This window comes from Planococcus chinensis (assembly GCF_042681545.1).
GTDB classification, from domain to species: Bacteria; Bacillota; Bacilli; order Bacillales_A; family Planococcaceae; genus Planococcus; species Planococcus chinensis.
In genome coordinates this window covers 1-57671 of record NZ_JBHUFW010000014.1, presented here as the reverse complement: position 1 = coordinate 57671, position 57671 = coordinate 1, and the positions used below count along the sequence as shown (strand labels likewise).

Here is a 57671-nt window from a genome sequence, read left to right as displayed (position 1 = left end):
GGATGCCTTGTGGGAAGCTATTTTCAAAGCCGTGCGTGCAGACTTGGCCGACCCGGTGGAAGAATGGAAAAAACACGATCAATTGCTGCATACAAAAGTGGATTATTTAAACAGCAAAAAATACGCGAAACTGCATTACACTTCGCCGAATACGGACCTGGAAGTTGCATTGCCAAAAGGCCATCTCTGGTGCGGCGCAGGTTCTATCAATGAAAAAGGCGATGCATTCATGGCGAACATGCCGACGGAAGAAGTGTTCACTGTACCTGATAAGGAAGGCGTCAATGGCTATGTGTCCAGCACAAAACCGTTGAGCTACGGCGGCAACATCATCGACGATTTCAAAGTGACATTCGAAAACGGCCGCATCGTCGAGGTCACAGCAGCACAAGGCGAAGAAGTCTTGAAAGAATTGGTGGCTACTGATGAAGGGTCGCATTACTTGGGTGAAGTGGCTTTGGTGCCGCATCACTCGCCGATTTCCAATTCGAACATCCTGTTCTACAATACTTTGTTCGATGAAAACGCGTCGAACCATTTTGCCATCGGCAGCGCTTACGCCTTTTGCCTTGAAGGCGGAAAAACGATGAGTTCGGATGATTTGCTTGCGCACGGCTTGAACCAAAGCATCACCCATGTCGACTTCATGGTCGGCTCAGAGAAAATGGACATTGACGGCGTGCTTGAAGACGGCACGCGCGAGCCGCTGTTCCGCAATGGAAACTGGGCGTTCTAAGCCTCACGAATTCGACACTTAATTTTTTGCCGGTTATCATGTATACTAAAGAATGATAACGGCAGATGAAGGAGGAGTTATTCCTATGTTAGAAGGCGTCGTGGTAGTTCTTGGTTTTATGGTTGTTATCTTCTTGTTCTTCTTTACGCTTCTGCATTTCCTTGGCAGAGAGCTTCATTCACATGATGCAGAGCATGTAGATCCGCTACCGAAAAAGAGATATTGAGAAAGAGTCCGTTTTCCGCTCAGGGAACGGGCTTTTTTTCTTTTGTTGTACGACTTTTTTATTACATTTTCAAATCATTTATTTTACATAACAATAACATTCCGGGTCTTTTGGTATGTAATTATCCCTGCATTTCCAACATAAGACCTTTCTAATGTATCATTTTGTTGTTTCGTTCTTTTTACATCATTTTTTACATGGTAAAATGCAAAATGGTACTTGTTTATTATTAGGAGGAGTTTAGGCATGTTTTCTTCAACAGACATCGGGATTGACTTAGGAACAGCAAATATTTTAGTATACACAAAATCAAAAGGCATTATTTTAAATGAACCTTCAGTGGTAGCACTTGATACAAAATCAGGACGGGTCATTGCCATCGGCGAAGACGCCAAAGCGATGATTGGGAAAACTCCCGGTTCGATCCGCGTTGTGCGCCCGTTAAAAGACGGCGTCATCGCAGACTTCGACGTCACGACTGAATTATTGAAGATTGTCATGCAAAAAGCAGCAAAACAAATGGGCACTTCGTTCCGCAAGCCGAATGTGATGATCTGCACACCTTCGGGCGCAACTTCTGTAGAACGCCGCGCTATCCATGACGCCGTGAAACAAAGCGGTGCAAAGTCCGTCCATCTGATTGAAGAGCCTGTCGCAGCAGCAATCGGCGCTGACCTTCCGGTGAGCGAACCGATTGCCAGCGTCATCGTTGATATCGGCGGCGGTACAACTGAAGTCGGAATCATTTCTTTCGGAGGCGTCGTTTCAGCCAATACGGTGAAAGTTGCCGGCGACCGGATGGACGAAGACATCATCCAGTATGTCCGCAAGCATTACAACGTATTGATCGGTGAACGTACTGCCGAAAACATCAAGAAAGAAATCGGCTATGCCCTGGTTCCGCACAAATCCGAAACAATGGAAATCCGCGGACGCGATATCATGACCGGCCTTCCGAAAATCGTGACATTGACATCTACGGAAATCCAGGAAACACTGAAAGAGTCATTGCTTGCGATTCTGGAATGCATCCGCGCAACGCTAGAAAACTGCCCGGCTGAATTGTCCGGCGACATCGTCGACCAAGGCGTTGTGATCACAGGCGGCGGCGCATTGCTGAAAGGCATGCAAGAATGGCTGTCAAAAGAGATTTCCGTGCCTGTACATATTGCACCGAATCCTTTAGAATCTGTCGCAATCGGCACTGGCCGTTCACTGGTGATGCTCAGCAAATTAGAAAAAATCCCTCGTTAACCCATTCAGCCCGGCAAACCAGTCGGGCTGTTTTTTTTTTTGGCTTCAGCTGCAAGTCGAATTTTTTCCCGAAATGGATTACACTAATAGAAAAGGCTTTCAAGGAGGAAATAATGATGTCAATGTTGAACCAGATCTTGGAATACAATACGGAATTTGTTGAAAACAAAGAGTATGAACAGTTTATCACCACAAAATTCCCTGACAAAAAAATCGTCATCCTTACGTGCATGGACACCCGCCTATTCGAAATGCTGCCGAAAGCGATGAATTTAAAGAACGGCGACGTGAAAATCGTCAAAAGTGCCGGTGCGGTCATCAACCACCCATTCGGCGGCATCATGCGCAGCTTGTTTGTAGCTGTTTATGAATTGAATGCAGATGAAGTATACATAATCGGCCATTACGATTGCGGCATGTCTGCCATCGATCCCCAGTCGATCCTGAGCAAGATGAAGGCGCGCGGTATCGATGAAAAGACCATCGAAATGATGCGTTATTCGGGTGTTGACCTCGAAGAATGGTTCCGAGGGTTTGACGATGTGACAGAAAGTGTACGCCACAGCGTCAATATGGTCAGAAACCATCCGCTAATGGACAATACAGTTCCGGTCCATGGCCTTGTCATCGACCCCACAACCGGAAAACTTGATTTGATCGTCAATGGAAACGAAAACCGCTGAGAAAATTCTCAGCGGTTTTGTTTTTGGAAATAGAGATAATCCAGCGGGATGCCTTCTTTGCCGAATTGCCGCAGAAAAGAAGTTGCTTGGCCTCTATGGTAGGATGCATGGTTGATGAATGTAAAATGCATCTCTTCTCTCGTACTCCGGAAATGGTCCCCTTTTAAATTGGTGAATTCCAATTCCGCCTGCCATTGTTCCTCAGTGAGCGATGCAAAATACAATTCCATCTCTGCGTGCAGTAGCATAAATGCCTGAATCGCCTTTTCTGTCGTCGATACGTCATATTGCTGAAAAACCGGGCTTTTATTTCCCATCATCCGCTCAAGCCATAATTTTTCGACGCCGATGACATGTGCCGTCATTTTTTCAATGGAAGGGAACGAATTCGCACCTTCCCGTGTATAGATCTCTTCCCCGTACGACTGGATATGCTTCAGAATTTCCACTGCCGCCCATTGATGGTAAGCAAACATCTTATTTCGATCCATGGAGCATCCTCCTTTTTTCGGCTTCTATTCTGAAAACCACCGGACAATTGCGGTCCGCCATTTCCTATAAGCGGCCTTGCCCTTTCAAAATTCGCGCTCAAGTAGCGCGTATTGGTAATGGTCTTCCCACTCGCCGTTGATGTACAAAAATTCACGCAGCAGCCCTTCCTGCTGCATGCCCGACTTCTCAAGCACCCGGATCGATCCGGCGTTCCGGGGCGATACATAAGCCTCGATCCTATGCAGCCGGAGCTGCTCGAATCCGAATGTGAGCACGAGTTTCACTGCTTCCGTCGCGATGCCCTTGCCTGTCGATGCTTTGTCGATCGAATAACCAACAAGCGCACTGAGGAACGGAAGCCGCTTGATGCTGTACAAGGAAATATGGCCAATCATCCGGTCAGTGCCAGGCTCGAAAACCCCGAAGCTGTATTCGCGGTTTTCGCGTGCCTGATAGACCGATTCCCGGATTTTTTCCCGCTGCACCATCGGCGTAAAATAACTGTCCGGGTGGCGGGGTTCATAAATCGACCAGTATTCCCGGTTGCGAAGCAGCAAATGCACCATTTCTTCTGCATCATCCACTGTCAGATTCCGAATATAACAGGCGCGCCCCTCGAATCGTAGATTCATATCAGTTACCGGCAGCAGTCAGCGCATTGAATTCTTCGGCATCCTTCACGCAAAGTGCAATCCCTTTTTCCCAGAAAGCAGGCTGGGTGATGTCTTCCCCGAGATGCTTAAGTGCCAGGTCTTCTGCCGTCATAATCGCTGTGTCGCGGAGGAGTGCCATGTATTTCTCTTCAAAACCGGCGCCTTCTTCGAGCGCTTTTGCGTATACGCTCAAGGAGAACAAATAGCCGAATGTGTAAGGGAAATTGTAGAATGGCACGTACGTGATATAAAAATGCAGCTTCGAAGCCCAGAAATGCGGGTGCAGCGACTTCAATCCGCCGGCAAACCCTTCTTCCTGCGCCTGTGACATCAATTCGTTCAACCGGCCGGCTGAGACGACGCCCTTTTTGCGCTCTTCATAGAAACGTGTTTCAAACAGGAAGCGGGAATGGATGTTCATGAAGAATGCTACACTCCGCTGGACCTTGTCTTCAAGAAGCGCGATCTTCTCATCATTGCTTTGGGCATTTTTAACTGCCGCATCGGCTACAATCATTTCAGCAAAAGTCGAAGCGGTCTCCGCTACATTCATCGCATACGAACGGTTCAACGGGTGTACCGGCCGCAGCGCGTAAGAATGGAATGCATGGCCGAGTTCATGCGCAAGCGTCGCAACGTTCGACATCGATCCGCTGTAGGTCATGAAAATGCGGGATTCCTCCGACATCGGCAAGCTCGTGCAGAATCCGCCGGGGCGCTTGTTCGGACGGTCTTCGGCTTCGATCCAGCCTTTTTCGAAAGCGTCCTGCGCAAACTTCCGGAGTTCTGGCCCGAACTTCCCGAAATGTTCAAGGATAAAGTCAGCGCCTTCCTGGTATGAGAATTTTTGAGTGCTGGCTGTCACAGGGGCATCCACATCAAACCAATCCAGGCCGTTTTTTCCCAAGATTTCCGCTTTGCGGTTCAAATAGTCGACGAACGGCCCTTTGTTGTTGCTGATTGCCCCCCACATCGCATCCAAGGTTTCCTGCTTCATGCGGTTCATATGGAGCGGCTCCTGCAGGACATTGTCCCAGCCGCGCTTTTTATAGATTTCCAGGCGGAAGCCTGCTATCGAGTTCAAGGTTTTGGCAAAGAATTCTTCTTTCCCTGTCCATGCCTCTTCGAGTTTCGTATAGGATTCCTCGCGTACGGCCGGATCGGAGTGGGCACTCAGGTTGTTCGCCTGCCCGACGGATAGCACTTTCTCTTCGCCGTCGACTGTCATGGTGATTTTGATATCCCCCACCAGCATATCGTAAAGTTGGCTCCAGCCATGATAGCCATCCATGCTCAGTGCGTTGATCAGGTTTTCCTCTTTTTCAGAAAGCAGCATTTCCGCTTCTTCGCGCCATTCATTCAATACAAAACCAAACTCCTTGAGTTCATCGGTTTCGAGCAGGCTCTTCCATACAGCATCCTCAGTTCCTGTCAGATCTTTTTGGATTTTCTGCAGCGCAGACTGGAAACGGGATGACAGAGCCGCCGATTCACTTTGCAGAATCCCTGCTTTTTTGTCTTCTGTATTTTGCGCCATCAAACAGCCGATAAAAGCACCAGACTGGCTTAGATGCTGCATCAGCCCTTTGATTTCCTCCAAAAGGCCGGCAATGCGCGGCGCGTCTTCAGCTGATGCCGGCACCTGGAAACTTTGGGCCGCTTTTTCGAATTCTTCCAAGCGCGGCGCTGCCTGGTCCATATGTACGCGCAATTCCGCCGAATCGCTTCCGCCTGGGAAAAGGCTATCCAAGTCCCAGACTTCCGGAAATTTAACTGTCATTCTGTTTCCTCCTGTGGTAAACGAAATTTTCTAAAAACACTTATAAGTATACCATTTTTATTGAACGGGAGGAATAATGGGCCGCGCCGCCTTCCTCTTGTTTGAACTGGAAAAAGTGACGAAACTTTCACAAACTCGCGCCTTTATTGCTTTTTTTGGAAGAAGCTATTTGTTGAACCAATCGATGACAGGTATACTAAATTGAAAGGAGGGATCTGCTATGATTCGGGTATTGTTGATGACGCTCGCTTTCGGAGCCGTTGTCGCTATAAATGCGTTGGCCACTATCCTGCCGCTGAATGGCCAAACGACTGGGGAAATTTCAAACCGGTTGCCCGTGATGATCACACCGGCCGGCTATGTGTTTTCGATCTGGTCTCTCATATATATCCTGTTGGCCCTTTGGATCGCCGGCTTCTGGATTCGTTTGAAAAAAGGAGAAACTCCCTCATCTGAAATTGCATTATATTTCTTATTAAGTGCCGGATTCAACATCGCTTGGATTTTATTGTGGCATTATGAATTCTTCCTCTGGACGCTCGTCGCCATGGTCGGCTATCTGCTTTCCTTGATTGCCCTATATCTGCAGTACAATAATAGCGATCAGAAAGTGACCGAGCGGCTGCCGGTTTCAGTCAATATGGGCTGGATCAGTGTGGCGACCATCACAAATGTTGCTTACATACTGACTTATTTCAATTGGGGCGGCTGGGGCTTGAGCGACCAGCTTTGGACGGTTATCATGCTGACTTTCGGAACCGCGCTCGCACTCCATGTCCGATTCCACCATTCCGACATTCCATTTGCCTTAGTCTTCGTCTGGGCATTCATCGGCATCGCCGTTAAACACGGCACAAGCGAATTGCTCGTCACAACCGCTTCCCTGTTTTTAAGCGGCGTTATTGTGACCGGTGTTCTGCTTATCAAAAAAAGACCTTGAAGGGTCTTTTAAACTGTAGATAAAGTTCAATTGTGATGAATAAAGATGTATAAGCCCGACAGGGTGGGCCACTTCGCTTTCCGTGGGCTCGGCTTCAGTCTCCTCTTCACTGAAAAACCATGCTCCTGTATCGCTGCGCTAGCTTCGTCGCAAAGACTTGGCAGGCCAAGTCTTTCCTGCGGGGCCTTCAGCTCGAGCTGGTCCCACAGGAGTCTCGTGGCCCACCCTATCGGGAGCACCACCTGTATTCAAAAAAAGGAGTAGGACGCTTATTCTGCTTTGTGTAACTAATTACAAGCCGCTTGCTTTATGATCCGGAACGGAAGGCGTCGTCTCCTGCGGGATAGCGAAGTGCGGAAATCCACTCGGACGCCAGTCAATGCTTGACCGAAGCTTGCGAGGGCAAGTATTTGCGACGAGCTTGCGCAGGAGCACAGGTTCTTAGTTAGTTCGGCTCGAGCCCGCGGAAAGCGTCCGCCTGAAGTGGAGGATTCGAGATAGCTCCGCTCATATGAATATTCATTGTTTAAGAGGAATAAATTTTCTTCTGTCTACAAATTAAAAGACCTTAAAAGGTCTTTTTTTGTTTGCGGCAACCTTTCATCCAAAAGAACAGGCTGCAGACGGCCTCGTTATGAGGGAGTCTGCAGCCTGAGAAGCTTTCTAATTATCCAGTTTCGTCAATAGGACCGGTTCGCCTTTTGTAACTATGACTGTATGTTCAATCTGCGCCACCAGCGACTGATCCGGCGTGATAAATGTCCAGCCGTCACCTGATTCGATGATGTGCTCTGCTTTCTGTGAGATAAACGGCTCCACGGCCAGCACCATGCCTTCTTTCAGGATGGTCTTCTCCCATGCATCGTAATAATTCAAAATGTGCTGAGGGGCTTCATGGAGTGATTTCCCGATGCCGTGCCCGGTCAGGTTCTTGATGACAAAAAGGCCCTGCTGCTTCGCTTCGCGCTCCACCGCTTTCCCGATCTGGTTCAGCTTCGCGCCGGCTTTCACTTTCGTCATAGCGAAATCGAAAGCCGATGCTGCCACTTCACAAAGCTTCTCTTTTTCCGCATGGCCCTCGCCGACCACAAAGGAAATCCCTGTGTCCGCAAAATAGCCTTCATAAGAACCCGATACATCAATATTGACCATGTCGCCTTCTTCGATGACGCGTTTGCCGGGAATGCCATGCGCCACCTCTTCGTTTACGCTGATGCACGTATAGCCCGGAAAATCATATTCCGATTTCGGTCCGGATACGCCGCCAAGTTCTGCAAACAGCTTGCCGCCCAATTCATCGATTTCCTTTGTCGTAACACCCGGCTTGGTCGCCGCTTTCATTTCTTCACGGATCTTCGCTACCATCTGTCCGGCTTTTTTTAGCATTTCTATATCTTTTTCAGTCGTCGCAATCATTAAATACCCTTCTTTCAAATTGTCTAAGAAAAATTATACCATATAAAAAGAGGACTATCCTAATGATAGTCCCCTTCCACTTATGCTTTTGCGTCGACGAGTTTCGGGGCTGCGGCAAAGAGTGCCGAGCAGACGAAAGCCGCCAAGAGAAATACCGGAATCATATAGGTTGCGTTGTAGGCAGCGGAATAGATCAGTACATTCCCTTCTGCAAACATTCCGAAGAACAGAATGCCGGTGATCACGTGGGTGATGTACCGCAGAACTGAACCGATCAAAACGCCCAGTACGATAGCTGTGATCATCTTCCCTGTGCGCCTTTCTTCAGCAGCCTGCAGATACCGGCTCCGCATGATTCCCGCAAGGCCTACGACTCCGTAAGCCAGCAAATAATCCAGAATGACTTGCAGCACGACATAGCCGAACGACAGCGGCGTCACCGATATGGTGCCTGTGACGATTTGCAGGAGTCCTACCAACAGCCCGGTCAAGACACCGGCAGCGACGCCTCTTCTGAATGCCATCAGGACAATCGGGATCATGACCAGACTGACAGATCCCCCTTGCGGCATTTTGAAGGCCACAAAATCGAGGATAAACCCGAGGGCGCCAAAAATCGCAATCTCCACCATTAAAATAACCCGTTTATTTCTCATAACTTCCTCCTTATGTGTTGTGCACATCACCAGAAGGGCCGCGCGAATAAAAAACCATATAAAAGCGGCGCCAGGACAGAGCTTGGCGCCGCATAAGGGCCGGTTTCCATCCACATCCCTGCGCAAGTGTTAACTTACAGGTTCAAAGGGTAAGAACAATGTGTTCACTCTCAGCATATAGCTCCCCTTGTGGTGCATACATATTTTGCTTTCACCCCTATTGTACACAAATGCCCGACTTTAAGCAACGCAGTTTCAAGCTGGCCCCAGAGGGTAACAGGTAAGTATGAAGCAAATAGTCGAAAGGTGGTGAAGGCAGCGGAAACATGCGCTGCTGAGTATGATCGAGTTATTGAAAGAGTTAATTAAAATCCAAAGCGACACCAAACAAGGAGCGAACGATGCTCTTCTTTTTTGTGCCGAATGGCTGAAGGAGAAAGGGCAGGAAGTCAAGGTCCATGAAAACAACGGATATATGATGCTGACTGCCGCAAAAGGCCAAGGACAGGACACCATCGTGTGGAACGGGCATGTCGATGTCGTTCCCGGCCATCCGGACCAGTTCGTGCCGATGGAGGAAATGGGGCGCATTTACGGCCGCGGTTCCGCTGATATGAAAGCCGGGGTGGCGGCCATGATGCAGGCTTTCGTCGAACTGGATGGATCCGCGCTCAACCGCATCGTCCAGCTGCACATTGTCACCGATGAAGAAATCGGCGGCCGCAACACCTCAAAATGGCTGGTCGAACAAGGCTACACCGGCAATTTTGTCATATGCGGCGAGCCGACCGGCCTAAAAATCGGCTTGCAGTCAAAAGGAATTCTTCGCATGGATTTGACCTTCAAAGGCAAACCTGCGCACGGCAGCCGCCCATGGGAAGGCATCAACGCCATCGAGTCGGCGATGAAGTTTCATATGGGAATGGCCGATCTGCCTTTCCGCAAGGAATCGACCGAATACTACGAACAGCCGTCGGTCAATTTGCCGATCATCAAAGCGGGAGACCGCTATAACGTCGTTCCCGAAATCTGCGAAATGTCCTATGATATCCGCTTTATGCCGGGCCAGGACAAAGACGAAATTGTTCGGCAGATGGCGGAACTCGCCGAGAACTTGAAGCTGGATATGGAATACAAAGCGAGCGGCTCCACACCCGCTTTGACGACGACCAAAGAAAATCCGTACATTCAATCGCTGCAAAATGCCATCCGTGAAACAGTGGAAACCGAACCTGTCCTGTTCGGTCAGCATGGTGCTGCCGATACCCGCTATTACGCAGCCGTCAACGGCGGCGAAGGCGCGATCGAATTCGGCCCTTCAGGCGATGACTGGCATGGAAACGCCGAATACGCGGACATCTCCAGCATCCATCAATACAAAGACATCCTAAAGCAGCTTGCCGCTGCCCCGCTTTAAGGTTTAACAAGCAGAAAAACCGGGAACAATAAAACATACTCTATCCACGTCAGGAGTGATAAACATGGGAATCGGAAGAATTGTAAAAACAGCCATCAAGTTTGCGCCAATCGCGTATCCAATCATCAAAAAAGTAATGAACAAACAAAAAGCAGGGACTACTTCTACGCGCAGAACGCCTAAGCCAAAGCGTTGATATAAAACACAAAACCCCGCTCCGGATTTTCCGGAGCGGGGTTTTGCATGTTTTCAACTATACATACGGCAATGCCTCACGCAAAGCATAATATTCCTCTTCGAGCCCTTCAGAAGGCCGGCTTGCAGCCGGGTTGCCGGATATGGCACTTTCACGGTCCGATTCCTGCTGGGCCGTGATTTCCTCAAAAGATAAAGGTGCGGCCTTCGGCAATTCCCCGTTTTCCACTTTCCAGCCCTTTTGGTAGCTATCCAAAAAAGCATTGGCCATCGCCTGATAGCCTTTGAAATTCGGATGGACATCCGCCGCATTCGGCACTTTATCCACCGAGTCGTTGCCGAATGCGCCTTGGACCGGCACAAAAACGGCCCCTGCTTTTTCAGCGCTTTGCTTTAAAATGACATTCAGCAGATCAAGCTGTTTTGCAGTTCCCGCTTTTTGGCTTTCACGGGCATGGGGATATGCAAAATAATAGCCCATGACATAAACATCCGCATCCGGTGCCCGCTTTTTCAATTCCGCTAAAATCTCATCCAGGTTCTCCCGCGCATTATTCAATGCAAAGTCGGCCTGGATTTGCGGAAAAGCCAAAGACCCTTGTTCAGAATCGGCCTGCACAAGCCGCAGCAGATCATTTGCGCCGGCTGAAAGCGTAATGATGTTGGCAGAAGCCAACAGGTCTTTCGCTTCTTCCGATTTGACCCGCTCTAGTACATCTTCCGTTGTGAATCCCGGAAACGCCAAATCTTTGGAAAAGAATGCGACCGGTTGCTGGCGTGCCAATTCCTGCGCAATCAGATCGGCATAGCCTGCATCAATCTCTGAATTCGGCGTCTGGCCTGCTGCGAGCGAATCACCCAGCGCTACATAAGCGGCCGGCAATTGGATTTCTGCCGCTGCAGGCAAAGCGCTGAAAGCCAGCAGCACTGCCGTCAAACACGCTATCGTGTATTTTTTCAACCTGCTCACCTCTTAAAATGCCCAGTTCCCGTTCCGGAAAACCGGTTCTCGTGTGCCGTCCTTGTGGATGCCGTCAATATTCATTTCGGCGCTGCCGATCATAAAGTCTTCATGGACAATCGATGTATTCAATCCGATTGATTCGAGCTGCTTCCGCTCCAGATCCCGGCCGCCTTCATAGCAGGTCGGGTAGGAATCGCCAATTGCTAAATGATTCGATGCATTTTCATCGAACAGCGTGTTGAAAAACAGGATATTGGAATCCGAGATTGGCGAATGGTGCGGCACCAATGCTACTTCGCCCAAATACGCGGAGCCTTTATCCGCCTGGAGCATTTCATCAAGCAATTCCTGGCCCGTTTCAGCCTTCGCATTGACGATTTTCCCCTCTTCAAATTCCAGGGTAAACCCGTCGATGATGTTCCCTTGGTAGACGAGCGGTTTCGTATTGCGGACAGTTCCGTTGACGCCGTATTTCAATGGGACAGTGTAAACTTCCTCAGTCGGCATATTGGCAATGAACGCATTGTTCTGCGGTGTTTTGGAAGCGCCGCTCATCCAGATATGCTTGTCCGGAAGTTCGATCGTCAAATCAGTGTCGGGTGCCGTATAGTGCAGCTTGCTGAATCTTTTGCTGTTGAGCTGTCCTGCGCGTGCTTCCAGCAAATCGATATGCTGCTTCCACTGCGCGATGGCATCGCCTTCGCCGATGCGGACAGTTTTGAAGATGGCGTTCCATAGGGCATCGATCCCCTCAGCGGCTTCTAGATCCGGGAACACTTTTCCCGCCCATTCCTTGGACGGGATCGCAATGATCGACCAGGCAATCTTGTCGGTGCCGACGGCTTGCCGGTAACGCTCCAACGCGCGGCCGGCAGACTTCTGCGAATCCGAGAGGCGCTTGGCCGGGATGCCGGTCAAAAGATCCGGATCTTCTGCATCGATCCACAAAAATGATCCCCCAGTATCGATGATTTCATCGCGCTGGGCGACCGACCATGCCGGGTATTCATGGAATGCTTCATCCGGCGCCATCTCAAAATGCATCCGGGTCTGTACCGGATCCGTGTAATTGACATGGACGCGCTTGGCCCCTGCTTCGTAGGCCTTCTTCACGACAAGGCGCGTAAACTCAAGCGTATCGACCGTTGTATTGATCATGATGATCTGGCCTTTTTGGACATTCAATCCGACCTGCACAGCCAGCTCCGCGTACTGCTCCAATTTTTCCTGGAAACTCATCTTTTATTCCCCTTTTCGGAAATGGTTTTGCTATTGCCTTCCACTAGCTGGCCGCCATGGAGGATTTTCTGGACCGGTTTTGACGGAAGCTCCTTGGTGAATTTCTTGTAATGGCGTTCATCGACATAAGCCAAGAGCGTCAAAACTTCGCCATCAGCCCCTGCTCTGCCTGTACGGCCGGAGCGGTGCTGGTATTGCTCGATGGTCTGCGGGACATCGACGTGGATGACGTGAGTCACGGCATCGATGTCCAATCCGCGGGCTGCCACTTCTGTCGCAATCAGCATTGCCACTTCGCCTTTACGGAACCCTTCGAGCGCTTTTTTGCGCTCCTCTTTTTTCATCTCGGAATGGAGGGCGACGATTTTTGCATCACGGAATTTCAATTTGTTTTCTTTCATCAGCAGCTGATCCAGATTATTGACAAACGCCAGTGCTTTTACGCCCTCGATGTTCGAGATTTTCCGAAGGGCTTCGGTTTTGTCCCGCTCATCCACTTTGATGAATGAATGGACAACTTTGCCCTGCATCGGCAAATCGGACGCCGCCACTTGGAGCCTCGTCGGATGCTTCATCAAGCGGTCAGCCACCAATTCCACTTCATCAGTGATTGTCGCGGATACCAGGACAAGCTGGCGCTCGTGCTGGGTTTTCTCGATCAGATCCTTCATGACATTGCGGTGTTCGCGCGCCATCAACTGGTCGCCTTCATCGAGGACCAAAATCCGGATTTCATGCATTTTCAGCTTTTTGCTTTTCACGAGCTCGTTCAGACGCCCGGGAGTCCCGACGACGATCGTCGGTTTTTTCTTCAGCTTTTCCAATTGGCGCTGCACATTGGCGCCGCCGATCAATTGGGCGACGGTTACGTCAGTGCCTTCAGTCCACTCTCTTACAACATTGACGATCTGCATCGACAATTCCTGGGACGGTGCGATGATCATCGCCTGGATTGCTGGTTTGGCCGGGTTCACGCGCTGCAGGATCGGCAATAAATAGGCAAGCGTCTTGCCGGAACCGGTCGGGGATTCCGCCACGATATCGTTCCCTGCAAGCATTTCCGGAATCATCTGCTCCTGGATCGGCATTGCATGTTCAAAACCGGCCTTTTCCCATTTTTCCTGCCAAATCGGATTTAATTCTTTAATAAAATTCATGTCTAATTCCACCTTCTTTTCGATGCTAATAGTGTACCATATTTGGCGTTTCGCCGCTTTTTTTAACAAAAATGGCCACGCACTTCTGTACGGGCTCCGGGATCCCGTTTTATCCGGATAAGCCAGAACAATGTTTGCATGAGCCGACCTTCTGCAGCCAGCGCTTGCCTCCTGTTCAAGGCGCGCCGAAGCCCGATTTTCCGACAGAAAAAGCTGACCCGTTTCCGGATCAGCTTTTTCTCTTTCATTCAGTGACTTCTTTCCGTGCATAGACGATTTCCTTTTCCTTCTCCATTTCCGAATCGGGTCTGGCGGGCTTTTTGATGAATAAAGCGAGGCCAAATGCCACAAGCGCGATGAATGTCGAGACGAAGAACGAAAAGTTGATGCCTTCAAGCATCGCCAAATTGACAATGTCTGCAGGGTTTGTGCCGCTCGCCGCCAAGTCTTTCGCGGCAGATTCGGTACGGGCATTCATGATCGAAATCAGGAACGCCGAACCGACTGCCCCCGCCACTTGCTGGAGCGTGTTGTTGATGGCCGTTCCATGCGGATAGGATTTCACCGGCAGTGTATTCAAGCCATTTGTCATGACCGGCATCATGACCAGTGAAATGCCGAACATGCGGAGCGTATAGATCAGCATGATGCTGATGAAACTGGAATCCAGGCTCAATTGGCTGAACATATAAGTCGTTGCCACAACAATGGCCAGACCCGGGATGGCGAGGACTTTAGCGCCGTACTTATCGAATAGCCGTCCATTGATCGGCGACATCGCTCCCATGACAAGTGCACCTGGCAGCATCAGCAGGCCTGAGTCGATCGGCGAAATGCCTTTGATGGTCTGGATGTAGATCGGCATCAGGATCATAGCCGAGAACATGGACATTGAGACCACGACCGAGATGGCGGACGACAAGGCGAACATCGGATATTTGTAGATTCGGATTTGCAACAGCGGTTCATCCAGCTTTAACTGCCGGAAGATGAATAGGATCAGCGAGACGATCCCGATGCCGATGGTCCCCATGACCACCGGATCGGTCCAGCCAGATGTACCGGCAGAACTGAATCCATACAGGATGCCGCCGAAGCCCAAGCTCGAAAGAACCAAGGAAGCTTGGTCCAGCGACAGCTCCCGGTTCTGGAACGTCAGGTTCTTCAATTTGAAGATGCCGAGCGCCAGCGGCACCAGCGCAATCGGCAGCACCATCCAGAACAGGACGCGCCACGAATAATGTTCAATGATGAATCCTGATAATGTCGGGCCGATCGCAGGCGCAACGACCATGACCAAACCGAAGATGCCCATAGCAGAACCACGTTTTTCAATCGGAAAAGCGGCTAGCATGACATTCATCAATAGCGGCATCATCAAAGCGGCACCCGCTGCCTGGACCATGCGGCCGGCAAGCAGAATGCTGAAGGCTGGCGCTACAGCAGCCAACAGCGTCCCTAAAGCGAAAAGCGACATGGCCGCAATGAAAATCGACCGGTTTGAATAGCGTTGGATCAGGTAAGCGCTCGCAGGAATCAGGATTCCGTTGACGAGCATATAGGCGGTCACCAGCCATTGGGCTGTAGAGGGTTCAATGCCGAAGTCCAGCATAATTGACGGCAGCGCGATATTCAGCAGGGTCTGGTTGAAGATGGCCACAAAAGCTCCGGTAAAAAGTATGGCGATAATGCCGTAAGGCGGTTTTTTCTGTTCTTTCATTCTATTTTTTCCTCCATCTATCCTTGTGTTTTTCATAATGCTCTAACTCCATTGCATCATTCTATACCGTCAGTCTATTTTAATCAAGAAAAATATACCGACAGTATAAAAGAATTGATATGAAAGGGTTTTCGCGGTATGATGACACTAGACTATGAGTATAAAGGTGGAGCAAATGAACTCAAAAAAACAGAACATCATCAATGCCGCCTATGCCCTTTTCATCAATAAAGGTTATAACGCTTCCTCGATTCAGGACATCCTTGATGAAGCCGGCGTTTCCAAAGGGACGTTCTACAATTACTTCACGTCCAAGACCGAATGCCTGATGGCCATCATGGACTCCATTGGCAGCGAAATCCGTCAGAAGCGCATGGCAGCCGCGGCTGATAAACCGATAAATGATCCTCAAGTGCTCGCCGACCAGCTGAGCATCCGCATCCAGCTGAACCAGGAAAAGAATTTGTTTTCCTTGTACGAAAGCATTTTTTACTCCCAGGACAAGGAACTGAAGGAGTTTTCCAAAGGAACTTACCTGAAAGAGCTTGATTGGCTCACGTCCCGGATCATCGACATCTTCGGGAAAGAAGCGGAACCTTACGCCCTCGACAATGCCGCTATCCTCCACGGATCCATCCAGCAGCTGGTCCATATCTGGAAGCTGACCTCGAACGAAGACTTGCCGACGGACAGATTGGCGGCATTCGTCGTACGGCGGCTGGAAGTTTCTATCGCGTCCCAAATCGCATCAGGCGAGCGCTTTATCCAAGCAATGGAACTATCCCCTGAAAAGATGGGCGAGAACTTGACGCTCGAAGAATTGGGGACCCAATTGGACACATACAGCCGGTTGCTTGAGGAAGATGAAGAAACCCGGCAGCTTATCTCGTTCCTTGCTGAAGAACTGCATTTGGAAAAGCCGCGGAAAGCGGTGGTCCAAAGCGTCCTGGGAACACTCGCGAACAATGTGCCGCATGAAGCGGAAATCCTGATTTTGCTTGAGCAAGTCTGGAAAAAAGTAGCGAAGCTTGAATAGAAAAAGGCAGAGCCCGATTTGGGCTCTGCCTGAGCTTGTAGACAAAAGAGTAATTGTTCAATTAGATGAATAAAACTAATGGAAGCTGTATTGGATCCTCCACTTCAGGCGGACGCTTTCCGCGGGCTCGCGCCGAACTAACTCGGACTAGCGTCCGAGTGGATTTCGGCACTTCGCTATCCCGCAGGAGTCGCCGCCTTACGTTGCGGATCCTGAAGCCAGCGGCTTGTTCCCAGCAGGCCAAAGCAGGATTAGTATTCTTATCTCCTCTATCAGAGACAGATGATGCTCCCGACCGGGCTGGCTACGGAGACTCCTGTGGGACCAGCTCGAGCTGAAGGCCCCGCAGGAACGCAGTGACGAGGAGACTGAAGCCGAGCCCACGGAAAGCGAAGTGGCCAGCCCGGTCGGGCTTATCCATCTCTATTCATTCGAATTAGACTTTGTCTACAATCTGAGGCAGAGCTTGATTTGGGCTCTGCCTTTTTCCAGCTTTATGCCATTATGGTTTTCTGCGCCCTTGCACCGCCTGCTCGAACGCGTAGGCGTATTCGATTAAGACGGGTTCGCTGAACGCCTTGCCGGTGAACGTGATGCTGAATGGTTCCTGTGTTTCCGTCAGGCCGAACGGCACGGTGACTGACGGGAAGCCTGCGGCAGCAGCTATATTGCAGCCATAGTCCTTCGGCAAAAGCAGGGCATCCGCACCGGCTTCTTTCAGTGTTGCCCGGATTCCCTGTTCTGCAGCGAGGAACCGGTTGCGTTCGAGTGCTTCGACGTATTCCCGCTCGGTCAACTTCCCGGTCATGCTGTTTGTTTGTTCGAGCAGGTTCTGGCCGAACTTCAGCATCCGATCGGAATGTTCGTTGTTGAATGCAATGACGTCATCCAGTGAACGGATCGGATTTTCCGGGTTCGAACGCGCCAAATAATCATTCAAGTCCGCTTTGAACTCATGCAGCAGCACGGCGAATCCGAGGTCTTCCTGACTAGCGCCAAGATCGATATTGTCGACGATTTCTGCTCCGCATTCCCGTAGCTTTTCCAGTGCCCCTTCAAACGCTTCCCGTTCTTCCGCCGAAATCTTTTCGTCGAATAAATTCCGCGGCACTCCGAACCGGATGCCATTCAGGCCGTCTTTGTTGAAATGCTGTTCCCAAGCATAATCTTCAAACGGCTCTGCATAAACTGTGATTTCATCCTCCGGGTCATGGCCGATAATGGCCGCAAAAACCGCCACGGCATCTTCGACAGTCCGGGCTAACGGCCCTGGAATGTCCTGGGTGTGCGACAGCGGAATGATTCCGCTCCGGCTGGCGAGCCCCATGGTCGGCTTGATGCCCACCAAGCTGTTCTGTGAAGCCGGATTGATGATGGATCCGGAGGTTTCTGTGCCGAGCGCGGCAACCGCCAGATTGGAAGCTACCGCTGCAGCGGACCCGGAACTGGATCCGCCGACATCGAATGCACCGTAGGGGTTTTTCACTTGCCCGCCCCTTGAGCTGTAGCCGTTGGTCATTTTGTCCGACATGAAATTTGCCCATTCCGTGATATTCGTTTTGCCGAGTATGACTGCCCCCGCTTCGCGCAGCTTTTTCACAACATGCGCATCCTGCAGTGCATAATGGTCTTTCAAAGCAAGCGACCCGGCACTGGTGTGCATCTTGTCGTTCGTATCCATATTATCTTTCACGAGGATCGGAATCCCGTGGAGCGGCGAACGCACACGCCCTTGGCTCCGTTCGAAATCACGCGCCTGGGCTATCTGCAGGGCGTCCGGATTGATTTCAAGGACCGCATTGGTATTCTGGTCGCGCAAGGAAATATTTTCTTTATACATCAGTACAAGCTCCTCCGCTGTCAGCTTCCCTTCCACCATTTCCTGTTGGAGTTCTTTGATAGACATTTCATCCAGCCGTTCCCGCCGGTAGTCTTCCAATTTTTTATGATGCATCGCGCTTCCTCCATTTCCATGATTCTTCCGCATTCTGCCCATTAAAAAAAGCCGGAGGGGGGCCGGCTTATAGATCTTCTGTATAAGTTTTCATCAATTCATATAGTGACAATTCATACAGCTGCCTGCCGTCGATCTTAAAGACGTTCTGCTCTACCAATTGGTCAATGATGATGGATCGTTTATCTTCGAATTTCGATTCTGGTATTTGTTCCATTTTGCTCTTTCTCTCCTTGTAGAAGTCTTCCATTCTCTTTACCCTGCTGCAGGAATGGATAAAACCTCTTTTGGAAAAAAGCATCATCATTTTTTACCGGACAATTTTATGCTGCCTAGAAAATCGAATCGACAGCCGCTTTTGCAATCGTTCCATTCGCCAGGATAAACTTGTCGATTTTCACATGCGAAAAATTCTCGACATGCTCTTCCCTTTCCACTTCAACGGTCGTATGTACCCCCGGAGCGATTCTTTCGACTGCACAAGCGATCATCAGTGACTTGCCGTCCGTCAGCATCTGATCGCCGATGTTGTCATCCGCAAAAATCAACACTGCTTTTGCGTGGCGGATATTCGCTTTGTTCAGCGTCTCTGATTCGGTCGCATTCCCCCGCACATAATGGATGCGGTCGTGCAGCTCTTTTGCCTTCTCCAATTTATCGATGACGACGATCATCCTTTTCGGATCGCGTGCCAGTATTTCCTTTATCGCAATTTCCGCTTTATGCGACCAATCAATGATGACGATATGGTTTTTCTCTTCAAACATCAAATCCCCGCCTTCCCTGCGTTTTCTCAGCAATCCAAAACTATCGAACGCTTTTCCGATAAATGTTGCAAACAGCCCGATGCCAAGTACATATAAAAAGAGGATGGTGTAGATTTTGCCCGCACTGGTGGCAGGCGATATATCCCCATAGCCGACAGTCAGGATCGTCGTCATGGTGAACCAGAACGAATCGAGGTAATTCGTGAATGTCTCAGGCTCAATGACCGGCAATAGGATTGTGGTAAATACGATAAGCAGGATCGTGGACCATGTCAGGATTAGCCACGACAGACTGGTCAATTTATAGAACACTCTCCGGATGATCAAAGCGAATCCTCCCTTTTTTGCATCAATCTTGTTTTGGTGTAACTTCATCATAAATGAGAAAAGCCCGGGAGTCGATGCCGACTTCCAGGCTTTCCATTTTGGTTTATCCTTTTCAACTTATGGTCAGCAAACCGCTGCTCTGCACGTCAAGTGGCCAACTCACTCCACAAGTTCCATTTCAAAACTTTCCAGCAAAGTTCTTACTTCCTCGGTCGTTTTTGTGTTCATCAATTGATTCCTCAATTCACCCGCACCCCGGAAGCCTTTGACGTATATTTTGAAAAAGCGGTGGAGCCCGGTGACCGGGCGCGGCAATTCTTCCATGTATTGATCGTGGAGATCAAGCTGCAGCCTTAAAAGATCCAAGTATTCCTTGCTGCTATGCTCTCTCGGCTCTTTTTCAAAAGCGAACGGATTTTTGAAAACGCCCCGGCCGATCATCACGCCATCAACTCCGTACTTTTCCACAAGTTCCAGCCCCATTTGGCGGTCAAGGATATCCCCGTTGATGGTCAATAGCGTTTCGGGGGCGATGCGGTCGCGCAATTCCTTGATTTCCGGAATCAGCTCCCAGTGCGCCTCTCCTTGGCTCATTTCTTTCCGGGTCCGCAAATGGATCGATAGATTGGCGATGTCCTGGCGGAGGATGTGTGCCAGCCATTCCTTCCATTCATCAATTTCCGAATAACCCAGCCGGGTCTTCACGCTGACGGGAAGTCCGCCGGCTTTTGCTGCTTCAATTATTTCTGCAGCAGCATCCGGGCGCAGGATCAGGCCGCTTCCTTTCCCTCTAGTTGCAACATTCGGGACAGGGCATCCCATGTTGATGTCGATGCCCTTGAATCCCATCTCAGCCATGCCGATGCTCATCTGGCGGAAATACTCAGGCTTGTCCCCCCAGATGTGCGCCACCATCGGCTGTTCGTCTTCCGTAAACAACAAACGCCCGCGCACACTTTTGATCCCTTCCGGATGGCAATAGCTTTCCGTGTTCGTGAATTCCGTGAAAAATACGTCCGGCCGGCCGGCTTGGCTGATGACATGGCGAAATACGACATCCGTCACATCTTCCATTGGCGCGAGGACAAAAAACGGTTTCGGCAGCTCCTGCCAAAAATTTTCTTTCATATTATCAAACCTCTCATTTCATAGAAAAAGCAGATTATTCAAAAGTACTTTCCATACTTCTAAATTGTCTGCTTTGTAACTTCAGCAATTATTATATTCGTTATTCTAACAACACAACTTAATAAAATAAGAGAAAACAAACTTAGTATACAATCAGCCTACTAATTCCATCCAAATCCTTATTTAGTAAATATTAATTTTTAAAAATCTCAAACAATTAGATCCTAGTTATATTTCGAAACTATAAAAGCTTCAATAATGGCTCAGATAACTTAGTGAATTTTGCATCCATTTCAATTTTATCAATAGGACCTGGAAATTCTAGAATCAAATCAATAAGTTCTTGAGCTGACCTAGAAGTAACTTTTGGCTTAAGTAAATGAACCATTTTTAAATATTGATCCCTTCTTAATTTGCTATTGCTTAGTAGTCCTTTAATACGCTTATCAAATATCGTTAAAATAGCTTTTAAAGCCATATCACTATTAAACTTTACAAACAATTCTTGATAGACTGGTTCTGCATTCCAAGCAATACCACTACCATTACTTAAAAAAACTTCTACTATAGATTCTATATATTTATTTTTAATAGTGTCAGGTATTTCTCCTTCGCCAATTAACCTTTTCACTTCTCTTGCAAATGCTGGCTCGGAATAAAAGTTATTTGTTCCTCTGTGCGCAATTAATAATTCATCTAAAGCAGTATCAATTTCTGTTGCTCTAATTTTTTCAGGTATATAAGATTGTCCTTCAACAATTTCTAAAAACTCGCGAGCAAGTTTTTCTTCTTCGACAAAATTATTTACAGAGTACTTCCCGTATTTCAAGCCAATGTTATGACGCTGTTCCTCATTTGTAAATCCCCACAAATATGGGATTATCAACTTAATATTATCTTTCACTTGTTCGGTAGTGGTTTTTCTTGTATATATTCCAAAGAAACCTGATAAAAGATTATTAATTTGATCATTAGTTAATGTATCAAAAAAATTCCCTATAACCTTTGCGATTTCTGGAGTTAATGTATTTGTTTTTACATTGGCCAATAATTTTCGTATTTCTAAAGTTACACTTGAAAGCGGTAAAGATATAACTTCGTTAATACATGTTTCTAACCATGAAATTAATTGTAAGCCTGTTATTTCTACTTGGTTAGGATGGGCTGCACTGGCCCAATTTCGCATATATTTTATATAATCTAGATGCTGAAACCCTACATCTGAAATTAATCCTATTTCTTTTGCTCCATAAATTAATTCCGCATCACTTAACTTTTCTAAATCCTCTTCGTCAACTAAACTTTTACGCTTTTCTGGACTCGCAACAGCTGTATCGTAAAAATAACCTAAATCATAGTGCGCTACTCTACGTCGTAACTCTTGAATCGTTTCATTCCATAAATAATTTAAAGCTGCATCGAATAAACCTGCACTTGAAGCAGCGATAAACTTTGAAATGTAATTTGATGTACTTTTAAGATCGGGTGGTAAATTCATTAGCGCATTATCCACATTGGAAAATACCACGATTCTTTGCTGTACTACCGTTAACACATTTTCTGTCGGTAAACCATTGAATTCTAAAAAACTCTTCAAAGAAGTTTCATAAGATGCGATGTTTTCTCTAACTATTAAGGAATTATCACGGGGTGCTTGTAATTCAGTCATACTATCACGCTCTTTCGCTCAAATTAATCTTTCAACTACTATGTTAATTATAAATATTCAACAATACTATATATTTAATTCAACTAATAAAGATATTTATATTTTCATTTGTATTTAATTTAACGTAATAATCTAAATGAGTTTGGGGAAACTTAAAGTATGACTCTCAACACTTCTATCTTATTTTGACGTCTAAAAAGGAAAATTTATAAATTAAAAACTAAAATTATTATATCAGTTTTGCCCATTTATTTACCAAATAGAATTAACTAATCGTTATTTTTTTGTATAATGACACTTTTAATACGGCTATTTTTTATCCAATAATGATAAATCTAATGATAAAGAAATAAAAAAACAATAATAACTATTTTAATTTCTAATTAGTCAGCCAGTTCCAACCAAGCGACCGCTTCACAATGCGTGGTCTGCGGGAACATGTCGACCGGCTGGACTTCTTTTGTCCGGTAGCCGCCGTCTTCGAGGATCCGCAGATCGCGTGCAAGTGTCGCCGGGTTGCAGGAAACGTAGACGACGCGCCCCGGACGCTGCTTCAGGATCGTCTGCAATAATTGCTCGTCGCAGCCTTTGCGCGGCGGGTCGACAACGAGGACGTCTGCTGTCTTGCCTTCTTTATACCAGCGCGGAATCACCTGTTCCGCCGGGCCTGCTTCAAAAAGCGTATTCGAGAAGCCGTTCAGCTCCGCGTTTCGCTTGGCGTCTTCGATCGCCTGCGGCACGATTTCCACACCCATGACGAATTTCGCTTTTTGTGCCAGGAACAACGAAATGGTCCCGATGCCGCAATAAGCGTCAATCACCGTTTCGTCGCCTGTCAATTGGGCATATTCCAACGCTTGTCCGTAAAGCACTTCGGTCTGTTCCGGGTTGATCTGGTAGAACGACCGTGCCGATATCTCGAAACGCACATCGCCGATCCGGTCTTCGATCACATCTTTGCCCCAAAGCGTCAGCGTCTCATCGCCGAAAATGACATTGGTCTTTTCCGGGTTGACGTTCTGAATGATTGACGTAACTTCCGGTACAAACGAGCGGATCAATTCAACTGCGCGTTCGCTTTGCGGGAATTTCTTCTTTTTCGTGACCAACGTCACCATGATTTCGCCGGTTGCCCGGCCTTTCCGTACCACGACGTGGCGCAGCTGGCCGCGATGCGTTTCTTCTTCGTAAGGTTCGATGCCCATTTCATGCAGGCTCTGCTTCAAGCCGGACATGATGGCATCGGCTTCCATCGTCTGGATCAGGCAGATGTCCGTATCGGCAATATTGTGGGAGCGGCTTTCATAGAAGCCTGCCACTACGCGGCCGTTATCGGTGCCGAACGGTATCTGTGATTTATTGCGGTAGCGCCATGGATTGTCCATGCCTTTTACAGGATGCACCGGAACATCCGGCAATTTTCCGATGCGGGTAATCGCATTACGGACCATGTTCCCTTTAAAGGCCAGCTGCCCTTCGTAGGACAAATGCTGAATCTGGCAGCCCCCGCACGTATCAAATACCGGACACGGCGCTTTCACCCGGAACGGCGATTCTTTTTCGATTTCGATCAATTTGGCAAAGCCATAGGATTTCAAGGTTTTTAGGACATGGACCTTCACATCTTCACCCGGCAAAGCGCCTTGGATGAAAAGCGGATAGCCGTCGACTTTCGCAACGCCTGCTCCGTCATGCGTCAAATCTTCCACATAGACGGACAAACGGTCATTTTTTTGTACTGGTTTCAATTCGTTCACTCCGTTTCGCATTGCTCTATCATACAACAAAAAAACGCGGCAGGCAAAAGGCCTGCGCGCGTCCCTTATTTCTTTTCTTTTGATACGATTCCATCCTTCAAGGATATCCAGAACCCGAAGCCAATGGCAGCGAACAAGACGAGAAACGGTGCATAAAATATGAGAAAGTCCTGCATCTAAAATGCCTCCTTTAAGCGTGGTAATCCGATTTGCCTTTGACATAATCCTTGTCGAACAAGAACAGGCGGAATAAAAGATACAGCGACGGCAGCAGCAAACCGAGCCCTGCGATAAACGCAATGATCAACGCGATCGCCATCGTATCATTCGTGAAGCTGTCATAGATGGTCAGGTACGGATACAGCAAATACGGGAAATGCGATACGCCGTATGCAAAGAATGCAGTGAAGAATTGCCCCACAAGCAAGATGAAGGCAAGTCCGTAGCTGCGGCGTTTCCAGATCAGGTAGACCGTTCCCAGGAAGAGAAGGAACGAAATTCCGAAAACCCACCACAAATCAAGCAAGCGTTCATAATGCATGAAATTGTGGCCACGCAATTCGAAGATGATGCCGGTTGCCGTGATGATGGCGGGCCCGGCCCAGACAAGCGCATATTTGCGCATCAGGTCTGTCGCCTTCGCATCTCCGGCTTTATTCGCATACCATGTCAGGAATACAGCGGAGATATAAAGGACTGCCGCCAAACTGAGGACGACGATGCTCCACATCAGCGGGCTTGTGAACAGCGCCCAATAATCCAGATACGGCTTAGCGCCGTCCAGCTTGATGAACCCGCCTTCAGACATAGCCAGCACCGGCGATAAAGATGCCGGCAGCAGCAAGCCGGAAAGGCCGTACATATAGATATAGCCGCGGTGGTTAATTTTCGCCCCGTATGTCGCGAAAGCGTAATACGACCCGCGGATCGACAAGAGCACCAATGCGATGCTTGCCGGAATGAGCAATGTCGTTCCGTAATAGAAGGCCGTCTGCGGGAAAAACCCGATGATGCCGACGAAGAAGAAGACGAAAAAGACGTTTGTCACTTCCCACACCGGTGACAGATAGCGCTGGATGATCCCTGTCAAAATATGCTGTTTGTTGGTGAAGGCGCTGTAGGCATTAAAGAATCCGGCCCCGAAGTCGATCGAAGCGACGATGACGTAAAGGAATAGAAACAGCCAAAGCACCGATATTCCGATTATTTCAAGTGTCATCCTCGCCCACCGCCTTTTTGCGCTTCCCGGTCAGCCAATTCTTTTTCCACCGGATTCCGTTTGTACATGCGAGACAAAACGACAATCGTCCCGATGCCAAGTATGAAGTACAGTCCCGCGAACAAGATGATCATCAAATCGACTTGTCCGCTCGTAGTTGCGGCTTCGCTTGTTCTCATGTAGCCGCGGAGAATCCACGGTTGGCGTCCGACTTCCGTGAACCACCAGCCGGCTTCAATTGCGATGAGCGCCAGCGGACCGGTCAAGAGCGTCAGCCAGCGGAACCATTTCGCGCGGACAATCGCCCAGCCGCGCCAAGCGCCGACCACGTAGACGAAGGAGAAGAACGCAAGCCACATGCCAATGCTGACCATCAAGTCGAACAAGTAATGGATCCACAGCGGCGGCCGTTCATCTTCCGGGAATTCATTCAGCCCGGTCACTTCAGCTCCCGGCATACCGTGTGCAAGAATGCTTAATGCATATGGAATCCGGATTGCGTATTTCGGTTCCTCGCCGTCCAATACCCCGAATAGCACCAAATCCGCATTGCCTTCCGTTTCGAAATGCCATTCAGCTGCAGCCAATTTTTCCGGCTGGTATTCTGCCAGGTACTTCCCTGAAAAGTCGCCGATGATGGCTGTCGCAATTGAAAAGACCAACCCGAGTTTCATCGTCAAGAACAGCGCTTTTTTATGGTAGACGTGGTCCGAACCGCGAATCAGCCGCAGCGCTGCAATGGAAGCCAGCACAAAAGCGGATGTCATGAAAGCTGTTGCGACAACGTGCGCCACTTTGGTCGGCACCGCCGGATTGAAGATAGCGAGCAGCGGCGATACGTTCACCAATTCGCCGTTCAGGATTTCAAAGCCTTGCGGCGAGTTCATGAACGCATTGACGATGGTGATGAATACAGATGAAGCGGCAGCGCCAAGCGCTACAGGAATCAGCAATAATAAATGCTTGCGCTGGTCCTCGAAGCGGTCCCACGTATACAGATAGATGCCGAGGAAAATCGCTTCAAAGAAAAAGGCGAATACTTCCATGAACAGCGGCAATGCGATGACGTTGCCGGCAAGCTGCATGAAATTCGGCCATAGCAGCGATAGCTGAAGCCCGATGGCGGTACCTGTTACTACGCCGACCGCCACAGTGATGACGAAGCCGCGTGCCCAACGCCGAGCGAGCAGGATGTAATGCTCATCATTCTTCTTGATGCCCACCCATTGCGCAATCATGATCATGAGCGGAACGCCGACGCCGATCGTCGCATATAAAATATGGAATGAAAGCGTCATTAGAGTCAGAATACGGCTCAATAAAGCTGTATCTTCAAATCCCATTTCAGTATTTCTCCTTTCAAACCCAAAAAATTTCCGTTCTGTTGCTTACATTCCCATTGTACATTATCTCTCCTTCCCGCTCTCTTTCTAAACCTTGCCGATTGCCATTTTTCCGGGCACCTTTGAATAACTTGTGACATCCCTATAAACAAATCTATTGAAATATTTCTAAATATTTAGTATTCTGATTAGAACAATAAAAAAGGATGATGCATCATGAGGACAAGACGAAAAGTATTCGCTTATATTACGAGAGGGCCCGAAGAGCAGAAAGAACTGCTTGTTTTCGAGCACCAGGGAGAGCCGGAAGCCGGATTGCAGGTTCCCGGGGGGACGATTGAAGATGGAGAAATGCTGATCGATGCGCTGTACCGCGAAGTGCAGGAAGAAACCGGATTGCCGCGCGCCGTCCTGGAATTCGTCGGCAAGATCCACAAGTACAATTATTATCCCGAACACCAGGATAAAGTATACGAACGCAACATCTTCCATTTTGAGTACACCGGAGAAAAGGTGGATTATTGGGAGCACAAAATTGTCAGCGATGGCCGGGACAACGGCCGGACGTTCCAGTTCCATTGGGAGCCGGTCGAGAACTGCCCGAAACTCGCTGCCGGACAAGACGCAGCCCTTGAGCTGATGGAGTAAAAAATTGCACTCTTACCAATTCAAAAAGGAGCTTTCTAAAAGCTCCAAACTAAAGACCGAAGGAGAAAAAGCATTGCTTTTTCTCCTTCGGTCTTTTCAATTTGCTATAAATGGCTGCTGGGAATGGAGGCGGCGATTCCAACGGTATAGCGTCCGCCGCAATGGACAGCAACCCTTTCTGGACAGCCCCTTTTTTATGTGGAAAGCCCTCTAGAGGTCCCGCTCATCCGTCTCCACTTTTAAAAACTCCAGCACTTCCCCGCTGCCGCTGATTCTCACGCCCGTCAAATACCTGCCATAGGCAGCTCCAGTGTCAATATTCCAGGCATCTGCCGTTGCATCGTAGATCGGCCGCTCCCGGGGAGTATGGCCGATGACCTGCAGTTTCCCAATATTTTTCAAGCGGCTGCGGTTCCAAAGGATGCCGAATTCGCTGCCTTCTGCCATTGGATCCTGTGCCACTTCTGATATCCCTGCATGGCTCACATACAAATGGCTGCTTTCAAAGAACAATGGCAGCCGGCTGAGCCAGGCGGCATCGTCCCGGCAATCTCGTTTTTCATTTTCATACTGACGGATGGTTTCTGCCCCTCCTTGCCGAAGCCAATTGGGATTCGGTTCATGAAAGAAGTGCTGCTGCATTTCATGTTCATGGTTCCCTTTCAAGAAGTGCACCCGGTTTGGATAATCCGCGCTCAGCTTCCTGGCCCACGAAACCATTTGCGGCGAATTTTTTCCGCGGTCAATCAAGTCGCCCAGCTGGATCAGCGTTTCAGTTTCCTTGTCCCAGTTTTTCTCTGCCATCGTCCGAAACGTATGAAAGCAGCCATGGACGTCCCCGATTATCAAAAACTGCATGTACGGCATCCCCTTCCCATAAAATCAAGGTGCAAAAAAGCCGAATCGCATACCGATCCGGCTTTTCTGTTTCAATCAAATCTTTTCTTATTTCCGATCTTTGTCCTGGATGGATGAAAGCGGGACCAGTACTTCAATATGGCGGCCCAGGTTTTCAAACGTCGCCGGCAGCAAGCCGCCGTATTCGCCGTCCAAATTCAAAAGCACGCGCTCATCGGAAGTGACTGAAATCTTGCTGGCTTTCGCATAAATGACATGCGGATCGGATAAGTGTTCGCCGCGGAGAGCCAACGATGCCACACGAATAAATTCCGCCATGTTCAATTCCTTCAGAATGAGCAAGGTGAACTTGCCGTCGTTGATGCTGGCATCCGGCGCCAATTTCTCGAAGCCGCCAACCGAGTTCGTCAGGCCGATCAAGAACATCATGGCATGGTCATCGAAAACTTCCCCATCATATTCGATGCGGACTTTCGAGGAACGGATCGATGGCAGCATTTCGATGCCCTTTAAATAATACGCCATCTGCCCCAGCATCGTTTTCAACTTGCTGGGCACTTCATACGTCAGCTCGGTAAGCCTGCCGCCCCCGGCAATATTGATGAAATGGCGGTCGTTCATCAAACCGACGTCGACCGGAATCGATTCGCCCTGGATGATGATGTCGACAGCTTTATTGATATCGCGCGGAATATGAACAGCCCGGGCAAAATCATTTGTCGTCCCCATCGGAATCAGACCGATTTTGGGGCGCTCCGGAAAACCGGAAACCCCCGAAACCACTTCGTTCAATGTGCCATCGCCGCCCACCGCAACAATCAAGTCGAATTTCCTTTCTACGGCAGCCGCCGCTGCGACGGTCGCATCGCCTTCACCAGTTGTTGCGTGGCAAGATGTTTCATATCCCGCCTGTTCCATCTTCTCAAGCACTTCCGGCAGATGTTTGCGGAACAATTCCCGGCCGGAAGTCGGGTTATAAATGATTCGTGCACGTTTCATACGAGACTCAGCCTTTCTCCACGTTCTTTATACAAAAATAGGACCTCTTGCTGGCGGAAAAGTTCCTTGCAGGAAAAAAACCGACATATTGCCGGCTTTCCTTATTTCAAGCTTTCCTTGAATGTCTTGCGAAGATCCTCATATACAGCCTGCCAGAAATCCTGGTTCCAAGTGAAACCGTCCGAGATTTCGCCGATGACCGTCTTCATATGAAGGTCATATTGCGGATCGTTCTTTTCAGGCAGCACGGATTTTTTCTCGTCGACAAACTCCTGCACTTTGGGTGCACGCGGACCCCAGTCCCCGAGCACTTCCCCGTCCTGGGAAAGAATGATGTATTTGGGAATGGAACGGCCGCCGTTGGTCAAGTAGCGCTCCATCAATTCAAGATTCTGGTCGCGGTAGACACAGCGGACCTTCAGCCCGGCTGCTTCAGCCAGCTTGCGGAGAATGGAATTGTTCATCATCGCGTCTCCGCACCAGTCTTCCGTAATTACCAGCACATGCGGCTGCTTCTCTTTCAACAGGGAAATGAATTCCGGATCTTCCGGCAGTTCGAATTTCTCATAAACCGAATAGGACTTGTCTTGATTCGACTCCATCTGAGCCATATAGCTTTCCAATGTTATTGCATCTTCAAAATACTGCTGTTCAGTCGTCATTATCAATCACTTCTCCTTTATCTTAGTTTACTTGTCCGGCTGGGAAGCTTCAACCCATACACTGCAGGCAGAGAAAAACGGCCCGCAAAGCGAGCCGTTCCTTTATCTTTTTGCGATTTCTTCAAGCAGGATTTTGTTGAGCAATGGCGGGTTCGCCTGCCCTTTTGTCTGCTTCATGATTTGGCCTACCAGGAAGCCGATTGCACGGTCTTTGCCGTTTTTGAAGTCTTCGATCGATTGCGGATTGTTATCCAAAGAAGCCGTAACAAATTCACGCAATGTGCCTTCGTCCGAAATTTGGACAAGGCCTTTTGCTTTGACGATATCGTTCGCGTCTCCGCCTTTTTCAATCAATTCCTTGAAGACTTTCTTGGCGATTTTCGAAGAAATCGTGCCGTCCGAAATCAGCTTGATCATGCCGGCCAAGCCTTCAGGAGTCAATTGGGTCTCGCTCAATTCTTTTTGTTCGGCGTTCAAGTAAGCGGAAACTTCGCCCATCAGCCAGTTGGATGCAAGTTTTGCATCCGCGCCGGCCGCAACTGTCGCTTCAAAGAAATCCGAAATCGGTTTTGCCAGAGTCAAGACCATCGCATCATAGGATGACAAGCCCAGTTCAGAAACATAGCGCGCTTTGCGGGCATCCGGAAGTTCCGGGATTTCTGCACGTACGCGTTCCAGCCAAGCGTCGTCGATGACGATATCGACAAGATCCGGTTCCGGGAAGTAACGGTAATCGTCCGATCCTTCTTTCACGCGCATCAAAAGGGTTTTTCCTGTCGATTCATCGTAGCGGCGGGTTTCCTGTTCGATGATGCCGCCTGAAAGCAATACTTGCTCCTGGCGGACTTGCTCGTGCTCGATGCCTTTGCGCACAAAGTTGAACGAGTTCAAGTTTTTCAATTCGGTTTTTGTGCCGAATTGTTCCTGGCCATACGGACGCAATGAAATGTTGGCGTCGCAGCGGAGCGAGCCTTCTTCCATGCGCACATCAGAAACGCCTGTGTACTGGATGATCGCTTTGATTTTTTCCAAGTAGGCATAAGCTTCTTCCGGTGTGCGGATATCCGGTTCTGACACGATTTCAATCAGCGGTGTGCCTTGGCGGTTAAGGTCGACCAATGAATGGCCATTGCCCGTATGCGTCAGTTTGCCGGCATCTTCTTCCATGTGGAGGCGCGTAATGCCGATGCGTTTTTTCTCGCCTTTTACTTCGATTTCGATCCAGCCGTGTTCGCCGATCGGCTCATCAAACTGGGAAATCTGATAAGCTTTCGGGTTGTCCGGATAGAAATAGTTTTTGCGGTCGAATTTCGTGTGGCGGTTGATTTGGCAGTTTAACGCTAATGCTGCTTTCATCGCCCAGTCCACGGCAGTTTTGTTGACGACCGGCAAAACGCCTGGGTAGCCAAGATCGATCACGTTTGTATTGGTGTTCGGTTCTGCGCCGAAATGAGCCGGTGCTGGAGAGAACATTTTCGATTCTGTTTTTAGCTCGACGTGTACTTCGAGGCCGATGATTGTTTCAAAATTCATTGTGCAGCTCCCTCCCAAACTTGAGGAGTTTTTTTATGGAAATCGGTTGCCTGCTCGAAAACGTCAGCAACGCGGTAAACCGTTTCTTCATCAAAATATTTCCCGATGATTTGCAAGCCAAGCGGCAAGCCATTGTCAAAACCGCAAGGAACTGATATCGCCGGAACCCCTGCCAAGTTGACAGGAATCGTCAAAATATCGTTTGCATACATCGTCAGTGGATCGTCGATTTTTTCGCCGATTTTAAATGCTGGCGTCGGCGTTGTTGGCCCGATGATGACATCGTATTGTTCAAACGCTTTATCGAAATCCTGTTTGATCAATGTGCGCACTTTTTGTGCTTTTTTGTAGTAGGCATCGTAGTAGCCTGAGCTTAGTGCATACGTTCCAAGCATAATGCGGCGTTTTACTTCATCGCCGAACCCTTCAGAACGTGTATTCATATAGAACTCAAGCAAATTGCCCGCTTTTTGTGTGCGGTATCCGTAGCGGATGCCATCAAAACGCGACAAGTTTGATGAAGCTTCAGAAGACGCGATCAAGTAATACGTCGATAGTGCATATTTCGAATGCGGCAGGGAAATCTCTTCCCATGTCGCGCCCTTTTCTTCAAGCACTTTCAATGCGTCGCGGACTGCCTGTTTGGCAGCTTCGCCGACGCCTTCTGCGAAGTATTCCTTCGGAACGCCGATGCGAAGACCTTTGATGTCGCCAGTCAGTGCAGCAGCGAAATCCGGCACTTCGACGTTTGCTGAAGTTGAATCCTTGTCGTCATGGCCTGCAATCGCGTTCAGCAGCAGCGCATTGTCTTTAACTGTCCGCGTAATCGGTCCGATCTGGTCCAAAGATGACGCATACGCAATCAAACCAAAGCGGGAAACACGTCCGTATGTCGGCTTCATGCCCACCACGCCGCAAAATGCAGCTGGCTGGCGGATCGAGCCGCCGGTATCTGATCCAAGCGTAAACGGCACTTCGCCTGCAGCTACTGCTGCGGCTGATCCGCCTGAAGATCCGCCTGGCACGGTTTCAAGGTTCCATGGGTTTTTCGTGTTTTTGTAGTATGAGTTCTCATTGGAAGACCCCATCGCAAATTCATCCATGTTCAATTTGCCGACAATGACCATGCCTGCAGCTTTGATTTTTTCCACAACGGTTGCATTGTAGATCGGGTTGAACCCTTCGAGGATCCGGCTTGAAGCAGTGGTTTCAATGCCTTCCGTAACGATGTTATCCTTTACGCCGATCGGCAGCCCGAACAACGGACCGCGCTCCTCAAGAGGTGTTTCTTCCAATTGGGCAGCCTGCTTTAAAGCCCCTTCTTTATCAAGTGCCAGAAAGGCATCAACTTTCGAATCAAGCGCTTCGATGCGGCTGAACGCCTGCTCAGCCATTTCAGAAATGGTCATTTCCTTTGTATGTATCAATTCCTGCAGTTCTGCTGCAGTTTTATCCGCTAATCCCATTTTTTGCTCTCCTCCTTATCAGTCCAGAATGGTTGGAACTTTAATTTGTCCCGCTTCATGTTCTTTTACGTTTTTCAGCACCAATTCCCGGTCCAGCCCCGGAATTGATTTATCTTCACGCAGCACATTGACCATTGGAAGTACGTGGGTCATCGGTTCGACATTTTCTGTATCCAATTCATTCAGCAGCTCCATTGCATTCGTGATCGCTTCCAATTGCTCTGCAAAATGTTCCGCTTCTTCATCAGTAATGGCCAATCGCGCCAAGTGCGCTACTTCGATTACTTCTTCTTTTGTCATTTTCGCCATTTTTCTACACCTCCGGATTCAGTAAACATACGCTATATCATATCATTTTTATAAGAAAATGAATAGAGACAGCCGCATGGCTGTCTCTGTTCCTGTGCAAATTAATCATAAATGTGAACAATCGGTTCGGTCTGGCCCACTTTTCGGAGCACGAGTGCTTCCGGACCGTTCGTTGAGGTCACGCTCACTTCCACTTCAATATTTTCCGGGAAGTGCTCCAGCACTAATCCCGTCAAGTATTGGGTGAAGCCGATCAGTTCAGCGGAGCCATAAAACTGGATCGGGATATCGATTTCCAATTTGCGCAATTGGTCATCCTGGTAAAAGCCTGTGCCGATAACACTGGTGAAATTTGAAAAGTACTCTTCCACATCCATTTTGAAGTTGCGGAAAGATGTATCGACATCGCGGTATTTATCTCCCGTGCCGGATGTCGGGAAGATGATGTACTCCTCTTTCACCGGCGTCCAGTTCGCAACAGCCGCTTCGCCGCCCGGCGCTACGCCGTATGCGAAATACGTGCCTGGCGCAATTGCGCCGCGGCTGTTCTGCTTGAACAGGCCGACGGCAATCGGAACATCTTTCATGCCCTCTTTTTCACGGAGGCGCTTGATGATTTCACCTGCCAACCGTTTGCCTTCCTTTTCCACCTGTGCATGCGGAATCGTCTCTTCATAGGAAACTTCGTCGATCGAGTTGTAATAAATCGAATTCAATGCCAGGCCGATGGATACGCCGCCTAGGCGGATTGTTTCCTTGTCGGTCTTCACCAAGTAGTTCTGTTCGACGATATGCGCAAGAATCTCAGCAGGAGGACGGTCGCCGTCCGCTTTCTGCTTGTCGTTGCGCGGATCTGCCGGATTCAGGCCGAGCGGGTTTTCCTTGCTGTTGCGGCTGAGCCAGGCACTCGCATCTTCACTGGTGATTTTCTGGCCTTCCTGGAAATAATAATCGTCAGGAGAAAACTGCCGCTGAGACAAACGCAGGAGCCCGCTTTCCGCCTCCTGGATATCATACCGCGAGTTTAGCCGGTTGACGATTGCGCCGCGCGTCGCGCTTTGTTTATAAGGCAGCAGAGTACGATAGTACCGGTCATCCAATTGCATGCTCGGTATGATTGCCGTTTCCGCTGCTTGTTCTTCTGTATTCAGCACTTCCGCTTCGTCCGACACGGAAGGCACACATCCCGAGAGCAGCAAGACGCTGAGCGGGATCCACCATATGCGTTTCATTTTAAATCTCCTTATTTGCTCAATTCTTCGATGAGGCGCTCTTCGTCCCATACATCCACTTTCAGCTCTAATGCTTTATCGAGCTTCGAGCCTGCCTCTTCGCCGGCGATGACCAAATCGGTCTTCTTGCTGACGCTTCCGGACACTTTGCCCCCCAGCGACTCGATGCGCTCCTGCGCTTCTCCGCGCGTCAGCTGGGACAGTTTTCCGGTGAGGACAATCTTCTTGCCGGCAAACGCATTGGCGCCGGCTTCTACGAATACGCGCGTTCCCGTATAAGTTAAATTGACGTTTGCTTCCGCTAAACGTTCCATCAATTGCCGCACTTCTTCCGTATCAAAATACGCTACGATCGAATCGGCCATTTTTTCGCCGATTTCATGGATCTCGACCAGCTCTTCCTTGCTTGCCGCCATTAGCTTCTCCATTGAACCGAAATGCTCGGACAGAATACGGGCTCCGCGTTCGCCGACGTGGCGGATGCCCAAGCCGAACAGGAGCCGCTCCATGGAATTGCTGCGGGATGCATCAATTGCCGCAATGAGGTTGGAAGCTGATTTTTCACCCATCCGCTCCAAGCCCATCAATTGCTCTTTCGTCAGTCTGTAAAGATCGGCAATGTCGGCAATCAGCCCTTCCCGGTACAATTGCTCGATGACCTTTTCGCCCAGCCCTTCAATGTTCATTGCATTGCGCGAAACGAAATGGATCAGGCCTTCCGTAATCTGCGCCGGACATTGCGGATTGACGCAGCGCAACGCCACTTCACCTTCAATGCGCACGAGTTCGCTGTCGCATGCCGGGCATTGCGTCGGCATCTCGAAAGGCTCCTCGCTTCCGGTGCGCTGGTCAGCCAATGCCGCCACCACTTCAGGAATGATATCGCCCGCTTTGCGGATAATGACTTTATCGCCGATGCGGATATCCTTTTCTTTGATCAGGTCTTCGTTATGCAAAGATGCCCGCTGGACAGTCGTTCCTGCGACAGAGACCGGGTCGAGTATTGCGGTAGGCGTCACAACACCTGTCCGTCCGACGCTGAGCTCGATATCCCGCACAGTCGTCAACACTTCCTCAGCAGGGAATTTATAAGCGGTCGCCCATTTCGGGCTCTTCGCCGTAAAACCAAGATCCTGTTGATGCAGATAACGGTTCACTTTGATGACGATGCCATCGATTTCATACGGCAGTTCCGAGCGCTGCTCTTGCCAGTGGGCAATGAACGCCAGCACTTCCTCGACGCTTTTGCAGACGCGGCGCTCATTATTGGTTTTAAAGCCGATCTTTTCAACGAACTTCAACGATTCCTCGTGTTCGCTCAAACCGTAGGATTCCCCTTCGCTGCCGATGCCGTAAATAAACACATCCAAGTTGCGGCTCGCAGCGATCTTCGGGTCGAGCTGGCGAAGGGAGCCGGCTGCCGCGTTCCGCGGATTGGCGAACAATTCCTCGCCGCGTTCGCCGCGTTCCGCATTCAGATCATGGAACGATTTCTTCGGCATGAACACTTCGCCCCGCACTTCAATCGCGACCGGTTCCTTCAGCTTCAACGGGATCGTCCGCACGGTCCGGAGATTGACGGTGATGTCTTCCCCTACACGGCCGTCGCCGCGCGTCGCCCCTTGGACAAAGCGGCCGTTTTCATAATGGAGTGCAACGGCAAGGCCGTCGATTTTCAGCTCGCAGACATACTCGATGTTGTCGCCTGCCCCGTTCCGGACGCGCTTGTCGAACTCGCGGATATCTTCTTCATTGAACACGTTCGATAAGCTGAGCATCGGGCTTGAATGGGTCACCTTTTCAAAATTCGAAATCGGCGTACCTCCGACGCGCTGGGTAGGAGAATCCGGAAAGATCAAGTCGGGATACAAGTTTTCAAGTTCGATCAATTCGTTCAGCAATTGGTCATATACCGCATCGGGAACTTCCGGCTTGTCCAGCACATAATATGCGTGGCCATAAGCCCTCAGTGTTTCATTCAACTCAATCACTCGTTGTTCTGCTTGTATTCGGTCCATTGGATGTCCTCCTGCTTATTCTTTTTCGATCGGTGCGAATTTCGCCAACAGCCGCTTGATGCCGACCGGGCTCGGGAATGCGATGTCGAGTTCCGTCTGTTCGCCTTCGCCTTTGACGCTGACGACCGTGCCGGTCCCCCATTTTTTGTGTTTCGCGCGGTCGCCCGGGCGCCAGCCCAGCTTGTCGCCGCCGGATGTTTCGTAGGCAGGGCGCGTCACCGCCGGACGCTTCGGCGCTTGCCGGTAGCTCGTCGCCGCTCCTGCGCGGTGGTTCGCGAATGTCGGTTGGATTAAATCCTCCGAGATTTCGGCGATAAAACGCGACGGCATATTGTAATTGCTCTTGCCGAACAGCGTACGCGAAGAGGCATGCGTCAAATACAGCCGCTTTTCAGCGCGCGTGATGCCGACATATGCCAGTCGCCGCTCTTCTTCCAATTCGTCGTTGTCGTTGTTCGAACGCGAATGCGGGAAGACGTTTTCTTCCAGGCCGATGATGAAAACGACGGGGAACTCCAACCCCTTTGCGGCGTGCATCGTCATCAGGATGATCGGGCCGTCAGCATCTTCTTCATCGTCAAGCGAATCAATATCGGAAATCAAGGCAAGGTCTGTCAAAAAAGCCACAAGCGATTTGTCGTCGCTCTGCTTTTCGAACGCTTGGGTAACCGACAGGAATTCGTTCAAGTTTTCCAGGCGGCTTTCGCCTTCGATCGTCTTGTCGATCTGCAGCATATGGCGGTAGCCGGATTTGTCCAGCACTTCCTCCACCAATTCCGTCACCGACAGGTATTCCTGCATTTGCGTAAATCCGGCAATCATCGACCGGAATTCGAGCGCTGTCTGTGCTGTCTTTGGCGTAAGGCCCATAAAATCGGCTTCCTGCAAGGCATCCATGATGGTGCGGTCCTGGTCAATCGCAAAACGCGCCATTTTCTCGAACGAAGTGGCGCCGATGCCTCGCTTCGGTTCATTGATGATGCGCGCAAGCGACAGGTCGTCATCGTTATTGGCGATCAGACGCAAATAAGCCAGCAGATCCTTGATCTCTTTGCGGTCATAGAACTTGGTGCCGCCGACGATTGTATAAGACATATTCGATTTCACGAACATTTCTTCGAGCACTCGCGACTGGGCATTAGTTCGGTACAGAATGGCGAAATCCGATGTCTTGTAGCCGTCTTCTTGCATGAGCTTCTGAATTTCCTGGACCACATATTGCGCTTCCTGGCGTTCATCGAACGCTTTATGCAGCGTGATGGCCGGCCCTTCCGCGTTGTCCGTGCGCAATTCCTTCGGGTAGCGGCTCGTGTTCTTTTTGATCACGTCGTTTGCCGCCTGAAGAATCCGTTTCGTCGAGCGGTAGTTCTGCTCAAGCATGATGACTTTCGCGTTCGGGTAATCTTTCTCGAACGACAGGATGTTTGTGATATCCGCGCCGCGCCAGCGGTAGATTGACTGATCCGAGTCGCCGACCACGCAGATATTCTTGAATTTGCTCGCCAGCTTCTGCACTAATTGGTACTGGGCGTTGTTCGTATCCTGGTATTCATCCACGTGGATGTAATGGAATTTATTCTGGTAAAACTCGAGCACTTCCGGGACCGTGTTGAACAAGTTGAGCGTCGTCATGATCAAATCATCAAAATCGAGAGACTGGTTCTTTTTCAAACGTTTTTCGTACGCTTCATACACTTCCGCCACTGTTTTTTCGTACGGATTATGCGGATTCATGTTGGCTGCGAATTCCGTCGCGCTGATGCATTCGTTCTTCGAAGACGAAATGGCATTCAGCATCGTGCGCGGCTCGTATTTTTTCGGATCCAGGTTCAATTGCTTCAAGACATTCTTGATGACCGTCAGCTGGTCGGTCGTGTCCAGGATCGAAAAGTTCTTGGACATGCCCATGTGGTCGATGTCCCGGCGAAGGATCCGCACGCACATCGAGTGGAACGTCGAAACCCACATGCGCTCCCCTGTCCCGTGTCCGAGCAGTCCGTCAATCCGGTTCCGCATTTCACGCGCCGCTTTGTTGGTGAACGTGATCGCCAGAATGTTCGACGGATACACCTGTTTTTCCAGCACCAAATAAGCGATCCGATGCGTCAGCACCCGCGTCTTGCCCGATCCCGCACCTGCCATGATCAGCAAAGGGCCTTCTGTCGTTTTTACGGCTTCCGCCTGTTCGGGATTCATCCCGTTGAGTAAACTGTTTGATATCATTTCCATTGTGCACCACCTCGAACGTCTGTTCTTTTTATTATAACGATTGTTTCCCGGTTTCCGCAACCGCCTGAACGGTTGCAAGCGCCGCTTCCAAATCTTCATAAATGATGTTTCCGACAACGAGCGTATCAGCGAGCTGCGCCATTTCCTGCGCCTTTTCTGCCGAATCCACACCGCCCCCGTAAAACAGCCGTGTCTCCTTCAATACGTTTTTAACCTCCCGGACCAATGCCGGGTCGCCGTATGTACCGCTATATTCCAAATAAAAAATCGGCAGCCGGAAAAAATGCTCCGCCATCCTCGCATACGCAAGAACGTCCTCTGTCGATAACGCTGTATCTGCTTTCGTCAATTCCGCCGCCTTGCAGGCAGGGTTCAAGATGCAATAGCCTTCCGGAACCAGTTCCTCCCAATCCATGAGATCGCCGTATTCCCGGATCGCCTCATGGTGAAGGCCTTTTATCCACCGCGGGTCGCTGCTGTTTAGCACCGTAGGGATGAAATAATAATCGAATCCCGGCGTCACGGAATCGATGGCCGAAACTTCGAGCACCACCGGCACCGTAAAGCGCCGGACGCGCGACATTAAATCCAGGACATTGTCGAGTGTGACATTATCGCTGCCGCCAATCAAGATGGCATCGGTCCCAGATTCGCAAATTCGTTCCAACTGTCCATCCGGAATCGTCTTTGCCGGATCTAATTTAAATACATGGCGCCATGTCTGAAAGTCCACAATCATCCACCTAACTCTATTTCAGTATTCATTGCTCCATTATAGCAAAAAAAGACTGAACAGAGTCGGTTCTCTGTCAGTCTTTAGGAAGCTGGAACGGCTTTTCGTCCGGATATAGCCTGGCGAGCATTTCATCATAGCCGTCGTTGCCGTAGTTCAGGCAGCGGCGCACCCGGGAAATGGTCGCTGTGCTGGCTCCCGTTTCATTCTTTATCTTTTCGTACGTCTTTTTCATCCGCAGCATGCGCGCGACTTCCAGGCGCTGCGACAGCGACTGGATTTCGCTGATGGTGCACAGATCATCGAAAAAGCGGTACGCTTCCTCTTCATCTTTCAGCGCCAACACCGCTTGGATCAATTGATCAGTTTGCGGCCCTCGGATTTTATCTACCTGCATACGGCATAACCGTCCTTTCATGTCTATGGACCCATCAAGGGGTATAGCGGACCGAACTCTCCATGCCGGGTTCAACCGGCACAATATGGATCCACGATTTCCCCGGAGCCAAACGGACGGATTCGCCGTCAATTGTCGGGACAAGCATCCCATCTTTCGAACTCCATGCTATTTCCTGGATCCCTCCGCCTTGGAAAAGCAGTGCTTTTCCGCCGCTAGATATATCGATCGCTTGGCGCCCTTTGGCATCAATCGTTTTGTGAGCCGCTTCAAACACCAGGATATTTGCCAGCTCTACGGCTTCCCCCGTGTCCTTTTCAGCCGTCCGGACCCCGCCCGATGCACGGCTGTAAAGACCGGTCCCGGCATCGTAGGAATAGGTGTTCAAGAAGTCTGGATCCGTTCCGTACTGCACTTCTATAGAAGTTGCCTGTTCCACCAGTTTAGCACTTTCAATGGAATCGTAGAAGGCATAAGGGCTTGTGCCGCTGTATGCAGCGGATGCCCCCGTGTTTTCCATGGCTGTCAGAACGTTTTCGAATGTGATATAGGAATTATGCGGCGCCACCCGGTCGCTTGACCGCTGGAAAAGCGTGCCGTCATGGTCCATCCCGTTCACATGGTCCACTATACCCGATTCGAGCAGCTGATATGCTTCCGGGCTGTAGCCATGCGCGACAAAAAACGCATCATGCGCCGCGGCCAGTTTCACGAAATACTCGCGGGCGCTCCGGATCGGGCCGACTTCTTCCGGGTATCCGCTTTGGTAAAGCGCCAAAAAACGCGTGATGTTGTATTCGGCGATAAATTCGAACACCATATCCGCTTCGGCCAAACCGGTCTGCGGCCGGGCATCCGGATGGTTGTTGACGACCGCCATCACCGCCCGCTTATCGAACGGTCCGCCCGCCTCTCCCGAATAAGGAGAAGTGGTTAGCTCCGGAGTTTCTTCCGAAGGCCGATCAGCCGGTTCATCGCCATTTCCTTTGTTCATGTAATATAGAACGATTCCGCCAAGCAGGGTTGCAGCAAGCAGGACAAGGAGCCAGCGTTTCATCGCTATTGCCTCATAAATGCCGGGAAGAGGATTTTTTTATTCATGACATCGTAGATTCCTTTTTGGGTGACCCGTACATACGGAAGATGCGTCGCCTGCAAAAACAGCAAGGTATAGACTGCATCGCCGTGCTTATACCCGCGCTCTTTCAGTGCTTCTTTCAGCTTCTGCTCCTGCGGGATCAACCGTTCCATCGGCTGGTCGCTCAAGAAGCCGCCGATCGGCAGCGGCAACGTGCAGACCGCTTCGCCGTCTTCAACAAGGACGATGCCGCCCTTCATGCGCTTCAGCTCCTCGAAAGCCGCTTTCATATCGTTCCGGTCTTTGCCGATCAGGATGATGTCACCGGTATTCGAATAGGAGGATGCAAATCCGCTGACGCCTGAGGCGAATCCTTTGATCAGCGTATTGACGCGCCATTTCCCGTGTTTATCCAAAAGCATCAAAAAACTTTCATCGTGTTTTTTGGAAAGGTGCCCTTCGTGCGTATCCACGCTGACCTTATATGGTTTGGTGATGACATCATTCACCATCTCAATTCCGAATGGCATCGAGAACTGGAAATCATCTTCCGACAAATCAAAGTCCATTTCGAGGTCCGGCAATACGGACCAATCGATTTCAGGGAGAGCAACCACTTTTTTTCCGTCTTTCTTCAGCCAGACGCCTTTGGAAATGACGCCGGACGGAACCGGATTGTCGAGCGATTCCAGGATGTTGATATTGGCATAGCGGCCAGTCGCGATCAAGCCGTGCAAACTGGTTACATTATAATAGCGGGCCACGTTATAGGAAGCCATCATATACGCATCGATCTGCGGTACGCCTGCTTCAAGAGCGATCTTGATGCACAAGTCCATCACGCCGTCCAGATGGAACGCGGGCGTCGACCCGTCAGTCGTCATCATCAACTTATCGAAGACGTTCAAGTCGCGCGCAACGATGTCCTTCAGGAGATGCGGCAGATCCGGACGGATCGATGAATGGCGCAAAGTGACGCCATAGCCATGGAACAAGCGCATCTCCACTTCATCGGCAGTCATGGCTTCATGGTCGCCATCTGCACCGAGCAGCCGCATTTTCGCCAAGGTCTTTTCAGAAGCGCCTGGAAAATGGCCCTCGATTTTCTTCAGCCCCATTTTCGCCTTCTGGATCCAGTAGAGCATCTGGTCATCGCCGGCCATCAACTTCGGCCAGCCCGTCAGTTCGCCGCCCAAAAGGACGTCGGGGCGGTCGAGCCATTCCCCGACCGCTTTGGAGGTGAACAAGCTGTCTTCATTCAAAAGCTCCGTCTGCGAATCAAACCGTGTCCACCAGTAGAAACTGAACGGCAGCTCCGCCAGTTGGTCTAATAATGAAAACGCTTTCTCGTTTTCCAAAGATAAAAACAAGTTTAAATTGTCCGAAAGGAAGGTTGTCGTTCCGCCTTGTGCTGCATAATCGGCAAACGTCTGCGGATTGTACAGCTGAAACGGGTGGACGTGCGGTTCGATATAGCCCGGCACCAACCACTTGCCTTCCATGTCCGCCACTTCCGTATTTGGCCCGATGTTCGGCATTTCCTGCCCCGCGTAGACGATCCGGTCCCCGTCGATCCAGATATTGCCCGTCACCCATTTTTTGAAAATGCCATGCAAGTATGTAGCATTTATCAATACAAGATCCGGCGAGGCCTCTTTAGTAATAATTTTTAATTGTTCCCGTATTTCCTTGTTTCTCCATAATGGATTCACCATAGCCGGCACCTTCTCTCTTCTATTTCCATACATAATATCGTAGCATAACAATGCATAGAAATACAGAGAAGATGCCATGATATTAGAAGATTCTGATTCTAAAGGGACACAAAAAATCCACGCACGCAGCGTGGATTTCCATTATTTCGATACGGGGTTGTTGAACGGCCCTAAAACATCTTTTTTGCTTTCTTCTTCAAAAGTCAGCACTTGAGAAACCGGATCGTACGACTCGCCGTAGAAATGCTCGTCTTTGTATGTGTGGATCTCGCCATACATCTTTTTCATCGATTCAAAGATCTCTTCTTCTGATTCATTGTTCGGAGCCCAGTAAAGGATTTCCATGGAATTCTCCTCGCCTGTTGCAAGCGAACGGCGGCAATAGCCGATGGAAGACGCATGCTCGAATCCTTCGCGCGCATAGAAACGCAGGCGCTTTTCGGAGTCCGTGTCTTCATAGTCGACCGGCTCGACTTCGAGGATGATCGGCTTGTTCTTGTCTTTCAGGAATTGGAGCGCTTTTTTGCCAAGCCCCATGCCGCGCGATTCTTTTGAAACGAAAAGATAGTCGACAAATGTGAAGCTTGGAAATTCCGCGTACATCAAGACGTGGTATGGCCCCTCATCTTTAAAGTAGACGCTTCCTTTTTCTTTCAGCAATGTGTCCATATGCTCTTTTGATTTCATTTCTTCTACTGGGAAATACTGATTCAATTTTTCATACCAATTCATAGTTTGTGCTCCTTTCGAGTTGTGATGCCCTGCTGATTTTGTTGATGGAGTCGGTTGCTGCCGTTTTGTTCTGAAGTGTAATTAGAGGTAAAAGTGGGCTGTTGAAAATCCTCAACTTGGATTTGATAAGCCAAGGGCGGCATATCAAATAAAAAATGACACATTTCCTTAACGAATTTGTGTCATTTAATAGTATAACATATTCAGTTTTTCATTGCACGCCAGCCGATGTCGGACCGGTAGAAGAAACCGTCCCATTGGAGCTTCCCGAGTTCCCGGTACACTGCAGCCTGCGCTTCTGCCAATGTACTGGCGCTTGCCGAAGCGAAAATCACCCGGCCTCCGTTGGCTTCAAAGCCTGAAGGGCCTTTTTTGGTGCCTGCATGCGTCACCTGCACGCCTTCAAGCCGCCCGGTGTCCGGAAGCAGCGCGCCTTTTCGGACGCTTTCCGGATAGCCTTCTGCCGCAACTACGACACCCAGCACTGCAGCAGGGTTCCATTTCAAGTCGAATTCTTCTCCACCTAGCAGCGCATCCATGAACCTTCCAAAATCCGATTCCATCCGCGGCAGGACCACTTGCGTTTCGGGATCGCCGAAACGGGCATTGAACTCGATCACTTTCGGCCCCTGTGCCGTCAGGATGATCCCGGCATAAAGGATGCCATCAAACGGCGTGCCCTCTGCCTGCATCGCATCGACCGCGGGCTTGACGATCCGGGAATACGTTTCGTCAACAACCTCTTCCGAAATTTGCGGCACCGGTGAATAAGCGCCCATGCCGCCGGTATTCGGGCCACGGTCCCCGTCATATGCCCGTTTATGATCCTGGGAGATCGGCATCGGATAGATGCGCCCCCCTTTGACAAACGACATGAACGAGAACTCTTCCCCGTCAAGAAATTCTTCAATGACGACGCGTGAACCCGATTCGCCGAACTTCTGCCCTTCGAGCATATCGTTCACGGCCGCAATCGCTTCTTCTTCGCTGCCTGCAACTACGACGCCTTTGCCGGCTGCCAAGCCATCTGCTTTGATGACAATCGGCGCACCGTGGCTCCGGATGAATTCCACAGCCGGTGCAGCTTCCGTGAAGGTTTCATAAGCTGCGGTCGGGATGCCGTATTTCTTCATCAATTCTTTGGCGAACGCCTTGCTGCCTTCAATTTGGGCTGCTGCTTGCGAAGGCCCGAAGATCCGCAGGCCCCGTTCTTCAAAAAAATCAGTGATCCCCGCAGCCAGCGGCTGTTCAGGCCCCACAAAGGTAAAATCAATGCCGTTTTGCACGGCAAAATCACTCAATGCGTTAAAATCCAGTTCATCAATTCCTACGAGTTCAGCATCTTCTGCCATTCCATCATTGCCCGGTGCTGCGTATACTTTCGACACAGAAGCGGATTTTGAAAATTGGCGGGCGATGGCATGTTCCCGCCCGCCCTTTCCGATCACTAAGACCTTCATGGTGTGCCCCCTTGTTTAATGTTTGAAATGGCGGACGCCGGTAAACACCATGGCGATGCCGTATTCATCCGCTTTGTCGATCGAGTCCTGGTCCTTTTTCGAACCGCCAGGCTGAATGATCGCTTTGATGCCTGCACATGCTGCAGCCTCGACGGTATCGGACATCGGGAAAAATGCATCTGAAGCCATCACTGCGCCTTCTGCACGCTCTCCTGCCTGTTCCAATGCGATTTTCGCGGCTCCGACGCGGTTCATTTGCCCCGCTCCGACGCCCAGCGTCATATTGGAATCGCAGACGACAATGGCATTCGATTTCACATGTTTGACAACGCTCCACCCAAGCTTCAGCGCTTCGAGCTCCGCTTCTGTCGGCTGGCGCTTTGTCGCGACCTGGATGTCGGCATCCTTATAGCCGAAGGCATCCGGTTCCTGAAGCAGCAGACCGCCTTCTACGGTGACCGTGTTCCATTTGTCCTGGCGGACCCGTTCGAACGGTATCGTCAGCAAGCGGATGTTCTTCTTCTGGGTCAACAGCTCCAATGCCTCCGGTGAATAAGAAGGCGCGATAATGATTTCAAGGAAAATCGTGCTCAACTGCTGGGCTGTTTCGGCATCCACTTCACGGTTCAGCGCTACGATGCCGCCGAAAATCGATGTGGAATCCGCTTCATAAGCTTTTGCAAAAGCTTCTGCAATCCCTTGGCCAGTCCCGACACCGCATGGATTCATGTGCTTCACAGCAACAGCTGCAGGCATCGAGAACTCTTTGATGATCTGCAAGGCTGCGTTGGCGTCCTGGATATTGTTATAAGACAGTTCTTTGCCGTGCAATTGGGCAGCATTCGCAGTCGAGAAATCGGAACCGAGTGCGCTGCGGTAAAATGCCGCTTTCTGGTGCGGATTTTCCCCGTAGCGGAGCGGCTGCGCCAATTCATATGTAAGCGTCAGCGCTTCCGGGAAATCTTCGCCTGTCAATTCCGTCAAGTAATTAGAGATATAGGAATCATAGGCTGCAGTATGGCGGAACACTTTAGCCGCTAGCCGGCGGCGGGTTTCTGCAGTGGTTTCGCTGCTGCTGCGGAGTTCCTCGATGACGATTGCGTAATCTGATGCATCCACGATGACCGTTACATAGGCATGGTTTTTTGCAGCAGACCGCAGCATCGTCGGGCCGCCGATATCGATGTTCTCGATGGCGTCTTCGACCGATACGTCCGGTTTGGAGATTGTTTCGCGGAATGGATAGAGGTTGACACAGACAATGTCAATTGGCGAAATGCCGTTTTCGGCCATCTGTCGCTGATGCTCCTCATCGTCAGGTTTGCCGAGCAGTCCGCCGTGGATCAGCGGGTGAAGCGTCTTTACACGGCCTTCAAGAATTTCGGGAAATCCGGTCACTTCATCAACAGCCGTGATGCCCACGCCATTCTCTTCCAAGAAACGCTTCGTGCCGCCAGTCGATAAGATTTCATAACCCATTTTCTCAAGTTCCTGGGCAAACTCCAATATGCCGGATTTGTCTGATACGCTCAATAATGCTCTCTTTTTCAAAGTATGTCCTCCTAAAAATAGAGCCGGTGAATTCACCGGCTGAATAATTGCTGTAAAGTTGCAGGGTAAAGCCGGTGCTCGATCGCATGGATTTCCGCTTCTACTTCATCTCTGCTGCGTCCGTTTACCGGAAAACATTCCTGGGCAATGATTTTCCCGGTGTCCATTCCGGCATCCACGAAATGCACCGTCACTCCCGCCGTTTCCGCACCGGCAGACAAGGTCTGGCCGATTGCATCCTTGCCGGGAAAATCCGGCAGGGCTGACGGGTGGATATTGACGATGCGGTTCTCGAATGCCGAAAGGAGCACAGGGCCGATCAGGCGCATATAACCTGCAAGTACGATCCACTCCACGCCAAGTCCCAGCAGTTTGCCTTTGAGCATTTCTTCATACATCGCTTTCGAGCCGTATTGTGAAGCGGTGAACACCAGCGTCTCGACGCCCATTTCCTTTGCCCGCTCCACAACATATGCCTGCGGGCGGTCCGAGACGGCCAGCACCACTTCCGCATTCAGCGCACCGATCTGCGCTGCATCTGCTATCGCTTGAAAATTAGAGCCGTTTCCAGAAGCGAAAACGGCAATTTTAGGTTTATTGGCCATCAAGAGTCCCGTCCTGTTCACCGACGAATTGGACGCCTGCTTTTCCGGAAACGGTGCCAATCCGGTATGCCCGGTCTCCGCTCGCTTCCGCTGCCTGGAGCACTTCTTCTGCCCGTTCCGGCGAAACCGCCAGCACGAAGCCGATGCCCATGTTAAAGACCGAATACAAGTCACGGTGTGAAAGCTTCCCTTTTTCCTGAAGCAATTCGAAGATGCGGAGCACCGGCCATGTGCCGAGCTCGATTTCAGCGCCCAGCCCTTCCGGCATCATGCGCGGCAAGTTCTCGATAAATCCGCCGCCGGTCACATGGGCCATGCCGTTGACGCTGCTGGCAGCCAGAATCGAAGCGACGGTTTTCGCATAGATTTTGGTCGGGTTTAACAGCTCATTGCCGATCGGCCCAAGGTCTTCAAAGCCTTCGACAATCCCTTCAAGCTGGTAATGGTGTTCTTCAAACATGATGTGGCGGACCAGCGAATAGCCGTTCGAATGGATGCCGCTTGATGCCAGGCCGATCAACACGTCGCCCTGCCGGATCTTTTCGCCTGTAACGATGGCCGACTTTTCCGCAGCGCCTACTGCAAAACCGGCAATGTCATACTCATCCGCTTCATACAGTCCCGGCATTTCTGCTGTTTCCCCGCCGATCAATGCTGCACCGGACTGGACACAGCCATCAGCGACGCCTTTGACGATCTGTTCGATTTTCTCAGGAACTGCCTTGCCTACTGCAATATAATCCAGGAAAAACAATGGTTCTGCGCCTTGGGCGACAATGTCATTGACGCACATGGCCACAGCGTCGATGCCGATCGTATCATGCTTGTCGGCCATGAATGCCAGTTTCAATTTCGTTCCTACGCCATCTGTTCCGGAAACAAGGACCGGTTCCTTCAAATTCAGCGCCGATAAATCGAACATGCCGCCGAAGCCGCCGAACGCACCCATCATGCCTTTTCGCGCTGTGCGCTCGACATGCGATTTCATGCGGTTGACCGCTTCATAGCCCGCTTCGATATTGACGCCTGCTTTTTCATATGCTTTTGACACACCGGTTCCCCCTTATTTCACTTTTTCTTTTTCGTGCGGCAATACCGTATCCGGATAAATGTTGGTCGGATATTCGCCTGTGAAACATCCTAGGCAATGCCCGCATTTCGAACCCGGATCTGTGCGTCCGATATTTTGGACCATGCCTTCCACCGACAAGAATGTCAGCGAATCCGCGCCGATGATTTCACGCATTTCATCAACTGTATTGTTCGCAGCGATCAATTCACCGGACGTCGAGATGTCGATGCCGTAAAAACACGGGTTCTTGATCGGCGGCGAAGAGATGACAACGTGCACTTCCGTCGCTCCTGCCTCTTTCAATAAATTCACAATCCGGCGCGAAGTGGTACCGCGCACAATCGAGTCATCGACCATGATGACGCGTTTTCCTTCCACGACTTGGCGGACCGGCGACAATTTCATCTTGACGCCTTGTTCGCGCAGATCCTGCGAAGGCTGGATGAACGTACGTCCGACGTAGCGGTTCTTGATCAAGCCGAGTTCGTAGGGAATGCCGCTTGCTTCCGAATAGCCGATCGCCGCAGAAATGCTCGAGTCCGGCACTCCGGTGACCACGTCGGCATCGATTTGGATCTCTTTCGCCAACTGCTTGCCGAGGCGTTTGCGGGCAGCGTGGACATTGATTCCGTCAATGTCCGAATCCGGGCGGGAAAAATAAACATATTCCATCGTACAGATTGCGCGTTCATCCGGATAAGCAAAACGTTCCACACGCATGCCGTCATCGTTGATGATCAAAAACTCACCCGGCTCGACAGAACGGACAAACTCCGCTCCGACAATATCGAATGCACATGTTTCAGACGCTACCACCCACGCATCGCCGAGCTTCCCAAGAGAAAGCGGACGAAGGCCGTTCGGGTCGAGCGCGACATACATCGCTTCTTCTGACAGGATCAAAAAGGCGAATGCACCTTTCAAGAGCGACAAAGCATTTTTCGCTTTTTCTTGAAACGATTCATAGCCGCTTCTTTTGATCAGATGCGCCAGCACTTCCGTGTCGGACGTTGTCTGAAAAATGCTCCCTTGGCGTTCCAAGTGGCTCTTCAAATGGTTTGCGTTGACCAGGTTGCCGTTATGCGAAATCGCCAGGCTGCCGGTTGTCGAGTTGAAGAGCAGCGGCTGGACGTTTTCGATGCCACTGCCGCCCGCCGTCGCATAGCGGACATGGCCGATGGCTGCCTGGCCTGCGATTTTTCCGAGTTTTTCAGGTGTAAACACTTCGCTGACCATGCCTTCCCCTTTCAAGGGAAACAGGTTATTGCCGTCTGTCGAAACAATTCCGGCGCCTTCCTGTCCGCGGTGCTGCAATGCATGCAGTCCGTAATAGGTCAGCTGGGTCGCATTCGCATTTCCCCAAATTCCGAAAATGCCGCATTCTTCATTTAAGCTTCTGATTTCAGCAAGCATGGGATTGCTCCTTTCCAGGCTGCGCGAAGCGTATCGACTGAACCGTTGATCCATGCCGTACCGTCTTCGCCTTTGATCACCAATTGGTTGCCTTCAGTGACCGTTCCGATTTTCTTGGCGTCCGTGACAATTGCTTCAAACGCTTGCTCATTGCCAGGAGAAACGGTAAGGATGAAACGGGATTGTGATTCGCTGAATAAAGCTGTCGTTGCAGAACCGGAAAGAGTGACGTCAAGCCCAAGCCCTTTGCCGAATGCTTTCTCGGCGAGCGCTACAGCTACGCCGCCTTCGGCTACATCATGTGCCGAAGCCACTAGGCCCTGCTGGATTGCTGAAAGGATCTGCGCTTGGCGCTTCGCTTCCACGTCCAAATCGATGCTCGGTGCTTTGCCGAAGATGCGCCCTTCGACCATTTTCTGCAATTCACTGCCGCCGAATTCCGTGAAGCTTTCGCCGATCATGTAAACCAGATCGCCCGCTTTTTTCGCGTCCTGCGTTGTAACATGAGAGAGGTCTTCCACGAGTCCGACCAACCCGATTGTCGGCGTCGGATAAACCGCTGTGCCGTTTGTTTCATTGTACAAAGAGACGTTTCCGCCGATTACCGGCGCATCAAGAATCGTGCAGGCTTCAGACATGCCGTCCGCCGCTTTTTCCAGCTGCCAGAAGATTTCCGGCTTTTCCGGATTCCCGAAGTTCAGGCAATCTGTAATCGCCAATGGTTTCGCACCGGATACGACAACATTGCGTGCCGCTTCCGCAACCGCAATCTTACCGCCGGTTTCCGGGTCCAGGTAGATATAGCGTGAGTTGCAGTCCGTTGTCATCGCGAGGCCTTTGTTCGTGCCGCGCACGCGGATGACCGCCGCGTCCGATCCCGGGCTCACCACAGTGCTCGTGCGCACTTGGTGGTCGTATTGATCGTAGACCCATTCTTTTGAAGCGATCGTCGGCTGCTGCAATAAATTCAATAAGGTTTCATTGTAATCGGTGACTTTCGGCTCCACGTTTTCGAGCTGCTGGTATTCCGTGAAATAAGCAGGCACGCTCCACGGTTTATGGTAGACCGGCGCGTCTTCTGCAAGCGCATCGACAGGCACTTCTGCCACGACTTCGCCTTTATGCAATAAACGCAGTGTCGAATCATCTGTTACCGTTCCGACCGTTACGGCATCCAAGCCGTACTTTTCGAACAGCTCGACAATTTCCGGTTCGCGGCCTTTTTTCACGACGATCAGCATGCGTTCCTGTGATTCCGATAGCATCATTTCATACGCTGTCATATCGCGCTCACGCTGCGGAACGTGATCCAAATCCATCTCGATGCCGGAACCGGCTTTTGAAGCCATTTCCGCTGACGATGATGTAAGGCCAGCCGCCCCCATGTCCTGGATCCCGACCAGCGCATCGGATTTGACCAGTTCCAGGCAAGCTTCCAGCAAGAGCTTTTCCATGAACGGATCCCCAACTTGGACAGCCGGGCGTTTTTCTTCTGATGCATCCGTCAATTCCTCGGAAGCGAATGTCGCGCCGTGGATGCCGTCGCGGCCGGTTTTGGCGCCGACGTACATGACCGGGTTGCCGACGCCGGAAGCGACGCCTTTTTGAATGTCTTTGTGGTCGATCAGGCCGACGCACATAGCGTTGACCAATGGGTTGCCATCGTAGCAAGCGTCGAATTGCACTTCGCCGCCCACTGTCGGAATGCCGATGCAATTGCCGTAGCCCGCAATCCCGGCTACTACTTCCTCAAAAAGATATTTGACGCGGGGGGTCTGCAATTCGCCAAAGCGGAGTGAATTCAGCATCGCAATCGGGCGCGCCCCCATTGAGAACACGTCGCGGATGATGCCGCCGACGCCTGTGGCTGCGCCTTGGTATGGCTCGATGGCGGATGGATGGTTATGCGATTCCATTTTGAAAACGACCGCCTGGCCATCGCCGATATCGACGATTCCGGCGCCTTCGCCTGGCCCTTGCAGCACACGCGGAGCTTTGGTCGGGAATTTTGCCAGCACCGGTTTTGAGTTTTTATATGAACAATGCTCAGACCACATTACCGAAAACAAACCCGTTTCCGTGTAATTCGGTGTTCTGCCCAAGATGTTTTCCACCATTTCAAATTCTGCGTCGGACAAGCCCATTTGGCGGTAGATTTTCTGGTCTTTGATCTGTTCGATATTTGGCTCAAGCATGAGTGACATGTGATTCCCTCCACTGTTTAACGATTGATTTAAATAACAACAAGCCGTCGCTGCCGCCGATCAGATCGGAAACCGCACGCTCCGGATGCGGCATCATGCCAAGCACATTGCCGCGTTCATTGATGATGCCCGCAATATTGTTGCGGCTGCCGTTAAAGTCGCCTTCATAAGTGAAGACGATCTGGTTGTTTGCTTTCATTTTTTCATATGTCTCATCGTCACAGTAATAATTCCCTTCGCCGTGGGCGATCGGGATCCGGATTTTCTGGCCTGCAGTGTACTGGTTCGTGAAGATCGTGTCAGCGTTCTCGACTTTCAAGCCGACCGTGTGGCACATGAATTTCAGGTTCTTGTTGCGCAGGAGAACACCTGGCAGAAGGCCCGCTTCGGTCAGGATCTGAAAGCCGTTGCAGACGCCCAGAACCGGTTTGCCGGCTTCTGCCGCTTTTTTCACTTCCGCCATAATGGCAGAAGTCTGGGCGATTGCGCCGCAGCGCAAGTAGTCGCCGTAAGAAAACCCGCCCGGCACCAAAATGCCGTCGTACTTGCTCAAATCAGTTGAATCATGCCAAACATAGTCCACTTCTTCGCCGAGTTCATCTTTGATGGCGTGGTACATGTCCAAGTCGCAATTAGAGCCAGGGAATACGATTACTGCGAATTTCATTGTGAGACAGCCTCCTCGATTTCGAAACGGTAATCCTCGATCACCGTGTTCGTCAATAACCTACGGCACATTTCATTGACCAGTGCATCCACATTCTTTTCCTCGTCCGCAATCATCAATTCCAAGTACTTCCCGATGCGTACATCTTCAACTTGGCTGTAGCCCATTTTATGGAGAGACCCCATCACTGCTGAGCCCTGTGGATCCAATACACTTTCACGCAAGGTAACGTAGATTTTTACTTTTTTCATGAATGTTGTCCTCCTAATTTAGCTAAAATGAGTCCGTACGCATCGGTTAAATTGCCGAGGTCCCGGCGAAATACATCTTTATCGAGTTTCTGTTTCGTTTCCGAATCCCAAAGCCGGCACGTGTCTGGCGAAATTTCATCAGCCAGCAGAATGCTGCCGTCCTTATCGCGGCCGAACTCGATCTTGAAGTCGACCAAATCGACGCCCACTTCCTTAAAGAAGCCGATCAGCACTTCGTTCACTTTCAAGGCCTTCTCGCGCAGCTCCTGCACTTCTTGCGGTGCCGCAAGGCCTAGCAATTGGATGTGGTCTTCCGTAATGATCGGATCGCCCAGTACGTCGTCTTTATAATAGAATTCCACAACCGGCCGTTCGAGCTGCGTGCCTTCTTCTATTCCTAGGCGCTTTGCCATGCTGCCTGCCACGATGTTGCGTACCACCACTTCAATCGGGATGATCGACACTTCACGGACAAGCTGTTCCTGGTCAGACAATTGTTTGACGAAATGGGACTCGATTCCCGCTTCCTTCAATTTTTCAAAGAGCAATGATGTGATTTTATTGTTCAGCGTGCCTTTTCCGGCAATGTCCGCTTTCTTTTCGCCGTTGAAAGCTGTCGCTGAGTCTTTGTATTCCACCCATAAAATGCCTTGTTCGTCTGTTGCATACAAGCGTTTTGCTTTGCCTTCGTACAATAGCTGACCTTTTTCCATGTTCAAAGCCCCCGTTTAGTTTAATCCAAGTCGGTTGAAAATCATGTCCACTTGCTGCAAATGATGGTTATAGTCGAAGCAATCATCCAGTTCTTCTTTGGTCAATTGGGAAGTGATCGTATCGTTCGCTTCCACAATTTTGCGGAAATGCGTCTGGTTCTCCCACGCTTCCATCGCACAAGGCTGGACCGTGTCATACGCCGCTTCGCGCGCCATCCCTTTGTCGATCAAGGCAAGCAATACACGCTGCGAATAAATCAAGCCGAGCGTTGAGTCCATATTGCGCTTCATGTTTTCCGGGAACACCGTCAAGTTCTTCACGATATTCGAGAAGCGGTTCAGCATATAGTTCAAGGCAATCGTCGCATCCGGCAAGATGACGCGTTCTGCTGATGAATGCGAAATATCGCGTTCGTGCCAAAGCGAGACGTTTTCGTAAGAAGTGACCATATAGCCGCGAATCAGGCGGGCAAGGCCGGTCATGTTCTCCGAACCGATCGGATTGCGTTTATGCGGCATTGCCGATGAACCTTTTTGGCCTTTGGCGAAAAACTCTTCCACTTCGCGCGTCTCCGATTTTTGCAGGCCGCGGATTTCTGTCGCGAATTTCTCGATGGATGTCGCGATGAGTGCCAGCGTGCTCATGTACTGTGCATGGCGGTCACGCTGCAACGTTTGGGTCGAAATCGGTGAAGCGGCAAGTCCCAGCTGTTTGCAGACGTACTCTTCAACAAATGGATCGATGTTGGCGTACGTGCCGACAGCTCCGGACATTTTGCCGGTCTCGATCGACTTAGCAGCCGCTTCAAACCGTTCCAAGTTACGCTTCATTTCTTCGTGCCACAGCGCCAATTTCAGGCCGAATGTGGTCGGTTCTGCATGGACGCCGTGCGTACGGCCCATCATGACCGTCATTTTATGTTCTTTGGCTTTGTTCGCCAGAATTTCGATAAAGTTGTTCAAATCTTTTCGGATAATTTCGTTCGCTTGCTTGATCAAGTATGAAAGCGCCGTATCCACGACATCCGTTGAAGTCAGCCCGTAATGCACCCATTTGCGTTCTTCGCCGAGCGTCTCAGATACCGCCCGGGTAAAAGCGACCACATCATGGCGGGTCTCTTCTTCAATCTCTAAAATCCGATCTACTGAAAACGAGGCGTTTTGCCGGATCTTTGCGACATCTTCTTTCGGGATATCGCCGATTTCCGCCCAAGCTTCACATGCCAAAATTTCAACTTCCAGCCAAGCGTTGTAGCGGTTTTCTTCTGTCCAAATTGCACCCATTTCAGGTCGTGTATAACGTGCGATCATAATCCAGTTCCTCCAATTATTCCGGCCAAATGCCGGATTCGTCTATTTCGTTCAATGTTTTCTCGATATCATCCGTCAAAATGGTGACATGCCCCATTTTGCGTTTATGCTTTGCTTCATCTTTTCCATATAAATGAATCGACCAGTCGGGATAGCGGGAAATCTTGGATGCCAGCGGCGCGACATGCTCGCCCAGTACATTGACCATCACCGTATCCGCCCACAGCTTTGGCTTTCTAAGCGGCCAGCCGCAAATAGCCCGAATGTGCTGATGGAATTGCGAGATATTGGTTCCTTCTATTGAATAATGCCCGGAATTATGAGGGCGTGGGGCCAGTTCATTCACCAGGATCCCGCCATCTTTCAACACGAACATTTCGACTGCCAATGTTCCGACCATCTCCAGACGGTCTGCGATCTTTCCTGCTGCTGCTTTGGCCAATCCAATCGTAGATTCCGCTACACGTGCCGGCACGATTGTTTCATGGAGAATGTGATCCTTGTGGATATTCTCCCCGATCGGCAGAATCGCCGCTTCGCCGTGCACATTGCGCTGGATGATTACGGATATTTCCTTGTCGAACTCAATGAATGCTTCCGCTACACAAGCGCCATTTTTAAAAAGCGGTTCGGCCATGGCCAGCTCTGTTTCTTTCGAAACCAACTGCTGCCCTTTCCCGTCATATCCGCCTTTTGCTGTTTTCACAACAAAAGGATATGCCAGCTGGCTGCTTTTTTCCTTCAATTCTTCAAACGTTTCTGCTGCAATATAATCGGCAATCGGAACACCCGCATCCGCTATCGCCTGCTTTTCAAAAATCCGGTTTTGCGTAATACGGATCAACTCTGCGCCTTGTGGTACATAAGCATGTTCCATCAGTTTCTCAAGCCCGGCAGCGTCAATATTTTCAAATTCATACGTGATGACGTCGCTGGCTTCCGCCAGTTCTTCCAGTGCCTGCGCATCATCATAAGGCGCGATTATCTCGATGTCGGCCACTTGCCCGGTCGGCGAATCCATGCCGGGGTCCAGTACCGCAATTTTGAATCCTGCTTCTTTCGCTGCCAACGCCATCATCCGGCCTAACTGTCCGCCGCCGATGATGCCGATTGTCTGGCCTGGCAAAATAGTCTTTGTCATATCAAATCACCTGTGCTTTTCAATACTTCATCCTGTGTCCGTCTTCTTCTTTCTTCAAGAGCATCTGCTGCATCCGCATCCACGGTCCCAAGAATCTGGGCAGCGAGCAAACCGGCATTCACGGCTCCGGCTTTTCCGATCGCTACCGTCGCAACCGGGACGCCTCCTGGCATTTGAACGATCGACAAAAGCGAGTCCAGCCCGTTCAACGCTTTTGATTGAACTGGTACGCCGATAACCGGCAAGGTTGTTTTAGCGGCAACCATCCCCGGCAAGTGGGCTGCTCCGCCCGCACCTGCGATAATGACGTGCAATCCGCGCTCCCGGGCTTCCGCCGCATAACTGAACATCAAGTCCGGTGTCCGGTGAGCAGAAATAACTTTTTTCTCATATGCAATGCTGAGTTCATCAAGCACATCACATGTGTGTTTCATCGTTTCCCAATCGCTTGAACTTCCCATTATTACGCCGATTCGCGGATCCATTATACCAATCTCTCCTTTGAACGAATAAAAGCCCTCAAATAAACTGCTCACATAACGTGAAAAGCAGTTTACTTAAGGGCTTGTTTGTTTGAACGAATTTAAAAATGATGGCATAGAAGCACATCCTTCGCCAAGTCTCCATAAGTTGCTTTCCCGCATAGTCCAGACATTCCGGTGTCCTGGTAGAAACGCAGAAGCCAATCCTTCTGCATATATGGGGTATCCTCAGTAATCATAACAAGATATGAGAGACGAGTCAACGATAAAGTCGAACGATAAAAAGACATCATCTGTAATCGTTCGCCTTTTTCAAGTATATGGATTTAATTTTCTAATTTGCTTCCTTTAAACTTCACGATTTGCCTAACTGGTACCGGTTCGCCATTTACTTCTTCAAAGAGCGGTTCTTCCCTCCGGCCAACAGCAGCATATCCCGCGGCCTTCATCCGGTCCAGGCATTCTTTAATCGTTTCATTTTCTCCAACTTCAAACCAGACCGTATTCTTGCTCATTTAAACAATTTTCCTTTCCTGACTTGTTTCACCCAGAAACCGCCATGGATCGTTTTCGGTTCATAAGCGATGATAAATGCCTTCGGGTCTAGCTCTTTTATCGTGGTATATAATTGAAGTTCCATTTTGCGCGGCGTCAGGATTTGCATTGACTGCCGTCCGCCTTCCATCCCATTGGCAATCCAATCGGTAACGCCATACCCTTTTTCCCGCAGTTTTTTAGGAAGCGTCGGGTCTTCGTCACTGGTGATGACGTTTACCGTGATATAGCCCAAAGCCATTTTCTCTTCAATTTTAGATCCCACAATGACGCCTGAACCAAAACCAATAGCGTAGGCGATCAGGTTCTGAATCTGATCCAAGTTGTCTAATACTAGACCCAAACCTACTATATAAATAACCGTTTCTATCATGCTGATGATTGCAGCCATATAGCGGTAGCCTTTCAACGTCATGATCATCCGGATAGTAAGGAATGATACATAGACGATATTGATCGTAAAAATAATTAAAACCATCAACCACGGATTAATATCCAATTTTTGCACCCTTTCTTGCCTGTTAAGTTTCAAATTTCATACTAGTTGAATTTAGAGGCGAATGCAAGGAGAAGACCGTTGCCGCTTAGCATTAAGGCCTTATGGTACAGGCTTTTTTTGCAATGAGGAATGCTTGCCGTATTCCACTGAAAAACTATTTACACCGATAAAATAATCTTACATTCAGTCCATCAGCCATACGGTTTCTTTAACCCATGGCAGCCATTCGCCAATAAATGCAACTTTCGTTCTGAGGAGGTTAATGCCCTCAATATTCCACTTTTATGATTAAGCACAAAAAAGCCGCTACCTTTTCAGGTAACGGCCTTCGATGTGCCCAGCGGCGTCCTACTCTCACAGGGGGAAACCCCCAACTACCATCGGCGCAAAAGAGCTTAACTTCCGTGTTC

General features: G+C 50.0%; 55 protein-coding genes, 1 rRNA gene and 2 riboswitches (1 of these 58 running past the window's edge). Of the genes, 9 read left to right on the top strand and 47 right to left on the bottom strand.

Annotation, left to right across the window (positions count from 1 at the left end; genetic code table 11):
- The 4 genes from ACFSDB_RS16900 to ACFSDB_RS16885 all read left to right on the top strand — a co-directional run.
- On the top strand, positions 1 to 736 hold the 3' portion of the coding sequence (locus ACFSDB_RS16900) for an aminopeptidase (protein ID WP_204893669.1). Its footprint begins 497 nt before the window's first position; 736 of the gene's 1233 nt are visible here — the last part of the coding sequence; its start codon lies beyond the left edge, outside the window; its stop codon occupies positions 734 to 736.
- 85 nt (positions 737 to 821) lie between these two features.
- Positions 822 to 962, top strand: coding sequence for a hypothetical protein (locus ACFSDB_RS16895; RefSeq protein ID WP_204893668.1), 141 nt, complete (start codon positions 822 to 824; stop codon positions 960 to 962).
- 246 nt (positions 963 to 1208) lie between these two features.
- Positions 1209 to 2216: a rod-share determining protein MreBH gene (gene mreBH / locus ACFSDB_RS16890; RefSeq protein ID WP_204893667.1), complete on the top strand. Its 1008-nt coding sequence runs from the start codon at positions 1209 to 1211 to the stop codon at positions 2214 to 2216.
- Between the two features lie 116 nt (positions 2217 to 2332).
- Positions 2333 to 2899 (top strand): beta-class carbonic anhydrase, encoded by a 567-nt coding sequence (locus tag ACFSDB_RS16885; RefSeq protein WP_204893666.1) that lies wholly within the window; start codon positions 2333 to 2335, stop codon positions 2897 to 2899.
- 8 nt (positions 2900 to 2907) lie between these two features.
- Here ACFSDB_RS16885 and ACFSDB_RS16880 read toward each other — a convergent pair whose 3' ends face one another.
- The 3 genes from ACFSDB_RS16880 to ACFSDB_RS16870 all read right to left on the bottom strand — a co-directional run bounded on the left by ACFSDB_RS16880 (position 2908) and on the right by ACFSDB_RS16870 (position 5824).
- Positions 2908 to 3390, bottom strand: a complete 483-nt coding sequence (locus ACFSDB_RS16880; RefSeq protein ID WP_204893665.1) for a DinB family protein — start codon at positions 3388 to 3390, stop codon at positions 2908 to 2910.
- A gap of 84 nt (positions 3391 to 3474) precedes the next feature.
- Positions 3475 to 4023 (bottom strand): GNAT family N-acetyltransferase, encoded by a 549-nt coding sequence (locus ACFSDB_RS16875; RefSeq protein WP_204893664.1) that lies wholly within the window; start codon positions 4021 to 4023, stop codon positions 3475 to 3477.
- 1 nt (position 4024) lies between these two features.
- Entirely contained in the window at positions 4025 to 5824 is a 1800-nt protein-coding gene (locus ACFSDB_RS16870; RefSeq protein ID WP_204893663.1) for a M3 family oligoendopeptidase, read from the bottom strand.
- A gap of 220 nt (positions 5825 to 6044) precedes the next feature.
- Between ACFSDB_RS16870 and ACFSDB_RS16865 the strand changes: the two genes are divergently transcribed.
- Positions 6045 to 6764: a tryptophan-rich sensory protein gene (locus tag ACFSDB_RS16865; protein ID WP_204893662.1), complete on the top strand. Its 720-nt coding sequence runs from the start codon at positions 6045 to 6047 to the stop codon at positions 6762 to 6764.
- A 663-nt stretch (positions 6765 to 7427) separates the two neighbouring features.
- On the opposite strand, the gene map is transcribed toward ACFSDB_RS16865, so the two are convergent.
- Both map and thiT read right to left on the bottom strand, forming a co-directional pair.
- Entirely contained in the window at positions 7428 to 8180 is a 753-nt protein-coding gene (map, locus tag ACFSDB_RS16860; protein ID WP_204893661.1) for a type I methionyl aminopeptidase, read from the bottom strand.
- An 80-nt stretch (positions 8181 to 8260) separates the two neighbouring features.
- Positions 8261 to 8836, bottom strand: a complete 576-nt coding sequence (gene thiT / locus ACFSDB_RS16855) for an energy-coupled thiamine transporter ThiT (RefSeq protein ID WP_204893660.1) — start codon at positions 8834 to 8836, stop codon at positions 8261 to 8263.
- Positions 8837 to 8934: 98 nt separating this feature from the next.
- Positions 8935 to 9034, bottom strand: a riboswitch (TPP riboswitch).
- A 142-nt stretch (positions 9035 to 9176) separates the two neighbouring features.
- Here thiT and ACFSDB_RS16850 point away from each other — a divergent pair.
- Positions 9177 to 10253, top strand: a complete 1077-nt coding sequence (locus ACFSDB_RS16850; RefSeq protein WP_204893659.1) for a M20 family metallopeptidase — start codon at positions 9177 to 9179, stop codon at positions 10251 to 10253.
- Positions 10254 to 10317: 64 nt separating this feature from the next.
- Positions 10318 to 10449 carry a hypothetical protein gene (locus ACFSDB_RS16845; protein ID WP_377340703.1) on the top strand — a complete coding sequence of 44 codons (132 nt, stop codon included), beginning with the start codon at positions 10318 to 10320 and terminating at the stop codon, positions 10447 to 10449.
- A gap of 57 nt (positions 10450 to 10506) precedes the next feature.
- Here the strand turns inward: ACFSDB_RS16845 and ACFSDB_RS16840 are convergent, their stop codons facing one another.
- The 4 genes from ACFSDB_RS16840 to ACFSDB_RS16825 form a co-directional block, all read right to left on the bottom strand.
- Positions 10507 to 11418, bottom strand: coding sequence for an SGNH/GDSL hydrolase family protein (locus ACFSDB_RS16840; protein WP_377340700.1), 912 nt, complete (start codon positions 11416 to 11418; stop codon positions 10507 to 10509).
- Positions 11419 to 11421: 3 nt separating this feature from the next.
- A complete protein-coding gene (locus tag ACFSDB_RS16835) occupies positions 11422 to 12651 on the bottom strand; it encodes an aminopeptidase (protein ID WP_204893657.1) in 1230 nt (409 codons plus the stop codon).
- Positions 12648 to 13808 carry a DEAD/DEAH box helicase gene (locus tag ACFSDB_RS16830; protein ID WP_204893656.1) on the bottom strand — a complete coding sequence of 387 codons (1161 nt, stop codon included), beginning with the start codon at positions 13806 to 13808 and terminating at the stop codon, positions 12648 to 12650. Before ACFSDB_RS16830 ends, ACFSDB_RS16835 begins: the two co-directional genes overlap by 4 nt.
- A gap of 244 nt (positions 13809 to 14052) precedes the next feature.
- A complete protein-coding gene (locus tag ACFSDB_RS16825) occupies positions 14053 to 15528 on the bottom strand; it encodes an MDR family MFS transporter (protein WP_204893655.1) in 1476 nt (491 codons plus the stop codon).
- A gap of 175 nt (positions 15529 to 15703) precedes the next feature.
- Between ACFSDB_RS16825 and ACFSDB_RS16820 the strand changes: the two genes are divergently transcribed.
- The gene (locus tag ACFSDB_RS16820; protein WP_204893654.1) at positions 15704 to 16564 is read left to right on the top strand and encodes a TetR family transcriptional regulator; all 861 of its coding nucleotides are present in this window, start codon (positions 15704 to 15706) and stop codon (positions 16562 to 16564) included.
- A 502-nt stretch (positions 16565 to 17066) separates the two neighbouring features.
- Here the strand turns inward: ACFSDB_RS16820 and ACFSDB_RS16815 are convergent.
- From ACFSDB_RS16815 to ACFSDB_RS16775, 9 genes are all read right to left on the bottom strand, one after another.
- A complete protein-coding gene (locus ACFSDB_RS16815; protein ID WP_204893653.1) occupies positions 17067 to 18518 on the bottom strand; it encodes an amidase family protein in 1452 nt (483 codons plus the stop codon).
- Positions 18519 to 18585: 67 nt separating this feature from the next.
- Positions 18586 to 18735: a Fur-regulated basic protein FbpA gene (locus ACFSDB_RS16810; protein WP_204893652.1), complete on the bottom strand. Its 150-nt coding sequence runs from the start codon at positions 18733 to 18735 to the stop codon at positions 18586 to 18588.
- Between the two features lie 115 nt (positions 18736 to 18850).
- Positions 18851 to 19612 (bottom strand): potassium channel family protein, encoded by a 762-nt coding sequence (locus tag ACFSDB_RS16805; protein WP_204893651.1) that lies wholly within the window; start codon positions 19610 to 19612, stop codon positions 18851 to 18853.
- Positions 19613 to 19771: 159 nt separating this feature from the next.
- Entirely contained in the window at positions 19772 to 20740 is a 969-nt protein-coding gene (locus ACFSDB_RS16800; protein ID WP_204893650.1) for a tRNA dihydrouridine synthase, read from the bottom strand.
- 241 nt (positions 20741 to 20981) lie between these two features.
- Complete coding sequence (locus ACFSDB_RS16795) at positions 20982 to 22409, bottom strand: hypothetical protein (protein WP_204893649.1); 1428 nt, start codon at positions 22407 to 22409, stop codon at positions 20982 to 20984.
- Between the two features lie 383 nt (positions 22410 to 22792).
- Positions 22793 to 24157 (bottom strand): 23S rRNA (uracil(1939)-C(5))-methyltransferase RlmD, encoded by a 1365-nt coding sequence (gene rlmD / locus ACFSDB_RS16790; protein WP_377340692.1) that lies wholly within the window; start codon positions 24155 to 24157, stop codon positions 22793 to 22795.
- A gap of 74 nt (positions 24158 to 24231) precedes the next feature.
- Positions 24232 to 24342: a cytochrome bd oxidase small subunit CydS family protein gene (cydS, locus tag ACFSDB_RS16785; RefSeq protein WP_377340689.1), complete on the bottom strand. Its 111-nt coding sequence runs from the start codon at positions 24340 to 24342 to the stop codon at positions 24232 to 24234.
- A gap of 14 nt (positions 24343 to 24356) precedes the next feature.
- A complete protein-coding gene (locus tag ACFSDB_RS16780) occupies positions 24357 to 25385 on the bottom strand; it encodes a cytochrome d ubiquinol oxidase subunit II (protein WP_204893647.1) in 1029 nt (342 codons plus the stop codon).
- Positions 25382 to 26728, bottom strand: a complete 1347-nt coding sequence (locus ACFSDB_RS16775; protein WP_204893646.1) for a cytochrome ubiquinol oxidase subunit I — start codon at positions 26726 to 26728, stop codon at positions 25382 to 25384. Before ACFSDB_RS16775 ends, ACFSDB_RS16780 begins: the two co-directional genes overlap by 4 nt.
- 216 nt (positions 26729 to 26944) lie before the next feature.
- On the opposite strand from ACFSDB_RS16775, the gene ACFSDB_RS16770 reads away from it, so the two are divergent.
- Positions 26945 to 27376, top strand: a complete 432-nt coding sequence (locus ACFSDB_RS16770; RefSeq protein ID WP_204893645.1) for an NUDIX hydrolase — start codon at positions 26945 to 26947, stop codon at positions 27374 to 27376.
- Positions 27377 to 27586: 210 nt separating this feature from the next.
- On the opposite strand, the gene ACFSDB_RS16765 is transcribed toward ACFSDB_RS16770, so the two are convergent.
- The 29 genes from ACFSDB_RS16765 to rrf form a co-directional block, all read right to left on the bottom strand.
- The gene (locus ACFSDB_RS16765) at positions 27587 to 28234 is read right to left on the bottom strand and encodes a metallophosphoesterase family protein (protein ID WP_204893644.1); all 648 of its coding nucleotides are present in this window, start codon (positions 28232 to 28234) and stop codon (positions 27587 to 27589) included.
- An 87-nt stretch (positions 28235 to 28321) separates the two neighbouring features.
- Entirely contained in the window at positions 28322 to 29233 is a 912-nt protein-coding gene (locus tag ACFSDB_RS16760; protein WP_204893643.1) for a diacylglycerol kinase, read from the bottom strand.
- A gap of 101 nt (positions 29234 to 29334) precedes the next feature.
- Positions 29335 to 29895: a thioredoxin family protein gene (locus ACFSDB_RS16755; RefSeq protein WP_204893642.1), complete on the bottom strand. Its 561-nt coding sequence runs from the start codon at positions 29893 to 29895 to the stop codon at positions 29335 to 29337.
- A 102-nt stretch (positions 29896 to 29997) separates the two neighbouring features.
- Positions 29998 to 31428: an Asp-tRNA(Asn)/Glu-tRNA(Gln) amidotransferase subunit GatB gene (gene gatB, locus ACFSDB_RS16750; protein WP_204893641.1), complete on the bottom strand. Its 1431-nt coding sequence runs from the start codon at positions 31426 to 31428 to the stop codon at positions 29998 to 30000.
- Positions 31425 to 32894, bottom strand: coding sequence for an Asp-tRNA(Asn)/Glu-tRNA(Gln) amidotransferase subunit GatA (gene gatA, locus ACFSDB_RS16745; protein ID WP_204893640.1), 1470 nt, complete (start codon positions 32892 to 32894; stop codon positions 31425 to 31427). Before gatA ends, gatB begins: the two co-directional genes overlap by 4 nt.
- Positions 32895 to 32912: 18 nt before the next feature.
- Positions 32913 to 33203, bottom strand: a complete 291-nt coding sequence (gatC, locus tag ACFSDB_RS16740) for an Asp-tRNA(Asn)/Glu-tRNA(Gln) amidotransferase subunit GatC (protein ID WP_204893639.1) — start codon at positions 33201 to 33203, stop codon at positions 32913 to 32915.
- 101 nt (positions 33204 to 33304) lie between these two features.
- Positions 33305 to 34435 carry a CamS family sex pheromone protein gene (locus ACFSDB_RS16735; protein ID WP_204893638.1) on the bottom strand — a complete coding sequence of 377 codons (1131 nt, stop codon included), beginning with the start codon at positions 34433 to 34435 and terminating at the stop codon, positions 33305 to 33307.
- Between the two features lie 11 nt (positions 34436 to 34446).
- Complete coding sequence (gene ligA, locus ACFSDB_RS16730; RefSeq protein WP_204893637.1) at positions 34447 to 36453, bottom strand: NAD-dependent DNA ligase LigA; 2007 nt, start codon at positions 36451 to 36453, stop codon at positions 34447 to 34449.
- 15 nt (positions 36454 to 36468) lie between these two features.
- Positions 36469 to 38682, bottom strand: a complete 2214-nt coding sequence (gene pcrA / locus ACFSDB_RS16725) for a DNA helicase PcrA (RefSeq protein WP_204893636.1) — start codon at positions 38680 to 38682, stop codon at positions 36469 to 36471.
- 31 nt (positions 38683 to 38713) lie between these two features.
- Positions 38714 to 39421, bottom strand: a complete 708-nt coding sequence (gene pcrB, locus ACFSDB_RS16720; RefSeq protein WP_377340680.1) for a heptaprenylglyceryl phosphate synthase — start codon at positions 39419 to 39421, stop codon at positions 38714 to 38716.
- 70 nt (positions 39422 to 39491) lie between these two features.
- Positions 39492 to 39812: a YerC/YecD family TrpR-related protein gene (locus ACFSDB_RS16715; protein WP_204893635.1), complete on the bottom strand. Its 321-nt coding sequence runs from the start codon at positions 39810 to 39812 to the stop codon at positions 39492 to 39494.
- 34 nt (positions 39813 to 39846) lie between these two features.
- Complete coding sequence (locus ACFSDB_RS16710) at positions 39847 to 40869, bottom strand: DUF3048 domain-containing protein (protein ID WP_204893634.1); 1023 nt, start codon at positions 40867 to 40869, stop codon at positions 39847 to 39849.
- A 2-nt stretch (positions 40870 to 40871) separates the two neighbouring features.
- Positions 40872 to 42605 (bottom strand): adenine deaminase C-terminal domain-containing protein, encoded by a 1734-nt coding sequence (locus tag ACFSDB_RS16705; RefSeq protein ID WP_204893633.1) that lies wholly within the window; start codon positions 42603 to 42605, stop codon positions 40872 to 40874.
- 141 nt (positions 42606 to 42746) lie between these two features.
- Positions 42747 to 43337, bottom strand: a complete 591-nt coding sequence (locus ACFSDB_RS16700) for a GNAT family N-acetyltransferase (protein ID WP_204893632.1) — start codon at positions 43335 to 43337, stop codon at positions 42747 to 42749.
- A gap of 203 nt (positions 43338 to 43540) precedes the next feature.
- The gene (purD, locus tag ACFSDB_RS16695; protein ID WP_204893631.1) at positions 43541 to 44797 is read right to left on the bottom strand and encodes a phosphoribosylamine--glycine ligase; all 1257 of its coding nucleotides are present in this window, start codon (positions 44795 to 44797) and stop codon (positions 43541 to 43543) included.
- Between the two features lie 15 nt (positions 44798 to 44812).
- Positions 44813 to 46348: a bifunctional phosphoribosylaminoimidazolecarboxamide formyltransferase/IMP cyclohydrolase gene (gene purH, locus ACFSDB_RS16690; protein ID WP_204893630.1), complete on the bottom strand. Its 1536-nt coding sequence runs from the start codon at positions 46346 to 46348 to the stop codon at positions 44813 to 44815.
- A 32-nt stretch (positions 46349 to 46380) separates the two neighbouring features.
- Positions 46381 to 46953: a phosphoribosylglycinamide formyltransferase gene (gene purN, locus ACFSDB_RS16685; RefSeq protein ID WP_204893629.1), complete on the bottom strand. Its 573-nt coding sequence runs from the start codon at positions 46951 to 46953 to the stop codon at positions 46381 to 46383.
- Positions 46943 to 48004, bottom strand: coding sequence for a phosphoribosylformylglycinamidine cyclo-ligase (gene purM / locus ACFSDB_RS16680; protein WP_204893628.1), 1062 nt, complete (start codon positions 48002 to 48004; stop codon positions 46943 to 46945). The genes purN and purM overlap by 11 nt, the downstream gene beginning before the upstream one ends.
- 12 nt (positions 48005 to 48016) lie before the next feature.
- On the bottom strand, positions 48017 to 49438 hold the full coding sequence (gene purF / locus ACFSDB_RS16675) for an amidophosphoribosyltransferase (protein ID WP_204893627.1): 1422 nt from the start codon (positions 49436 to 49438) through the stop codon (positions 48017 to 48019).
- The gene (purL, locus tag ACFSDB_RS16670) at positions 49414 to 51642 is read right to left on the bottom strand and encodes a phosphoribosylformylglycinamidine synthase subunit PurL (RefSeq protein WP_204893626.1); all 2229 of its coding nucleotides are present in this window, start codon (positions 51640 to 51642) and stop codon (positions 49414 to 49416) included. The genes purF and purL overlap by 25 nt, the downstream gene beginning before the upstream one ends.
- Complete coding sequence (gene purQ / locus ACFSDB_RS16665) at positions 51626 to 52309, bottom strand: phosphoribosylformylglycinamidine synthase subunit PurQ (protein ID WP_204893625.1); 684 nt, start codon at positions 52307 to 52309, stop codon at positions 51626 to 51628. Before purQ ends, purL begins: the two co-directional genes overlap by 17 nt.
- Positions 52306 to 52560, bottom strand: a complete 255-nt coding sequence (purS, locus tag ACFSDB_RS16660) for a phosphoribosylformylglycinamidine synthase subunit PurS (protein ID WP_204893624.1) — start codon at positions 52558 to 52560, stop codon at positions 52306 to 52308. The genes purQ and purS overlap by 4 nt, the downstream gene beginning before the upstream one ends.
- Entirely contained in the window at positions 52557 to 53273 is a 717-nt protein-coding gene (gene purC, locus ACFSDB_RS16655) for a phosphoribosylaminoimidazolesuccinocarboxamide synthase (protein WP_204893623.1), read from the bottom strand. The genes purS and purC overlap by 4 nt, the downstream gene beginning before the upstream one ends.
- 15 nt (positions 53274 to 53288) lie before the next feature.
- Positions 53289 to 54584, bottom strand: coding sequence for an adenylosuccinate lyase (purB, locus tag ACFSDB_RS16650; protein WP_204893622.1), 1296 nt, complete (start codon positions 54582 to 54584; stop codon positions 53289 to 53291).
- 16 nt (positions 54585 to 54600) lie between these two features.
- Entirely contained in the window at positions 54601 to 55725 is a 1125-nt protein-coding gene (purK, locus tag ACFSDB_RS16645) for a 5-(carboxyamino)imidazole ribonucleotide synthase (protein WP_204893621.1), read from the bottom strand.
- On the bottom strand, positions 55722 to 56210 hold the full coding sequence (gene purE, locus ACFSDB_RS16640) for a 5-(carboxyamino)imidazole ribonucleotide mutase (protein WP_204893620.1): 489 nt from the start codon (positions 56208 to 56210) through the stop codon (positions 55722 to 55724). Before purE ends, purK begins: the two co-directional genes overlap by 4 nt.
- A gap of 138 nt (positions 56211 to 56348) precedes the next feature.
- Positions 56349 to 56448, bottom strand: a riboswitch (purine riboswitch).
- Between the two features lie 85 nt (positions 56449 to 56533).
- Positions 56534 to 56722: an NETI motif-containing protein gene (locus tag ACFSDB_RS16635; protein WP_204893619.1), complete on the bottom strand. Its 189-nt coding sequence runs from the start codon at positions 56720 to 56722 to the stop codon at positions 56534 to 56536.
- The gene (locus tag ACFSDB_RS16630; protein ID WP_204893618.1) at positions 56719 to 57240 is read right to left on the bottom strand and encodes a DUF2179 domain-containing protein; all 522 of its coding nucleotides are present in this window, start codon (positions 57238 to 57240) and stop codon (positions 56719 to 56721) included. The genes ACFSDB_RS16635 and ACFSDB_RS16630 overlap by 4 nt, the downstream gene beginning before the upstream one ends.
- A 356-nt stretch (positions 57241 to 57596) precedes the next feature.
- Positions 57597 to 57671, bottom strand: a 5S ribosomal RNA gene (rrf, locus tag ACFSDB_RS16625); the annotation flags it as partial.

Excerpts from the sequence above, each read along its gene's own strand:
- pcrA (WP_204893636.1), bottom strand. The coding sequence starts at position 38,682 with ATGGAAATGATATCAAACAGTTTACTCAACGGGATGAATCCCGAACAG.
- purL (WP_204893626.1), bottom strand. The coding sequence starts at position 51,642 with ATGTCACTCATGCTTGAGCCAAATATCGAACAGATCAAAGACCAGAAA.
- thiT (WP_204893660.1), bottom strand. The coding sequence starts at position 8,836 with ATGAGAAATAAACGGGTTATTTTAATGGTGGAGATTGCGATTTTTGGC.
- ACFSDB_RS16810 (WP_204893652.1), bottom strand. The coding sequence starts at position 18,735 with ATGGAACAAATACCAGAATCGAAATTCGAAGATAAACGATCCATCATC.
- ACFSDB_RS16755 (WP_204893642.1), bottom strand. The coding sequence starts at position 29,895 with ATGACGACTGAACAGCAGTATTTTGAAGATGCAATAACATTGGAAAGC.
- ACFSDB_RS16880 (WP_204893665.1), bottom strand. The coding sequence starts at position 3,390 with ATGGATCGAAATAAGATGTTTGCTTACCATCAATGGGCGGCAGTGGAA.
- gatC (WP_204893639.1), bottom strand. The coding sequence starts at position 33,203 with ATGGCGAAAATGACAAAAGAAGAAGTAATCGAAGTAGCGCACTTGGCG.
- ACFSDB_RS16780 (WP_204893647.1), bottom strand. The coding sequence starts at position 25,385 with ATGACACTTGAAATAATCGGAATATCGGTGCTTTGGCTGTTTCTATTC.
- pcrB (WP_377340680.1), bottom strand. The coding sequence starts at position 39,421 with ATGATTGTGGACTTTCAGACATGGCGCCATGTATTTAAATTAGATCCG.
- ACFSDB_RS16850 (WP_204893659.1), top strand. The coding sequence starts at position 9,177 with ATGATCGAGTTATTGAAAGAGTTAATTAAAATCCAAAGCGACACCAAA.
- purN (WP_204893629.1), bottom strand. The coding sequence starts at position 46,953 with ATGGCCAATAAACCTAAAATTGCCGTTTTCGCTTCTGGAAACGGCTCT.
- ACFSDB_RS16815 (WP_204893653.1), bottom strand. The coding sequence starts at position 18,518 with ATGCATCATAAAAAATTGGAAGACTACCGGCGGGAACGGCTGGATGAA.
- purB (WP_204893622.1), bottom strand. The coding sequence starts at position 54,584 with ATGATCGCACGTTATACACGACCTGAAATGGGTGCAATTTGGACAGAA.
- purK (WP_204893621.1), bottom strand. The coding sequence starts at position 55,725 with ATGACAAAGACTATTTTGCCAGGCCAGACAATCGGCATCATCGGCGGC.
- ACFSDB_RS16795 (WP_204893649.1), bottom strand. The coding sequence starts at position 22,409 with ATGACTGAATTACAAGCACCCCGTGATAATTCCTTAATAGTTAGAGAA.
- purC (WP_204893623.1), bottom strand. The coding sequence starts at position 53,273 with ATGGAAAAAGGTCAGCTATTGTACGAAGGCAAAGCAAAACGCTTGTAT.
- purD (WP_204893631.1), bottom strand. The coding sequence starts at position 44,797 with ATGAAGGTCTTAGTGATCGGAAAGGGCGGGCGGGAACATGCCATCGCC.
- cydS (WP_377340689.1), bottom strand. The coding sequence starts at position 24,342 with ATGCAGGACTTTCTCATATTTTATGCACCGTTTCTCGTCTTGTTCGCT.
- ACFSDB_RS16825 (WP_204893655.1), bottom strand. The coding sequence starts at position 15,528 with ATGAAAGAACAGAAAAAACCGCCTTACGGCATTATCGCCATACTTTTT.
- ACFSDB_RS16885 (WP_204893666.1), top strand. The coding sequence starts at position 2,333 with ATGTCAATGTTGAACCAGATCTTGGAATACAATACGGAATTTGTTGAA.
- ACFSDB_RS16705 (WP_204893633.1), bottom strand. The coding sequence starts at position 42,605 with ATGGTGAATCCATTATGGAGAAACAAGGAAATACGGGAACAATTAAAA.
- ACFSDB_RS16875 (WP_204893664.1), bottom strand. The coding sequence starts at position 4,023 with ATGAATCTACGATTCGAGGGGCGCGCCTGTTATATTCGGAATCTGACA.
- ACFSDB_RS16630 (WP_204893618.1), bottom strand. The coding sequence starts at position 57,240 with ATGGTTTTAATTATTTTTACGATCAATATCGTCTATGTATCATTCCTT.
- purE (WP_204893620.1), bottom strand. The coding sequence starts at position 56,210 with ATGGATCCGCGAATCGGCGTAATAATGGGAAGTTCAAGCGATTGGGAA.
- ligA (WP_204893637.1), bottom strand. The coding sequence starts at position 36,453 with ATGGACCGAATACAAGCAGAACAACGAGTGATTGAGTTGAATGAAACA.
- ACFSDB_RS16845 (WP_377340703.1), top strand. The coding sequence starts at position 10,318 with ATGGGAATCGGAAGAATTGTAAAAACAGCCATCAAGTTTGCGCCAATC.
- ACFSDB_RS16820 (WP_204893654.1), top strand. The coding sequence starts at position 15,704 with ATGAACTCAAAAAAACAGAACATCATCAATGCCGCCTATGCCCTTTTC.
- ACFSDB_RS16715 (WP_204893635.1), bottom strand. The coding sequence starts at position 39,812 with ATGCAGGTAGATAAAATCCGAGGGCCGCAAACTGATCAATTGATCCAA.
- ACFSDB_RS16870 (WP_204893663.1), bottom strand. The coding sequence starts at position 5,824 with ATGACAGTTAAATTTCCGGAAGTCTGGGACTTGGATAGCCTTTTCCCA.
- ACFSDB_RS16700 (WP_204893632.1), bottom strand. The coding sequence starts at position 43,337 with ATGAATTGGTATGAAAAATTGAATCAGTATTTCCCAGTAGAAGAAATG.
- ACFSDB_RS16830 (WP_204893656.1), bottom strand. The coding sequence starts at position 13,808 with ATGAATTTTATTAAAGAATTAAATCCGATTTGGCAGGAAAAATGGGAA.
- ACFSDB_RS16770 (WP_204893645.1), top strand. The coding sequence starts at position 26,945 with ATGAGGACAAGACGAAAAGTATTCGCTTATATTACGAGAGGGCCCGAA.
- purF (WP_204893627.1), bottom strand. The coding sequence starts at position 49,438 with ATGCTTGCTGAAATCAGAAGCTTAAATGAAGAATGCGGCATTTTCGGA.
- ACFSDB_RS16735 (WP_204893638.1), bottom strand. The coding sequence starts at position 34,435 with ATGAAACGCATATGGTGGATCCCGCTCAGCGTCTTGCTGCTCTCGGGA.
- ACFSDB_RS16775 (WP_204893646.1), bottom strand. The coding sequence starts at position 26,728 with ATGGGATTTGAAGATACAGCTTTATTGAGCCGTATTCTGACTCTAATG.
- map (WP_204893661.1), bottom strand. The coding sequence starts at position 8,180 with ATGATTGCGACGACTGAAAAAGATATAGAAATGCTAAAAAAAGCCGGA.
- mreBH (WP_204893667.1), top strand. The coding sequence starts at position 1,209 with ATGTTTTCTTCAACAGACATCGGGATTGACTTAGGAACAGCAAATATT.
- ACFSDB_RS16895 (WP_204893668.1), top strand. The coding sequence starts at position 822 with ATGTTAGAAGGCGTCGTGGTAGTTCTTGGTTTTATGGTTGTTATCTTC.
- purS (WP_204893624.1), bottom strand. The coding sequence starts at position 52,560 with ATGAAAAAAGTAAAAATCTACGTTACCTTGCGTGAAAGTGTATTGGAT.
- ACFSDB_RS16835 (WP_204893657.1), bottom strand. The coding sequence starts at position 12,651 with ATGAGTTTCCAGGAAAAATTGGAGCAGTACGCGGAGCTGGCTGTGCAG.
- gatB (WP_204893641.1), bottom strand. The coding sequence starts at position 31,428 with ATGAATTTTGAAACAATCATCGGCCTCGAAGTACACGTCGAGCTAAAA.
- ACFSDB_RS16760 (WP_204893643.1), bottom strand. The coding sequence starts at position 29,233 with ATGAAACGTGCACGAATCATTTATAACCCGACTTCCGGCCGGGAATTG.
- ACFSDB_RS16865 (WP_204893662.1), top strand. The coding sequence starts at position 6,045 with ATGATTCGGGTATTGTTGATGACGCTCGCTTTCGGAGCCGTTGTCGCT.
- ACFSDB_RS16710 (WP_204893634.1), bottom strand. The coding sequence starts at position 40,869 with ATGAAACGCTGGCTCCTTGTCCTGCTTGCTGCAACCCTGCTTGGCGGA.
- gatA (WP_204893640.1), bottom strand. The coding sequence starts at position 32,894 with ATGGGATTAGCGGATAAAACTGCAGCAGAACTGCAGGAATTGATACAT.
- ACFSDB_RS16635 (WP_204893619.1), bottom strand. The coding sequence starts at position 56,722 with ATGAGCAAGAATACGGTCTGGTTTGAAGTTGGAGAAAATGAAACGATT.
- purQ (WP_204893625.1), bottom strand. The coding sequence starts at position 52,309 with ATGAAATTCGCAGTAATCGTATTCCCTGGCTCTAATTGCGACTTGGAC.
- ACFSDB_RS16800 (WP_204893650.1), bottom strand. The coding sequence starts at position 20,740 with ATGAAAGAAAATTTTTGGCAGGAGCTGCCGAAACCGTTTTTTGTCCTC.
- ACFSDB_RS16765 (WP_204893644.1), bottom strand. The coding sequence starts at position 28,234 with ATGCAGTTTTTGATAATCGGGGACGTCCATGGCTGCTTTCATACGTTT.